Consider the following 56,848-nt stretch of genomic DNA (forward strand, 5'->3'; position numbering starts at 1 on the left):
GCTGCGCCGGCCACGCCCGCCACGCATCGCCGGCTGCGCGACACGCTGCACGCGCTCGTCGGCCTGCGCCTGTCGCTGTATCCGGCCGCGGCGGGGCAGCCGCCGCAGGCGCCCGACGGAGCACGCGCATGATCCCGCTTTCCCATCCGTCTTTCCGACCGCGACCATGATCGGCGAAATCGACATCTTCGGCGTATTCGTGCCGGCCCCGCTCGTGCTGATGCTGATCGCCTACCTGATCAACATCGTCGTGCGCGCCGTGCTCGAGCGCGTCGGCTTCTACCGCCTCGTCTGGCACCGTTCGATCTTCGACCTCGGCATCTACGTGTTCGTGTTTGCCGCCGTCGTGATCGTTTCCCACCATCTCGTGGCTAGCTAACCGTGAAAAAAACCTGGCTCTCGGCAGGGCAAATCCTGCTTACCCTGATCGTCGTCGTCGTGGCGGCCGTCGTGCTGTGGCGCATCGTCAACTACTACATGTTCTCGCCGTGGACCCGCGACGGTCACGTGCGCGCCGACGTGATCCAGGTCGCGCCGGACGTGGCGGGCCTCATCACGTCGGTGCACGTCGCCGACAACCAGGAGGTCAAGCGCGGCCAGGTGCTGTTCGTGATCGACCAGGCCCGCTACACGCTCGCGGAACGCCTCGCCGAAGCCACGCTCGCCCAGCGCCGTGCGACGCTCGCCCAGGCGAAGCGCGAATACGCGCGCAACCTGCAGCTCGGCAACCTGGTCGCGAGCGAACAGGTCGAGGAAAGCCGCACGCGCGTCGAACAAGGTGACGCCGCCGTCGCCGATGCGCAGGTGTCGCTCGACACCGCGAAGCTGAACCTCCAGCGCACGACGATCGTCAGTCCCGTAGACGGCTACCTGAACGACCGCGCGCCGCGCATCGGCGAATACGTGCCGGCCGGCCGCGCGGTGCTGTCGATCGTCGACCGCAATTCGTTCCGCGTCGACGGCTACTTCGAGGAAACCAAGCTGCGCGGCATCCATATCGGCCAGCCGGTCGACATCATCGTGATGGGCGAACCGCATACGCTGCGCGGCCACGTGCAGAGCATCGTCGCCGCGATCGAGGATCGCGACCGCACGCAGGGTGCGAACCTGCTGCCGAACGTGAACCCGGCATTCAGCTGGGTGCGTCTCGCGCAACGCGTGCCGGTGCGCGTCGTGCTCGACGAAGTGCCCGACGATTTCCGCATGATCGCGGGCCGCACCGCGACCGTCTCGATGCGCGAAGCCGACACGCGCCGCAACGACAACGCGAAGCCGGCAGGCGCCGGCACGGCGTCGGCCGTCGCGCCGGGTTCGACGGCTTCCGCCACGGCCGCCAGCGCAACGGGAGCATCGCAATGAAGCGGCATGGACTGCGCCTCGCCGCGACGCTCGCACCGCTTGCGCTGGCACTCGGCGCGTGCAAGTCCGTCGGCCCCGATTACACGCTGCCGCAGCAGGCGTACGTGAATGCGCCGCTCGCGAACCACGCGCTCGACGATGCGAACAGCACGCTCGTGTCGCGCGACGCCGTGCCCGGCAACTGGTGGCAGCTCTACGACGATCCCGTGCTCAACGCGCTCGTGCGCGATGCACTGAAGTCGAACACCGACCTGCGCGTCGCCGCGGCCAACCTCGCGCGCTCGCGCGCGGCGCTGGAAGTCGCGAGCCAGCAGGGCGGCTTCTCGGGCGGCGCGGAAGCCGCCGTGCAGCGCGCGCAGGAATCGGCCGAGCAATACCTGCTCGAGAACAAGCTGCCGGTCGTCAACGAAGGCGCGGTCGGCATCAATGTGTCGTACGAGATCGACCTGTTCGGCAAGCTGCGGCGCGGCGTCGAAGCCGCGCGCGCGGACAGCGAGGCCGTCAGGGCCGCCGGCGACCTGGCGCGCATCACGGTCGTCGCCGACGTCGTGCGCGCGTACGTCGAATCGTGCTCGGCCGGCGACGAGCTGGCCATCGCGAAGCAGTCGCTCGCGCTGCAGAAGCAGCGCGTCGCGCTGTCGCAGCGGCTGCGCGATGCCGGGCGCGGCAACCAGACCGACGTGACGCGCGGCGTGACGCAGGTGCGCACCCTCGCCGCCGATATCCCGCGCTTCGAAGGCCGCCGCAAGGTCGCGCAATACCAGCTCGCCGCGCTGCTCGCGCGCTCGCCGGCCGACCTGCCGAAGGCCGTCGCCGAATGCGAGCGCCTGCCGAAGCTGCGCCAGCCGATTCCGATCGGCGACGGTGCCGCGCTGCTGCGCCGCCGCCCGGACGTGCGCGAAGCCGAGCGGCAACTCGCCGCCGCGACCGCGCGCATCGGGGTGGCAACCGCCGCGCTGTACCCGTCGATCAGCATCGGTGCGTCGGCCGGCTCGGTCGGTGTCGCCGCCGACCTGTTCTCGTCCAACACGAATCGCTGGTCGTTCGGCCCGCTGATCAGCTGGTCGTTCCCCGTCAACGGCCAGCGTGCGCGAGTGCGCGAAGCCGAAGCCGCGACGGGCGGCGCGCTCGCGCACTTCGACGGTGTCGTACTGAACGCGCTGCGCGAGACGCAGTCGAGCCTCGCGACCTACGCGGCCGACGTGCAGCGCACGGAAGCACTGCGCACGGCTTATGAATCGGCACGCAGTTCCGCCGACGAAACGCATCGTCTCTATGTGGCCGGCCGCGAGTCGTTCATCTCCGACCTCGACGCGACGCGCACGCTGACGAGCGTGCAGGCGCAGGTGGCGGCAGCCGAAGGCCAGGTCGCGGCCGACCAGGTGCGGCTCTTCCTCGCGCTCGGCGGCGGATGGGATGACGATACGGCATCCGACGCGTCGAAACAGATATCGAAACAGACGCCGAAGCCGGCACCCGCAAGCGGTGCGTCGGCGGCCTCGGCCGCCGTGACCGCAGCCGAGTAACCTGCCGGTGAAGAACGGGGAGCGCGTTTGCCGCGCTACGCGCGCCGTCCGCTGATCAACTCGCCGGGTGACGCGCGCGCGGCCAGCCTGGGCTCTCCGGAAACGTCCGACGCATGGCGCCCCGGGCAGCCGTGCGACCGCGCGCAACCGTAATGCCGGGCATCGCAAACCCGAGCCGCATTGGGCCGGCATTGAAGGTAAACTCGTCCGCACTTTTCCGTCTCTTACTCGCCGCCCGCCGGGCGGTTCATTTTCCGGAGATCCATCATGCGAACCAGCGCCCGCAACCATTTCGCCGGCCAGGTCAGCGCCGTCAAGGCCGGTGCCGTCAACGACGAAATCACGCTCCGGACGCAGGACGGCCTCGACATCGTCGCCGTGATCACCCACGGCAGCGCGGCTTCGCTGGGCCTCGCGGCCGGCTCGAAGGCGTTCGCACTCGTGAAGGCGTCTTCGGTCATCGTGATGGTCGACGTCGACAGCAGCAAGGTGTCGGCCCGCAACTGCGTCGCGGGCACCGTATCGTCGGTCACGAAAGGCGCGGTCAATTCGGAAGTCGTGGTCAAGGCCGCGGGCGGCGCCGAGATCGTCGCGATCGTCACCAACGACAGCGTCGATCGCCTCGGCCTCGCGAGCGGTACGGCTGCGTCCGCGATCTTCAAGGCATCGAGCGTGATCGTCGGCGTCGAGTGAACGCGTGACGATCGTGATGGCGATGGCGATCCGTTTGGCATCGCGCATTCGTGCGGATCATGCGGATCGCACCGTGCGGCTGTCGCGCCGATGCCGACGATGACCGCCGCGTTCGATGACGCTCGACAACGGGCGCTGCAGTCGCTGCTGTCCGCAGCCGCAAACGCCGACACGCCCGACGCACGCCTGTTCGGCACGCTCGTTGCGGCACGCGCGCGCCGCAACGACCTCGGGCTGCTCGGCCTGTCTCATCCGCAACTGGCCGCCGTGCTGACGCGGCAGTTTCCGCGCCTGCCTGCGGCCGACGCCGCGGCTCTCGTGCCGACAGCCGCGACAGCGCTGCTGCCATCCACCCACGCTGCGTTTGTCGCGACGCTGCACGCGCGGCTGATGGACGACGCGAATCCCGCCGTCGACCGCGACGACGCCGGCTGTCTCGCGTCGATCGTCGCGCACGCCTGCCTGCGCCCCGATCATCTGTGGCGCGATCTCGGGCTCGACGGGCGTGACGCTGTATCCGCGATGCTTGGTCGCTATTTCCCCGCGCTTGCCGCACGCAACGTCGCTCACCTGCGCTGGAAGAAATTTTTCGCGCAGGAAGTGGCGGCATCGCTCGATGTGCCGCCGGGCCCGGCGCCAGGGTGCCCGGGCTGTGAGGATTTCGGCTTCTGCTTTCCTCAAGCGCGATAGTCGCCACAGTAACCCGTGCTGCCGATTCGATTCGTCGCATCGCCATTCGAAGAAGCCGCGTTGGCCGACATTGCGCCCCCCAGCCTGCCGGCGTGCGGTTTCGAAGCCGCCTTCCGCTTCTACGAAAAAACCGGGATTCGCTGAAACCTGGCACGACTGCGGCTGGATACACATCGAGCACCGCGACCCGTTGCCGGAATTCCATCCGCATCGCAAATTCAATGCGGCGACGAGTTGGTTCAGTCGCCGCTTCCGGCTCGCGAACTTCCGCACGCTCTTAGACGACGTGCTCGCAGCCGGCATTCCCGAACAAACGACCGGTTGACCGCGCGCACCGGCCCACGCACAGAGCCTGGGGCGGCAGAGTCGGCTCACCGATCGATCCGGACAGATTGCCGCCCCAGTTGATCCAGAGCGAAGACCAGGCTCGTCCCCGTTGTTGCGACCGCGACCCGGCAGCGCTGCCAACAGATGCGAGCGCGATGCAGCGCATGCCCCATAAACGGTTACCTTACGCGCCGCTTCGTCCGCCGTTCGTGGCACGGTCAATGCCGGTGTCGGTGATGAATGTCCGGAAAATGCGCATGGCTGTGCGTGATCGGCAGATGCACGTGCGGATGCGTGTGCGGTTCGTTGCCGTCATACGTAAAGTCGTGCGCATGCTGGTGATGTTCGTCGTGCCGATGGGGGTGCGTGTGCTCGAGCCGCTCGTGCGTATGCGTGTGTTCATGCCGCTCGCGAACGTGCAGCCAGATACCGAGCGCCATCAGCACGGCAGCGATCCAGAACGCCGCGGGCGGCAGCGCGGGCCAGATCAGCAGCGACAGCACGACGCCGAACAACGGCGCGATCGAGAAATATGCGCCCGTGCGCGCGCTGCCGAGATGACGCAGCGCGACGACGAACAGCACGAGGCTGATCCCGTAGCCGCCGAGCCCCGTCAGCATCGCGGCGGCCGTGACCGGGAGAGCCGGCAGCGTCGCGCCGGTCGCCAGCGCGATGCCGATGTTCACGGGCCCTGCAATCAGCCCCTTCACGCACGCGATGACCATCGCATCGTTCGCGGCCACCTTGCGGGTCAGGTTGTTGTCGATCGCCCAGCACAGGCACGCGCCGACAATCAGCAACGCGCCGACCGGCACACCGGCCCGACCTGGCATCCACGACAGCAGCGTGCCGCCGGCGACGATCGCGACCATCCCGAGGAACACTTGCGTATCCACGTTCTCGCGAAACACCACCCATGCGATGACGGCCGTCAGCACGCCTTCGAGATTGAGCAGCAACGCGCTCGTCGCCGCTGGCGTGCTCGATAGCCCGAGCATCAGCAAGGCCGGCCCGGCCACCCCGCCCGCCGCGATCGCGCCGGCCAGCCACGGCAGGTCGGCGCGCTGCAGCGGCGCGGCGTCTGCGGCCGGTGCGTGACGGTTGTGCAGGCGGCGAAGCAGGATACCGATACCGAGCCCGACGCCGCTGCCGAGATAGAACAGACCGGCGACCATGAACGGCGACATCGCGCCGATCAGCGCCTTGGCAAGCGGTGTCGCGGCGCCGAACAGCGCGGCAGCGGTGAGCGCGACGAGAATCGCGGAATGTCTCGAGTGCATGATCGGACTGGATTGACGTTGAATGGCGCCGGTAGCGGCTTCGGGTTGTGTCGCAGTTGGCGTTCAGTACCTTTCTGAATGCAAGCTGCATCGCACCCGTCAACTTGCGAACGAACCGACGTGCCCCGGCGAGATTATCGCGCGTCAACGTGTCAGGACGACCGGGCGCGAGCGCTCACGCCGTGTCGATGCTTCCGGCATTGCGCCATTTTAGGAAACCGAATTAACTGGATGAAGCGTCGTCGCGTTCCGGACATGCGTACCGTCCACGCGCAAACGACACAGTCGAGACATCGCGCGTGCAGCACCGATCGACGAACTTTCTTCGTCCGGTTGCAGGGTCTGTTCGAGGCGGGATAGATAAGAACCCGGCGCGTCAGGCGCCGGTGGGAGGAGTCCTGACCTGCCTCTGTCGAGGCAGGTCAGTCAGTCGTGTCGTTCGCCGCAGGCGATGTGCATGCGGGTCAGCGCCGCGCGGCATGCAGCCGCGCGGTGCCGGTTACTCGTTTCCGGCCGTTTGCTGCTCGACCTGCGGCACTGCGTCGGCTTGCGCTTCCACGTTCGCCGGTTGCGGCTCGGCGGCCGCCTCGGCCTGCTGCTCGGCCTTCGGCTGCTGCTGCTCGGCCTTCGGCTGCTGCTGCGCGCCCTTGGCGGATTGCGCCGCGCCCTTGCCGGGGCGGCGAGCCTTCAGCCGGCGCGCCCGCGCTGCGTCGTCATGCGTGACGCGCCCCGCTTCGTTGCCCTGCAGGTCGACCCGCACGGCATCTTCGACGAGGCACGACCAGTAGCGGTTGCCGCGGCACCACGTCGACATCGCTTCGCGCAGTTCGGCTTCGTTGAGCCCGACGGCCTGTGCTTCGCGCGCGAGGTCGTCCCAGATGCCAACCTTGAGCGGCACTTTGGGGGCCGGATTCTTCGGGAACGCACGCGGAAACTTACGCTGCAGTTTGCCGATCGCAACGATGACCGGATCGACCGGCGCCGACGGCTTCGCCGATGCAGGCTTCGCGCGATGCGGTGCTTTGCCGCCGGCCGCAGCCGGCTTGGCGCCACGCTGCGGCTGGTCGCCGGACTTCGGCTTCGCGCCGGTGTCCGCCGGCGCTGCCGGCCGCTTCGCGTTGCGCTCCTGCTTGGCCTTCGCTGCGAGCTGCGCCCGCAATTCGGCAAGTTGTTCAAAACCCATAAATTCAATCCACCAGGAATATAAGGTGTGGTTCGTGCGGTCACGCCGCGCGGCGCACCAGCTTCGCCGCCATGCGTGCGACCCGTCTGCCGCCGAGGCGGAACACTACGGGGCCGCATCGCGCACGCCACTCTGTTTTCAGGCACCCGGCCACGATGCCGGACAAGGCAGGAGTGGAAGTATACCGGTACGCGCGACGGCCGGTTGACTCACTGGTCTGCATTGACCCGATTCGGGGTACCGGAAATGCATCCGTACGGTCGTGTTGCGCATTATATGGATACGTCTCCGGAAGTCACGTCGTTCACCCTCGTCGGCGGAAATCGGGGCCATCTTGCGCGCCGCGATTGCCCCGGCGGCGGCACTGGCCGACGCCCCACGAGAGGTATTCCGCCTTGGCGGCGCCGCCACGATCGTGCCGCATCGATGCGCCGCGAACCTCGGTCGCCATTCGCGATCCCGGGCGGCGCCGTCGGTTGCGTGTAAATCGACGATTGCGCCAATGTGAAGCACCCGGCGACGGATCGGCGCGTGTGTCGCGGCATGCGAATGCCTCCGTCGATCGCATCGATATCCATACTCGACTCGTTGCGTCCGCATCGATCCCGTCGCCTACGAAGATGCCGAAAAGTGCGTAGTATGGCCGGATCGATGGCGGCGGCGGTATCCCTCGGCCCCTTTCGCTGCGCACCGGGCCAGCCGTCGACATCTCGCTTGCCGGCGAAAAGAACCGGTTGCACGAAACGGAGCAGATACATGGTTCCCCCACATGACATCCCGCACGACGGCATCACGCGCGAGGAAATACACCACCGGCAGATCGACATGCGCGGCTATCGGCGCAGCGACGGCCAGTTCGAAGTAACAGCCTGCCTCGCGGATCGCAAGACTTTCGATTTCGCACCGCCGGGCGGCACCCGGACGGTCGCTGCGCTGTCGCCGATCCACGACCTCGGCGTGACATTGGTCTTCGACGCCGACATGATCGTCCGCGGCGTATCCACGTTCCTCCGGTCACATCCGTATGCGCAGTGTCCGGGTGGCGGCGACTCGCTGCAGGCGCTCGTCGGATTACGCATCGGCGCCGGCTGGAACAGCGAGGTTCGCAAGCGCCTGCCGTCCTGCGATACGTGCACGCACCTGAAGGAATTGCTCGGCCCGATCGCCACCACGGCCTATCAGACAATGGTCGGCATGCGGAGGTCATCGCTCGAGGAGCGCGACAGCGACGGAAAGCCGCTCAAGATCGACAGTTGCCATGCATATGGCGCATCGCGCGATCTGGTGAAACGCCTTTGGCCCGAATACCACCGGCCTTCGGCGCAAACAAAAGGCAGCTAAGCGCCAGGCAGTCGCGCCAGTCCAGTGCCCGCACCGCAGGATCGGTACCGCACCGGTGTGCACGCGTCATGTGCACGAACGTACTTCGGTCCGGCCTCACGCCGACCGGCCGAGGCTGTCGGCGGCCTGAGTGATCAGAAAACGCCCAGTGCAAGTCCCGCTGCAAGACCTGCGCCCAATTCGGCGCAGCGCGCGAGATCGTCGCCGTCGATCGTCTTGGCCGCGAGGATGCGTTCCGGCGTCTGCGCGTGCGTACAGACGATCAGGCCCGGTGCCACGCTCTTCAACCGCCAGCCCGTCGCGATCCGGTCGATCTGGCGCAAGGCGTTCTGTCCATCGCTTCCCGCGCAGATCATCACCGCATACGGGCGGCCGTTCACGCGATCGAGCGCCGCGTAGTAGCAGCGGTCGAAGAAATCCTTCATCAGCCCGGACATCGCCGCGAGATTCTCAGGTGTCGCAAACAGATAGGCATCGGCGTCCAGCACATCGTCTGCGCTCGTCGCGTCCGCGCGCTGCAGCCTGACGTCGACGCCGGATTGCTCGCGCGCCGCGCCGGCAGCCGCTTCGGCCATCTGTTGCGTGCCTCCGGTCATCGTGTGATAGACGATCAACAGTGTCTTCATGCGTCGTCACTCGCTTTCGGCTTCAGGTAAGCCGGTAGCATCGCCGGGTTCCGCTGGATGGCCAGCAATCATATGAGGCGGTTCTGCATCCGTGGATCTGCCGGTTTGCCGGCTCGTCGGGCCAGGGCGCGCGTCGAACATGCGCATTGCGCCGGCCTCGCTTCGCGCATGATCGACCGGATGCACGATCAGTCCGCTGCGGCGCGTGATGCGTCGGGGTCTTCCGGTCGCGCGTAGTACGCGAGAAACATGTCTGCGGCGGATTCCGCGACTTTTAGTTGCTCCGGCGCCGCGAGTGGCGGCTGACCCATCGTGATCTGCGGCCAGAACGCGAATGCCTTCACGACACCGTGCAGCTGATGCGCGGCAAACACCGGATCGGTGACCGACAGGCGTCCGGCCGCCGCGGCCGTTCGCACCCAGACGGTCATGTCTTCCTCGCGCTCGCCGAGACGCTCGACCATGTCGCGCGCGCGTTCCGGCGAATGGATGGCCGCACCGATCGCGACACGTGCGAGCGCGAGAAATGCCTCGTCGCCGAGCAGGCGCATTTTGCGCTCCAGCAACGCGAGCAATTGCTCGCGCAGCGGCACGTCGGAACGATAGGTTGGCGAGCTGCCGGTTCGAGTCGCATCCCACAATTTTTGCAGGATCGCGGCGAACAGCGTTTCCTTGCCCGGAAAGTGGTTGTAGACCGTGCGTTTCGACACGTCCGCGCGCGCGGCGATTCGATCCATGCTGGTCGCGTCGTAACCCGACGCGAGAAATTCCTCGATGGCCGCGTCGACGATGGCCGCGCGCTTTCGATCGGTCAGGCGCTGAGGGGGAGTGCTGGTATCCATTCGGAAATTTTACACCGCGTAGTTTACTTACCCAAAAAATAAACTACACTGTTTAGTGTACTTTATTCTCCGGACGAACCTACATGGCATCGCCTCTCGTTTTGATTCATCGCATTCTGGGTTTTGCGGCCGCCCGACGCGGCCGCACGCTGTCTGGCGGCTCGCCGCAGCACAATGGCGAGCGCTTCAGCAATGTCGCGCCCCGGCCGGCCGAGGGGTTGGGCAAGACACTCGGCATCGCGTGGAACATGCTGTTCAACAAGCCGCGCAATACCGTGCCCGCAGGGATGCTGCCCGTCGATTCGCTGACCCGGGCGGAACTCGACGCGGCCGCCGATCGCAGCCTGTACCGGCTCGGCCATTCAACGCTGCTGCTCAAGCTGCGCGGCGAATTCTGGCTAACCGATCCCGTCTTTGCCGAGCGCGCGTCGCCGTTTCGTCGCGTCGGCCCAAAGCGCTTCCATGCGCCTCCGATCGCACTCGAAGATCTTCCGCCGCTGCGCGGCGTGATCCTGTCGCACGATCACTACGATCATCTCGACCGCGACACGGTGCTCGCGCTCGCGGCAACCACCGGTGTGTTCGTGACAACGCTGGGTGTCGGCGACCGCCTGATCGAGTGGGGAATCGACGCGAAGAAAGTCCGTCAGCTCGACTGGTGGCAGAGTGTCGACGAAGCCGGCTTGACGCTGACCGCCACGCCTGCCCAGCATTTTTCCGGGCGCAGCCTGTTTGATGGCAACAGCACGCTGTGGGCATCCTGGGTCATCGTCGACGACGACTTGCGCGTGTTCTTCAGCGGCGACACGGGCTACTTCGATGGTTTCCGGACGATCGGCGAGCGCCTCGGGCCGTTCGACGTCACGCTGATCGAAACAGGCGCATACGATGCGCAATGGCCGTACGTCCACATGCAGCCGGAAGAAACCGTGCAGGCGCACATCGATTTGCGCGGACGCTGGCTGGTCCCGATCCACAATGGCACATTCGATCTCGCGATGCACCGCTGGCAAGAACCGTTCGAGCGCGTCACGGCGCTGGCGATCGTGCGTGGCGTCGAACTGTCGACGCCCAGGATGGGCGAGCGCCTCGCTCTGGACGAGCCGCATCGCGGCGAGCGGTGGTGGCGCACTGTGGACGAGCGCGCGCCATCCGTTGCCACGAAATCACGCCGCTGGCCACTTTGCACGTCGCAAGCGACGAAGTAGGTACACCGGACATTGCGCATTTTCCCGGGAGCGCGGCAACGCCGAGCCTCCGGGAAGCTCGTTTCCGGCGTACCTGCATGTCGATGGGCCCGCCTGTAGACCCGATTACCCGAGTAGAGAAGTCATGCATCCGGCACCTGCCCCATACTCCCCCGGCCAACAGGTCGACGCCGCCACCATTGCTGCATTCAACCCCGTCTCTCCCCGATCGACCCGCCAGAGCCGGGAGAGCGACCTGCGGCTGACACTCGCAGAGCGCGTCGCGAGGTGGACGGACGGTGTTGACCACCTCACCACGGCCATTCCGAACCTGAGCCTCCATCGAAGGGAGACACCGACGCAGCCGATGGACTGCATGGTCGAGCCAAGCTTCGGGCTCGTCGTCCAGGGCACGAAGCGGATCATTCAAAGCGGCGATGTGTATCTATGCGATGCCAACCGTTTTCTGATCACGTCGCTCGACTTGCCTGGTTCAACGCAGGTCATCGAAGCCAGCCGAGAAACGCCGTTTCTCGGGATCGGGCTCAAGCTTGATTTTCGCGTCATGGCCGAACTGATGGCGCAGGTCGCACCGGATCATGAGGATGCCCCCGCAGGTCGCGGCCTCGTCGTCGGCGATATGACCGAACCGCTCTACGACGCAGTCAACCGGTTGCTGGCGTTGCTCGATGATCCCAACGCCATTGCAGTTCTCGCTCCGTACGTCGAGCGGGAAATCTATTACCGGCTACTGACGAGCGGCCAGGGTGGCCGCCTGCGTCAGATTGCGTCCGCCGGCAGCAAGGGCAACCGCGTGTCGCGGGCGATCCAGTGGTTGCGAACCCATTACGACGAGTCGCTGCGAGTCGACGATCTGGCGACGCAGGTTCAGATGAGCAGTTCGACTTTCCATCACCACTTCCGCCTGCTCACTGGCATGAGTCCGCTGCAGTACCAGAAATGGATACGACTCAACGAAGCACGTCGGCTGATGCTGTCCGAGCGACTCGACGCCACGTCGGCATCGTTCCGGGTTGGATATGCGAGCCCGACCCAGTTCAACCGCGAATACAGTCGGCTGTTCGGCAATTCGCCGCGAAGAGATATCGATAACCTGCGCAGCGGAACGGATGTCGTTCTGTCGGTGGCGGCAACTTACTGATCGCCGGAGTCGTACCGAAGATGCAGGATACCGATTTTGGCGGTATCCGCAGAATGGTTGGATCGGTTCCACGCTTGGTCCGGGCGAGTCACACGCTTGCAGCGGGACGCGCGCCTCTCGATTTCTTGCCGACTCAGGACTGACGGCTCGGCGGCCGCCTGGCGACTTGTAATCGAATATCGAGTGATGCGTGACTGCCCCTCGAAGTCGGATGTTTCCCCCAACTCGCGAGCAAAGTACAGATACAAGCAGTTCGTTCCATGCCGCTCTCATGAGCCGGTGATGACTTCGCCCCCCTCTTCAACGACCAAGTCCCTTGGCGGCCTTCCCAGCGCTCGGCCAAAAATTCTTTGGCGCCGGGATTCTCGCGTCACTCTGTAATCCAACGAGTTGAGCAACCAATGCGAGTTGTCACGTGACAACTCGCGCCGATTATTGGCGCGGACATCCGATCAGAGACTCGACAGCGTGTCGCGGTGTATGTGATCCGCGGAATTCGATTTGTCTCAGCTACCTGGGCGGGCCACATAAATCTCAAACACTACATAATACGTATCAATAAATACAAATCGACGCGTCTTTATGCACGCTGTCGGACGCTGGGCACGAAATGATCATGCGCCCCCATTTAAAGGCGCAATCTTGTCGGTATTGCGTGAAACAACATGAAGAATATTGCGCAACTCGTTGCTGGATAAGGACTTCCACGAGCATCGAATTTCTCGGAATTGTTTCACGATCTGGCCCGTTTGAGTTATCACGCGACCTTCAATCTGGGGTTTGTCGCAAATCGGAGCCTCGCACACGCGGCTGTCGCGCAAACGCTGCTACTGCGCCGGCGGGAACGGGGTAGGTACGACAAAGCCTCGCCCTCCCCTGCTGGCTAACGTTCGATGAAGATGAAACTGAACGTCCCCCAAAAAATGGGGACATATCAATGATGCTTACCGTATGCGCTCGGAGTGCTGTTTCAGTAAGCGGGCCCCACCATTTTTCAGGGGTATGAATGCAGATTGTCGGCGACGAAGGGGCGGAATCTGCGATCAATCGATGCATCAAACTCTTCGATACTGTGTGTGCCGACCGACGTGCAGGGCAACATGCCTTCAACACACATGCTCCTCAAACAACACTCCAGTTGTCACGTAACAACTCAGCAAACAACCGCCCCCTCCGGAGAATGGCCTTTCGCGACGAGCCAACAGTGACGAATCATCCCTTTACCGATCTATCTGTTCAATCAGCGGGGTTTGGTCGCAACAGGGATCAAAAACGACTCAGAGCGGTCGTTGCCGGACGTTCTGGGTCGATTGTCACGTGACAACTCACCTCGCTGCGAGGTAATCGTGCGAAACCAACGATCGAATATTGAAATGATCTCACCGAGGTCGTAACCGCGATCTATCCAAAGATTTCTCGGTGTCGGACCGCATCGAAAAGTGCCAAATTTCTACGTCTTGTCACGTGACAACTGAGCTTCCCGACGACATTCTCTAAGCCGACCTACCGGAGTCACTAAGAGTTTTGCCGAGAGCTCCGCAAGATCAAGCGGCCAGCCTCCAAGGCGTCAATCCGTCACCACCGTTAAAGCTCGTCGAACTTTCCCGCGATCTTTGTACGTGCATTTCGAGCAAGATCGTCGATTTTATTTTTACTCGATCATCGCCCATCGCTGACTCGTTAGCCATTCGGCTACTTGTCACGTGACAACCCAATCGGTCACTAAGACATACATCGCATCGACGGCTTTTTCTGGACATTTAGATAATAACTGCATATATTACGCAAAACTCCGTGGAGGAATTTAATGGCTTTCAAGATCGCCGTCAGTAATCAAAAAGGTGGGACTGGGAAGACAACCATCTCCGTCAATATCGCGGCTGCGTTCGAAGCAGGCGGCAATAAGGTCGCCCTGATCGATGCTGACCCTCAAGGCACGTCCGTCCGGTGGGTAACGAGCGGCGAGAACACGCTGCCGATGACGGTGCTTTCGCTGGCCCCTGCCGGCCGCGGCATTGGCGGTGAAATCAAAAAACAAGACGCGAACTTCGATGTGATCGTCGTCGACTGCCCCGGTAACCTCGAAGATCCGCGAATCGCATCGGTACTCGAAGTTGCCGATTTCTGCCTTGTGCCGCTGTCGCCGTCGCCTGCCGATCTCTACAGCACCGTCGCGATGATCCGCATGATCGAATCGATGCGATCCGTCCGTAACCCAAATCTGTCTTCCGCATTAATGCTGAATAGTGTTAATGGAAAAACTAAAATGCGTGAAGAAATTTTAAAAATTCTAAGAGCAGAAGAAATAGGGGAGCATCTGCTCGACAGCCAGATCGCGCAACGCGAGGTCTACCGTCAGACGTTTGCACTCGGCACCACGATCCATCATCACAATCGGTACCTGAAGGGCCTGAAAGAAGCCCGAGCGGAAATCGAAAAGCTGGTCACGGAAATGGCCCAATACATCGCGTCGACGCGCGCTACCGGAGCCGCCCATGGCTAAGGACACCTCGAAAGACAAGAAGCCGACCGGCAACCTGCATCTCGCAGCCGGCCTGCTGCGCGGGCTCGCGCAGGAAAATGCGGCACTCGAAACGCGGCTGCCCGAACCGGCGGCCGCACCGAGCACCATCGGCGAATCGGCGCCCGCCAGCGCTCCGCCCGCGGCCGCACCCGCTGGTACGGCCGATCTTGGCGCGCCACAGAAGGTGCTGGTCAAGGATTGCATTCCGAACCCGTTCAACCCGCGCGTGTTCTACTCGGAGTCGAGCCTGCACGAGCTCGCCCTGACGCTGAAACGGGAAGGGCAGATCGAGCCGATCAAGGTGACGCGGCTGCCGGAGTTTCCCGGCAAGCTCGTCGTGATCGACGGGCAACGCCGGCTTCGCGCGACGAGCATCAACGGCGACGAAACCATCAACGCCACGTTCCGCACCGATCACACGCCCGAGCAGCTCTACACGATCGCGTATCGCGCGAACCACGACCACGAACGCCAGACGATCTTCGACGATGCGGTCGCGTGGAAGCGTCTCCTCGACGAGAAGGTCTTTTCCGACCAGAACACGCTGGCGGAAAAGATCGGCAAGGACAAGGCATCGATCAGCAAGACGCTGTCGCTCAACGCACTCCCGAACACACTCCTTGAACGGATGGCGAGCGCGAACGACGTGGTCGGCCTGCAGGCGGCGTATTTCCTGAAGCTGATCTTCGAACGCCTGGGCGAACCGACGGCCGACCGGCTGCTGACGGCCGTGATCGACCGGAAAAAATCGGTTCGTGATCTCGAGAATTTCCTGCGTGCGCAAAGCGACGGCAGCAAGAAGGCAGGACGCACCCGTTACAGCGTCCGGCACGACTTCGCGCTCGAATCGCAAGCGATCGGTCAGTTGAAGACCTATCCGGACGGCCGCCTGGATCTGCAGCTCAAGGGCGTCGACGCATCGCACCAGGAGGCGCTCGCCGACAAGCTGAAGACCGTCATCGACGCGTACGTTGCCGAGCTGGCAACGGCTACGCAAAAGTAACGCGCGAAAAGCAGAAGGCCTCGCATCCGCGTTTCATCGCGAAGCCGGACGACGACGTCCGGCACGCGACGCGCACCCGGCTGCGAGGCCTCGTTCAGTTGCCTGCGAGACTGCTTTTCAGCAAGAATTCCAGCAAGTCGTCCGAGGTCGGTTCACCCCAAGTATCCAGCGCGAGCCATCGGAAGAAACTGGTCTGCGCGAGTTTGCTCGCCTTCTTCTTCGGCGACAGCGTCAAATCCTTCGAGCCTGCCACCGTCTCGTTGTAACGCTCGATCAGCTTGGTCTGGTCGTCGATCTCCAGTTCGCGGAAATACGCGCCTGCTTCCTCGACCTTCGCCGCCAGATATTTGTCGCGAATCTGTTCCTGCTTGCTCTGCGCGGATTCCTTCGCCGGTGCGGCCGCCTCCGTTCCCTGCCCGTCGGCCAGCGTATAGCCGTGCGTCAACGCCTTGCGGAAATACGCGGCCACGTTGTCGACCGGCGCCGCATTCTTCTTCGTAGTCCGATTTAGCGTGTAGGCAATTGCAGCCTTGATGCGCTGCACGCCGTATTGCGTGATCAGCCGACGCGCTTCCGAACGCGGAATGCCGAACTTGGCGACCTCCTCGACCAGCGCTTCGTTCTTGACGTCGCCGTCCTCCACCGTATCGGCGCTCTGCTTGCGCGTCACCTTGAACTGGACGGCTTCCACGCTCCGGCCGGACTTGTGTTCGATTAGCTCGAGCGTGTGATCCGAAACTTCGTTCACCTCCTGAATGCACGGCACCAGGACCTTGCTCTTGAACAGCTTGTATTCCTTGTACGACTGCGACGCCTTGTCCTGGCCGAGAATGAGGTCACGAAATTTCGGTAGCGGGATCTTCGCGGTGATGCCGATTCCTTCATAGCGCACCGTGTTTTCCCACAACGCGAGCGAGTGCGACCGCCGGAACTCGCGGGCGATCCGCATATCGATCAATGCGTAGATCTCGGGGTTGAGCAACTCGCTGCGAATCTGGTCGGAGAAGCTGTACTTCAGCACCGATTGCTCAAGCTCCGCGCCGGCGAGGAGGCCTGACGCTTTCCAGACGGTCGATCGATCCGCGGCCAGATAGTCCCAGTTGACGACGGTACTGATCAGCGAGTTGACCGTGTCCTTCACGTATTTCGTGTTGTTGCTGTTCAACCCGCTCTCGTGCGAGAGCGACGCGATCGAGATCGAGAAGCTCGTCCGGCCCGGCTCGAACGCCTCCTGCCGAAGCGCGTTCTTGATCAGCGAGCTGAACATCTTGCGCTGCTGCAGCCCGATCTTCCCGGACTTGGGCGCGATATGAATCGCCTGGACCGCCTTGCGCAGCAAGTCGGGAGGCTCGGGTGTCTGAAACAACGAAACCTGTTTGTCTGAGCCTTTGCTTGCGGGCTTGCGCGGCATCGTAATGTCCGGATAAGGTCACCTTGTTGAGAGCGGACTTTATACCTTTTCGCGGCGAGGGGCAACGCCCTTGTTCCTGCTTTACTTGCACTATCTCGGCTAACCTTCAGATCCAAAAGGAAAATATTCGATCAGACGATCTTTGCGGGACCCCATATCCATCTACCTTTCGATCAAAATGCTTCCCACAAGCTGCTACCTTTCATACCCGGTCACGGAAACCCGGCACGGGATTTGCCCTCGCCAAGGTAACCATCCATGGGAAACAGATGTGCAGAACCGAGATCGTTGGGCACATTCATGGTGCCGTGCAGCACAGTCTCGTTTTCCTCCCATAACTTGCTACCTTCATCGATTCCCACAGGAGGGTACCTTTCAACCGGTCTTGATTGCATGGACGCCGCAGACAGCTCCCATAAACGGCAACCCTCTGGTTTCCCCATAAGAGGTTACCTGTCCGTGCGATCGATCCTGTCCATGGGAACCAACCACTGGAAAACCTGGAAAAAGGCAATCGGGCAGCCCCGGATGCCACCCATAACTGGGTACCTTTGAAGCGCCCCATAACCGGCTACCAAAGAAAAATCACTGTGCACTCAGGCGTCTAGGGATCAAAAAAATGCCCCATAAAAGGCTACCTACATGCGTTCCCATAGACGACTACCCAACGTGTTCGGTGGCCGATTTCCCATAACCGGGTACGCTTGCCCCATATCCACAACCCTGACTCCCCACAACCCGGTACCCCAAACCCCAAATCCACAGACCTGAAACCCCAGACCCTTACACCTGTGCTCCCATAAATGGGTACCGAACACCTGTCAAACCCTTGTGGGATAAGGCTGTGAGCCGTCTAAAAGTAGTTAAAGAAGTAAACGTCGTTAACAAAAGATGTAAACACACGTGCGCGTCCACAGAAAGACGAACCCCATAAACCGCTACCATTGAGTAGCCGTCTATGGTGTTACAGGCATCTCAAACCTTCGATTCAGGCCTGGGAAACAGTGGCCTGGCTCCTCGTTCCGCAAAGGTTCCAGGCCCAACAAGGCTTCCAGAAGAGGTGAGTACATACTCACATCGGCTGAAACGTAGAAACTTATGGGAGAAAAACGGGAGGAAACTGCCCGTTTCCAGGTACAGGTTCCCGTTTATGGGATCGAAAAACCGTCCCCGCAGCCTCGCGAATGAACGTTATCGACCGGCAAAGTCGATCGGCGACCGGAAACATAGATCTCTTCGGTTTCGTTCACAGCAGTTTGAAATCATCCGCTACGGCCGGCGAAGGAATTTTTGCACTCAGGCCTCCTTGTCTGTGAAGAAAGTTCTCCGATCGTTGGCTTGTGCTTCTGGCCAAACCTAGCCTGTCGGCTGTGCACAGAGGAAATCGACGCAACTCGCTTCGCCGCGGCCGGGGGCATCCAACTTTCTACCTTTCGCTCCATCAACCGAAAATCAATGCTGTGCCTCCCGTCGACAACGAGAGGCCTAGGAACGGCTTTCCTGAGATCAAGTAGGGGGCGGCATCATTTGCACGTTTCACCGGGTTCTGGGTCGATCCAGCATGCGTTGGGAGCCAACGTGAAGATGGGAGGGATCACGAGGCTCACCACAATCGAATTCGAGCGATGATCCCGAACATTCTCACCTTCCGACACTTTCGGATCTCGTAAAAGCCCACCGGCCTGACGAGGCCGCAGGTATCGGCATGCTGTGCGGGCGGTAATGCATCGCCACGATGCGTTGCGGCCATGGTCGCGGAATGAAAATCCTGTGTTTCGGACACGCCGTCCGATGCGTTCCTGCGCTGAATCGGCCGGATCACACGTCACGGCGACATCATTTCCACGGACCACATTCGCCCGACGACCGTGGTGACATCCGCGCGATGCCGTCAGCGCAATCAATCGTGAAGCGGTCCCTGCCGATGTCTTCACCGCTGTCAACGTCCACGCCTTTCGTCATACGGACCACACGGCGACCGTATTTGCCCACTAAGGCAGCCCCTGGGATCACAGTTCAGCGATGGGTTGCCTGATCGAACTGCAAACGCTGTGTACGATGCAATCGTGCTTGCCTTGATCTCCGTAACACCGAATCGTGGTCATTTATGGGAGGAACCCTCGCTTGAGCCACGTCGATCGGCAACGTGACACACAGTTCGACTGCTGCGACCGCGGTGATCGTGATTGGCCGAATGACGATCACGTCCAGGGTGAGCGTGCCGGCAACCCCGCCTATGAAACAGTCATGGGTATTTCGCATCACACCTCCATACATCACTCGTCCGCGTCTTCAAGGCGCAGGTACATCGCGGGTGTCCGGCTTCCGCAATGGCGCGATCCGCAATTCCCGTCCTGTCAGTGACCGTCCCGGTCGAGTGCCGTCCACGTTTTCTCCCATACGTGTATCCCCGAACTCCGTTGCACGTTGACGCCATATTTTTCACGACGCGGTTATGATGCACAGGTCCCGGATGCGGCATGACAACCGACCGGGGCAGGGGCGGTATCTCGATGGTCTTTCAATCCGTGATAAACCAGAAAAGAGAGTTCAGCGATGCGAATCCAGATCAGAAAACTCACGTTGGCTGCTACCGCAGCCGCGTTCCTGTTCGGCTCGGCAGTTCCCGCGTTTGCGCAGACCGACGCCAGCGCGTCCGCTGCACAGGACGCCAAGGCAGCGAAGAGCCAGGCACGCAAGGCGGCCAGGGCCCAACGCAAGGCAGAACACAAGGCTGCGCGTGCGAAGAACAACGCCGAGCTGAAGAAACTCGAAGATGCCGGTTACAAGCCGGCTGCCAATGATCCGAACTATCCGCAGAACCTGCAGAACGCGGAGAAAAAAGCCGGCATCGGCGCAAGCCAATAAGCGTCGTCCGGCGGCAAGCCACGGATCGATCCGCGGCTTGCCGCATACGTCGCCGTTCCACGGCGCACATCGAACGCAGCAAACCCGCTATCGACGACAGGCAATACGCAATCCAGTCGCTTGCGTTATTTGATTCGTATTCCTGCATTTCACGGCGCGTGCCATTCGCACACCGACGCGGTCAGTTCCGCCCGCCCGGCGCAGCCGCATTTCCCGTCACCCTCAGCCAGTCCTTGAACGCTCGTACGGCGTCGTCGTTCGCACGTGCGGAGGCGACGTACGTGAAGTAACGCCACGGCGGCAGCGCCGGTTCGCCGAACGGCTGCACGAGCCGACCTTCGGCGATGTCGTCCGCGACGAGCGCGATCGGTCCCATCGCGACGCCGAGCCCGTCGAGCGCGCCCTGGAGCGTCAGGTAGAAATGCTCGAGCGTGAGCGAGTGGCGCGGCACGAGATTCGGATGTCCAGCTGCCGCGAGCCATTCAGGCCACATGCCCGGATAAGTGGCCGCGTGCAGCAGCGTGAAGCCGGCGAGATCGGCGGGCGTATGCAATGGTCGCCCTTCCAGCAGTTTCGGTGCACATACCGGTAGCCGGACTTCCGACAGGAATTCCTCGGCAACGTAGCCGTCGACGGCCTGCGGGCCGCCGCGCACAATCAGGTCGACCTTGTCGCGCAGCTTGTCGATCGGCTCGTTCGACGTCGACAGCCGTACCTCGATGGCTGGATGGGCGACCTGAAACGACGACAGCTTCGGCACCAGCCAGCGCAACGAAAACGTAGCAGGTGCACTGACGCGCAGCACGCGCTGCTGCGCATGGCCGAAATGCTGCGCGGTGGCGAGCGCGATCCGGTCGAACGACGCACCGACCTCGGCGAGATACGCGCGGCCCGCGTCGGTCAGCTCGACCCGCCGGTTATGGCGTTCGAACAGCGGCCGTCCGAGCCACGCCTCCAGTTGCTGAACGTGCCGGCTGATCGCGCCGTGGGTCACGCACAGTTCGTCGGCGGCCAGCGTGAAGCTGCCGTGGCGCGCGGCGGCTTCGAACGCGCGCAGCGAATTCAACGGAGGGAGGCGTCGGGCCATTGCATCGTTTCGCGTGATATTTACTCACGCGATGGTTCAGGTTTAATCGTTTGATCGGGTGCTCAAGCTTCGCCAATATGGCACACAAACGGCCGGCCCGGCCGAACGATTGTCTGAATTTCTCACATGGAGTGCGGAGCATGCCGAACGTGGTGGTCGTGGGCGCCCAATGGGGCGACGAAGGTAAGGGACGCGTCGTGGACTGGCTGGCGGCACAGGCCGATCTCGTCGCGCGCTACAACGGCGGCCACAACGCAGGTCATACGCTGGTCGTCGGCGGCAAGACATACAAGCTCGCGCTCCTGCCGAGCGGCATCGTGCGCGGCAAGCGCGGCGTGATCGGCAACGGCGTGGCGCTCGATCCGGAAGCCTTGCTCGCGGAAATCGCGCGGATGGCCGAACTCGGGCTGTCGGTGACGCCGGACAACCTGTCGATCGCCGAGAACGCGACGCTGGTGCTGCCGATCCACCGCGCGATCGACCAGGCTCAGGAGCGTCTGCGCCGCGAGCCCATCGGCACCACGCTGCGCGGGATCGGGCCGGCCTACGAGGACAAGGTCGGGCGTCGCGGGCTGCGCGTCGGCGATCTCGCGGAACCGGGCCGGCTTGCCGCCAAACTGGATGTGCTCGTCGACCATCACAACGCGTGGTTCCGCGGCCTGGGGCTCGACGAGCATTCGCGCGATGCGATGCTGGCAACGCTCGCCGACCTCGCGCCGCGAATCCTGCCGTTCGTCCGCCCCGTCTGGGCCGATCTCAACGACGCAACCGACCGTGGCGAGCGCATCCTGTTCGAGGGGTCTCAAGCCGTGATGCTGGACATCGACTGGGGCACGTATCCGTTCGTGACGTCGTCCGGAACCGTTGCATCGGCGGCGGCGGCCGGCACGGGGCTCGGCGCGTCGAAGCTCGGCCACGTGCTGGGCGTCACCAAGGCGTATGCGACACGGGTCGGCGGCGGCCCGTTCCTCACCGAGCTGTCCGACGCGACTGGCGAAACGCTGCGCGCGCGCGGGCAGGAGTTCGGCGTGAATACCGGCCGGCCGCGCCGCTGCGGATGGCTCGATGCCGCGCAGTTGCGTCAGGCGGTCAGGATTTCGGGCATCGATTCGCTGGCGCTCACCAAGCTCGACGTGCTCGACGGTTTCGAGTCGATCGAGCTGTGCGTCGGCTACGAACTCGATGGCGTGCGGGTCGATCATTTGCCTGCAAGCCTCGATGCGCAGTCGCGTGCGAAACCCGTGTACGAGCGGTTCGACGGCTGGCGCGGCACTGTGAAAGGGGTACGCGAACGCGCGGCGTTGCCGCGTGCCGCGCAGGATTTCATCGCGCGCGTCGAAGCGGTCGCGGGCGCACCGGTATCGATGATCACGACCGGCGCCGAGCGCGACGACACGATCGTGTTGCGCAATCCGTTCGATGCGGCCGCCACGGCCTGATCCGTCATACATGACGTGAATCGTGCGGTGACACCGTGGTCGCCGGGTAGTTTTTGCCGATTCGGCGCGGTTGGCTTGCCGGCGCGTCCGGACGTCATGCACACGAACCGGACGACGCGTGCATGGCGGCCCGGCGACACGATTCGGCATCCGGATCATGCCGCGTACGGCGAACTGGACACGTCTGCACCGCTGCTGTACTGTTCCGCACAATTCGCGCCAGACCGGCCCGCGCCGGAACCGCCGGCACCATGGCCGCACGGTGGCGCGACGTGATCTCAATCCCGGGGACAGGTCGATGGACACGTTACAGATGATGCGCATTTTCGTCCGGGTTGCGGAGGAGGGCAGCTTCACGAGCGCGGCCCAGCGCCTGGACATCACGACGGCCTATGCATCGCGGTCGGTCGCGCAGCTCGAGACGCATCTGCGCACGCGCCTGCTCAACCGCAGCACGCGCCGCATCGCACTGACCGATGCCGGGCAGCGTTATCTCGACCGTTGCCAGCGCATCCTCGGCTATATCGACGAAGCGGAAGCCGAGGCGGCCGATGCACAGGCGAAGCCGTCCGGGCGGCTGCACGTTCATGCGACGACGAGCTTCGGCCAGGCCTACGTGGTGCCCGCGGTCGTGCGTTACCGGCAGCGTTATCCGTCGGTCGCGGTCGAGCTCACGCTGTCGCAGCATGTGCCTGACATCATCGACGAAGGCTACGACGTGTCGCTGCAGTTGAGTGCGACGGAGCTTCCCGATTCGGGGCTCGTGTCGCAGCGGCTCGGCGAGGTGCACAGCGTGCTGTGCGCGTCGCCCGCGTATCTGAAGGAGCGCGGTACGCCGCGTACGGTGCGCGAGCTCGACGGCCACGCGTGCCTGCAGATCGTCACGCCCGTATTTCCGCGCGATCGCTGGCATCTCGACGGCCCCGACGGCCCCGAGACGTTCGACCTGCCGTTACCGGATTTCCAGGTGAACATCGCCGATGCGCTCGGCGCCGCATTGCGCGCCGGCCTCGGCATCGGTTCGCTGCCGATGTCGTCGGCACTGCCCGCGCTGGCGAGCGGCGCGCTGGTGCGCGTGCTGCCCGACTACCGCTTGCAGAAGCTGACCGTCTACACGCTGTACGCATCGCGCCAGTATCTCGATGCGAAAATCCGCACGTTCGTCGATTTTCTGCGTGAATGCGTACCCGAAATGCTGTCCACCGACGAAGCTGCGCTGAACGCTTCCTGCACGTCCTGAAGTCGCGCCGTCGGCGTGTGGGGACGACGCTGCGCGTCAATCGAACAAATAATATGCAGTCCTGTATTTGAACCGGGTATCGAATTCATCTGCACGACCGGCTAGACCAAGGATGCGCGGGCAACTGGCACGCCCATATGAAAGTGCTTGCTTCCGATATCGAACATCGTTGGTTCGGCGCATGGGTGCCGCGCACGTCACGTGCGCGGCCTACGGCGCGACGCGGGATAGCGGCACCGCCTGGTCGCGCAGCTTTACGACATCGCGGCCCGGCGCATCGCCGAAGAGGCGTGCGTATTCGCGGCTGAACTGCGACGCGCTCACATAGCCGACACTGCGGCACGCCTGCTGCGCATCCATTGCCGACAGGCACATCAGGCGGCGTGCCTCCTGCAGCCGCAGCATCTTCTGGCATTGCAACGGGCTCATCGACGTGACCGCGCGGAAGTGGTGATGGAACGTCGACGGGCTCATGTCCACCTGTCGCGCGAGCGATTCGACCGTCATCGGATCGAGGTAGTGGTCGCGGATCCAGGCGACCGCGCGCGAGATGCGCTGCGTCGTCGAGTCGCCCTGGCCGACCTGCGCGACGCGCGCACCCGACGGGCCGCGCAGCAGCCGGATGAGGATTTCGTCGACGATCAGCGGCGCGAGCAGGTCGATGTCGTCGGGTTGTGCGATCAGTTGCATCAGCCGCGCGATGGCGTCGACGATTTCGGGCGGCGCATCGTGCGTGTCGAGTGCGCCGCAGTCGACGGCCTTCGGCAGCCCGCGCGGAAACACGCGTGGTGTGAGCGCCGCGATGCGGGCCGGGTCGAGTTCCAGTTGTGCGTAAAGGAACGGCTCAGCCAGGCTCGCGCGCGTCACGCGGCCGGTGGCGGGCAAGTCGGCAGTCGTAACCAGCATCCGCGATTCGTCGATCACGTAGGCGGCGTCGCCGACCCGTGTCGATTTCGCGCCTTGTCCGACGATGCTCAGGCACGCGTGGTGCACGCCATGGTTCCAGTGTGGCGGCGACGCGGACACGCGTGCGATGCGCAAGCCACGCACCGGGAGCTCGAACGTGCCGTCGTGCGGTGCATAGGCGGCGATCAGCGCAGCGAGCCGGGCTGTGGGCGACTGAGGGTCGTGATCGGGTGTGGTGCGCTGTAGCGGCGTCGTTCGGGCGTCGATTTCCATATTGCGTGAGCGGATGACCGAGGGGGCGGTGCAAGGTGCGCGACTGCGATTCCCCGTCGGTGTCCCGGCAGGTGGCTGGCGCGGCGGTCACATCGTACGGCGAGTCGCGCGCACGTGATTGCCTAAATCTGTCGGAAATCAGCCCAATCATCCGGATCTGCACGGCCGGCGGCCGCATTGCCCGTCGTTGCGCAGTGTGCAGCGCACAAATTCGGAAATTAAGGCAAAACAATCGCAGGATCAGGCAAGCCAATTTCCGGCGGTTTTCATACCATTGCACCTGCTGAAAGAAACGTGTTCCAGTGCGCTCGGGCGATGTGGGTATGAGCGTCGCCAGGCCGACGGATGCCGCCTGGCGTTGCCGCTGTGAATCGCTGCAAGAGACTCAGGACTGCTATTCGAATATTCGTGCATCGGGCCAGCCGAGGCCGGCTTGCGTCCGTTGCATGCCGGTGCGCGTCCGGCGCGAGCGCGCCGACCGATCCGGCGTGGCCGGCGTCGGTGCCGCCGCATTGGCCGGGCCGTCACATGTCGGTCGGGACGCGGCAGCGGGTGTGCGCGTCCGGGCGGCCGACCGCGCAGGGGAATCCGGACAAATGGACCAACTTCAATCGATTCGGGCATTCGTGACGGTGGCAAGGGAAGGCGGTTTTCGCCGGGCGGCGACGCGGCTGCGCGTGTCGACGGCGATGGCGAGCCGGCTGGTCGATGCGCTCGAGACGCGCCTTGGTGCACGCCTGCTTCAACGCAGCACCTGCCACCAGTCGCTGACGGAAATCGGCGAGTTGTATCTCACGCGCGTCGAACGGATTCTCGGGGCGATCGACGAGATCGACGGTCGTTTCGTCGCGATGGGCAGCAAGCCGGAAGGTGCGCTGCGCATTGCCGCGCCGGTCGCGTTCGGGCTCAGCCAGTTGAGCGCGTTGCTCGATCGTTTCGTGAGCCGGTTCCCGGACGTGCGGCCGACCGTGACGCTGACCGACGCCCGTATCGATCTGACATCCGAAGACATCGATGTCGCGTTCCTGACCGACGGCATGCCGGTGACAGGTGCGCACGCGTTGCACACGCTGGCCTCTTACGAATCCGTGCGCGTCGCGGCACCGGGGTATGTCGCCGCACACGGCGGCGCGGCTGCGTCGGGCGACTGGCCGGATCTTGCGGCCGTGCGGCTCGATCTGCCGGCCGCCGGTGGCGACGATGCGTCTGCGTTCCGACCCGACGCGACGCCCGGCGGCAGTCAGGGCGTCGGCCATCTCGAGATGGCACGGCGGCTGGCCGTGGCCGGCATGGGCGCCGCGGTGCTGCCCGCGTATCTCGTCGACGCCGATCTGGCGGACGGCGCGCTGGTGCGCGTTGCACCGGTTCACTCGCTCGCGCCCGTCACGCTGAAGCTCGCGCACGCGCGTACCGCGCGTCTGCCGGCCGCTGCACGGGCATTCATCGAATTCGCCGGCACCGCGTTCCGGCCCGCGAGTTAGCGGCCCGGTTGGTCGCCGCGGCAACGCCCGCCCGCCAGTGCCGCGGGCTCATGACGCTTTTTCCACGGAAGCAGTTCGACGAACGAACGCTCCGCAGGGCGCAACGAACGCCCGACATACGCAACCGCATCCGCGGCAAACAGGAAGCGACAGCATTCCGGCCGCGCGTGCAGGTTACGAGGAGATCTGGTGATTCCAATTGAAGGTCGTCTATTTGCGAGAGGTTGCTCCATGCGCGTCGAACGGGTTCCATACCGCTTAATCACTGCCGCAACGGCCGCCGTTTTCCTGGCCGCGTGCGGGAAAAAAGAATCGGCACCGCCGCCGCAAACGCCGGAAGTCGGCGTCGTCACCGTCCAGCCGCAAGCCGTACCGGTCTTCACCGACCTGCCGGGCCGCACCAGCGCGTTCCTCGTCGCGCAGGTCCGCGCGCGGGTCGACGGCATCGTGCTGCGCCGTGAATTCACCGAAGGCACCGACGTCAAGGCCGGTCAGCGCCTCTACAAGATCGACCCGGCGCCTTACATCGCCGCGCTGAACAGCGCGAAGGCAACGCTCGCGAAGGCGCAGGCGAACCTCGTCACGCAGAACGCGCTGGTCGCACGCTACAAGGTGCTGGTGGCCGCGAACGCGGTCAGCAAGCAGGACTACGACAACGCGGTGGCCACGCAAGGCCAGGCCGCGGCGGACGTCGCGGCCGGCAAGGCGGCGGTCGATACCGCGCAGATCAACCTCGGCTATACCGATGTCGTTTCGCCGATCACCGGCCGCGTCGGCATCTCGCAGGTGACGCCGGGCGCGTACGTGCAGGCGAGCCAGGCGACGCTGATGTCGACGGTGCAGCAGCTCGATCCGGTGTATGTGGACCTCACGCAGTCGAGCCTCGAAGGGCTGAAGCTGCGCCAGGACGTGCAGAGCGGGCGCCTGAAGACGTCCGGCCCGGGCGCGGCGAAGGTGTCGCTGATCCTGGAAGACGGCAAGACCTATTCGGAGCCGGGCAAGCTGCAGTTCTCGGACGTGACGGTCGACCAGACCACCGGCTCGGTGACGATCCGCGCGGTCTTCCCGAACCCGGGCAAGGTGCTGCTGCCGGGCATGTTCGTGCGTGCACGGATCGAGGAAGGCGTGAACGAGAACGCGTTCCTGGTGCCGCAGATCGGCGTCACGCATGACCAGAAGGGTCAGGCGATCGCGATGGTGGTGAACGCCAGCAACAAGGTCGAGCCGCGTCCGCTGAAGACGACGGGCATGCAGGGCCCGAACTGGGTGGTCGAAGGCGGTCTGCAAGCGGGTGATCACGTGATCGTGCAGGGCGTCGACAAGGTGCGCCCGGGTGCGACCGTGAAGACCGTCGCGGCGCAGCTCGCACCGGCGCCGGACGCCGCGTCCGGCACACCGGCAAGCGCCGCGAATGCGTCCGGCGCCGCGCCGGCGAGCACCGCCGCCAATGCTGCCGCGAGTTCGACCGCTGCGTCGTCCGCGCAATAACAAGGAGTCCGTTTCATGGCCAAGTTTTTTATCGATCGCCCGATCTTTGCGTGGGTGATCGCGATCGTGCTGATGCTGGCCGGCGTCGCATCGATCTTCAAGATGCCGATCGCGCAGTATCCGACGATTGCACCGCCGACGATCCAGATCCAGGCGAACTATCCGGGTGCTTCCGCGAAGACGGTGGAAGACACGGTGACGCAGGTGATCGAGCAGCAGATGAGCGGTCTCGACAACTTCCTGTACATGTCGTCGACCAGTGACGACTCGGGCAACGCGACGATCACGCTGACCTTCTCGCCGGGCACGAATCCGGACGTCGCGCAGGTGCAGGTGCAGAACAAGCTGTCGCTCGCGACACCGAACCTGCCGCAGGTCGTGCAGCAACTCGGCATGCAGGTCACGAAGTCGAGCAGCAACTGGCTGATGTGGTTCGCGTTCAACTCCGAGGACGGCAGCATGTCGAAGGAGGACCTGACGAACTATGTGGCGTCGCACGTGCTCGATCCGCTCAGCCGCGTAAACGGCGTCGGCCAGACGCTGCTGCTCGGTTCGCAGTTCTCGATGCGCATCTGGCTCGATCCCGTCAAGCTGACCAACTACAGCCTCACGCCGACCGACGTGTCGGCAGCGATCACGCAGCAGAACGTGCAGATCGCGGGCGGCCAGATCGGCGGCACGCCGGCGAAGCCGGGCACCATGCTGCAGGCGACGATCACCGAATCGACGCTGCTGCGCACGCCCGAGCAGTTCGGCAACATCCTGCTGAAGGTCAACCAGGATGGTTCGCAGGTCCGCCTGAAGGACGTCGGCCGCGCGGCACTCGGTTCGGAAAACTACACGTTCGACACGAAGTACATGGGGCAGCCGACGGCCGGCCTCGGCATTCAGCTCGCGACGGGCGCGAATGCGCTCGCGACCGCGACGGCGCTGCGGGCCAAGGTCCAGGAGCTGTCGAAGTACTTCCCGCACGGCCTCGTCGTCCACTATCCGTACGACACGACGCCGTTCGTGCGCCTGTCGATCGAGGAAGTGGTCAAGACGCTGCTCGAAGGTATCGTGCTCGTGTTCCTCGTGATGTACCTGTTCCTGCAGAACCTGCGGGCAACGATCATCCCGACGATCGCGGTGCCGGTCGTGCTGCTCGGCACGTTCGCGATCATGGGCCTCGCCGGCTTCTCGATCAACACGCTGTCGATGTTCGGCCTCGTGCTCGCGATCGGCCTGCTGGTCGACGATGCGATCGTGGTGGTGGAGAACGTCGAGCGCGTGATGGCGGAGGAGGGCCTGTCACCGAAGGAGGCGACCCGCAAGGCGATGGGCCAGATCACCGGCGCACTCGTCGGCGTGGCGCTGGTGCTGTCGGCGGTGTTCGTGCCGGTGGCGTTCTCGGGCGGTTCGGTCGGCGCAATTTATCGCCAGTTCTCGCTGACGATCGTGTCGGCGATGGTGCTGTCGGTGCTCGTCGCGTTGATCCTGACGCCGGCACTGTGCGCGACGATCCTCAAGCCGATTCCGCAAGGGCATCACGAAGAGAAGAAGGGCTTCTTCGGCTGGTTCAACCGTACCTTCGACCGCAGCCGCGATCGCTATACGGGCGGCGTGAACCACGTGATCCGGCGTTCGGGGCGCTGGCTCGTGATCTACCTGGCGGTGTTCATTGCGGTCGGCGTGATGTTCGTGCGCCTGCCGAAGTCGTTCCTGCCGGATGAAGACCAGGGCTACATGTTCATGATCGTGCAGACGCCGTCCGGTTCCACGCAGGAAACGACCGGCAAGACGCTCGACAACATCAACACGTACCTGACCACGACCGAGAAGGATGTGGTCGACTCGGTGTTCACGGTCAACGGCTTCAGCTTCGCGGGCCGCGGCCAGAACGCGGGCCTCGTGTTCGTGAAGCTGAAACCGTACGAGCATCGCCAGCGCTCCGACCAGAAGGTGCAGGCGCTGATCGGCCGGACCTTCGCGCACTACTCGCAGTACAAGGACGCGATGGTGATCCCGTTCAACCCGCCGTCGATTCCCGAACTCGGTACGGCTGCCGGCTTCGACTTCGAGCTGACGGACAACGCCGGTCTCGGCCACGAGGCGCTGATGGCCGCGCGCGGCCAGTTGCTCGGAATGGCCGCGAAGGATCCCACGCTGGCGCTCGTGCGCCCGAACGGCCTGAACGATACGCCGCAGTACACGGTCGACATCGACCGCGAGAAGGCGAACGCGCTCGGCGTGACGGCTGCGGCGATCGACCAGACGTTCTCGATCGCGTGGGCGTCGCAGTACGTGAACAACTTCCTGGATACGGATGGCCGGATCAAGAAGGTGTACGTGCAGGCGGACGCACCGTTCCGGATGACCCCGGAAGACATGAACATCTGGTACGTGCGCAACAGCACCGGTGGCATGGTGCCGTTCAGCGCGTTCTCGACCGGCCACTGGAGCTACGGGTCGCCGAAGCTCGAACGCTACAACGGCGTATCGTCGATCGAGATCCAGGGGCAGGCTGCGGAGGGCAAGTCGACCGGCCAGGCGATGGCCGCGATGGAAGCGCTCGCGAGCAAGCTGCCGGAAGGTATCGGCTACTCGTGGACCGGCCTGTCGTTCCAGGAAATCCAGTCCGGCTCGCAGGCGCCGATCCTGTACGCGATCTCGATCCTTGTCGTGTTCCTGTGTCTGGCGGCACTGTATGAAAGCTGGTCGATCCCGTTCTCGGTGATCATGGTGGTGCCGCTCGGCGTGGTCGGAGCGCTGCTCGCGACGATGCTGCGCGGCCTCGAGAACGACGTGTTCTTCCAGGTCGGCCTGCTGACTACCGTGGGCCTGTCCGCGAAGAACGCGATCCTGATCGTCGAGTTCGCACGCGAGTTGCAGGCGAACGAGAACATGGGGCCGGTGCGCGCGGCGATCGAGGCGGCGCGCCTGCGGCTGCGTCCGATCCTGATGACGTCGCTCGCATTCATGCTCGGCGTGCTGCCCCTTGCGATCAGCAACGGCGCGGGCTCGGCGAGCCAGCATGCGATCGGCACGGGCGTGATCGGCGGGATGATCACGGCGACGTTCCTCGCGATTTTCATGATCCCGATGTTCTTCGTGCGGGTTCGCGCGATCTTCAGCGGCGAGACGGAAAACGTCGACGATGCCTGGCGTCTCGTGCAGGGCGACCTGCAGCGCGGTCACGGCGACGCACACGATTCGAAGGGGCAGTAACGATGCAAAAACATGCTTTGACTGCAAGTGCGGTCGCGATGGCTGCCGCGTTGTTCGCTGCGGGCTGCACGATGGCGCCGCATTACAAGCGGCCCGACGCGCCCGTCGCACAGGCGTACCCGGCCGGCGGCGTCTATGCGACGCAGCCGGGTGCGGTCGGCGCGCGCAGCGCGAACGGCCAGGCGGCGACCGCCATCGGCTGGCGCGAATTCTTCGTCGATCCGCGCCTGCAGCGGCTGATCGAGATCGCGCTGAAAAACAACCGCGACCTGCGCGTGTCGGTGCTGAACATCGAGGCGGCGCGCGCGCAGTACCAGATCACGCGCGCGGAGCTGTTCCCGACGCTCGACGGTACGGGCACGGGCAGCATTCAGCGCGTGCCGCAAGGTCTGTCGCAGACGGGGGCGCCGTATATCTCGCGTGCCTACAACGTCGGTTTGTCCGCGTCGTGGGAGCTCGACCTGTTCGGCCGTGTGCAGAGCCTGAAGGACCAGGCGCTCGCGCAGTACCTGTCGACGTCGTATGCACGGCAGGCATTCGAGATTTCGCTGGTGTCGCAGGTGGCCGATCAATACCTGACGCTGTTGTCGACCGATGACCTGCTGAAGGTCACGGAGGACACGCTGAAGTCCGCTCAGGCGCAATACGACCTGACGAAGCTGCAGTTCGACAACGGCACGGGCTCCGAGCTCGAGCTGCGTCAGGCGCAGACGGTGGTCGAGCAGGCGCTCGCGAACCAGCAGGCGCAGGCGCGTGCGCGTGCGCAGGCACTGAACATGCTGGTGCAACTGATCGGCGAGCCGCTGCCGGACGACCTGCCGGCAGGCATGCCGCTCGACGCGCAGAACCTGCTGACGGACGTGCCGGCCGGGTTGCCGTCGGATCTGCTGACGCGTCGTCCGGACGTGATGCAGGCCGAGCAGACGCTGCTGGCCGCGAATGCGAACATCGGCGCGGCGCGCGCGGCGTTCTTCCCGCGCATCTCGCTGACGGGCGCGTTCGGCACCGGCAGCCCGACGCTGGGCGGCCTGTTCAAGGCCGGCACGGCGGCGTGGTCGTTCGCGCCGCAGATCACGATGCCGATCTTCGAAGGCGGGCAGAACATCGCGAACCTGAACCTCGCGAACGTGCAGAAACGCATCGAGATCGCGAACTACGAGAAGGCGATCCAGTCGGCATTCCGCGAAGTGGCGGATGGCCTGGCCGCACGCGGCACGTACGACCAGCAGATCGCGGCGCTCGAGCGCAACGAACACGCGCAGCAGCGACGTTTCGACCTGTCGGACCTGCGTTACAAGAACGGCGTCGACAGCTACCTGTCGGTGCTGACCGCGCAGACGGATCTGTACTCGGCACAGCAGACGCTGATCAACGCACGTCTGGCGCGCTGGACGAACCTCGTCACGCTGTACCGCGCATTGGGCGGCGGGTGGATCCAGCGGGCCGGCGAGACGCCGCGCGCGCCGGATGCGCCGGTCGACTACGACAAGGCGTCCGCTCCGGCGCCTGCGTCGTCGTCGACGACGAACGGGTAAGTGAAAGGCGGGGCAGGAGCGGGCAACTGCTTCTGCCTGCCGATCCGGCGCGATGCAAAAACAAAAACGCCACGGACGAAAGTCCGTGGCGTTTCCTTATTGCTCGGCTGCTCACATCCGGAGCGATGTTGCGCTACGCCTGCTTTGTCCAAAGCGTGCGGCCGAAGAACGTCAGCGTGCGATCCCATGCCATTTGCGACCACACGGGATCGAACTGCGTGCCGGCGATACGGCCGGGGCCGACGGCCGTTTCGTTCGCGAACGCATGATGCGCGAGATAGCGATGGAATTCGAAACCGACCTTCGCGTCGGTCAGCTTCTTCTCGAGCGCATCGACCTGGTCGATCGCGAAGAACGCATCCTGCGTGCCCCAGTGGCCCATCAGCGGCACCTTGAGCTTCGCCGGATCGAGGTAGTCGAGCGGCGGGAAACCGTACCACGTGACGCCCGCGTCCGCATCGGCGAACTGCAGCGACAGCAGCGTGAGTGCACCGCCCATGCAGTAACCCGTTACCGCGACACGCGACGCAAGCGTCTTCAGATAGGTCACGGCGCCCGGAATGTCCTGCGAGGCCGCGTCGCCGAAATCGAGCCCGGTCATCAGGTGGTGCGCTTCTTCTTCCTCGACCGTCGACTTGCCGCGATACAGGTCGGGCACGAGCGCGAAGTAGCCGCAGCGCGCGAGGCGATCCGCGACGCCGCGGATCTGGTCGTTCAGCCCCCACCATTCCTGGATGACGACGACCGCGGGCGCGCCTTCGGTTTTTGCCGGCGTGGCGAGATAGCCCTGCAGTTCCTGGCCGTCCGGGCGTCGAAACGTGATCATGGAACCGGATGTTTGAGACATGAAACCGCTCCTTTTCGAAAAATGCGATGAGTGCGGCATCGGGGCCGGCCTGCGGCGCGGCGACGATCGGGCAAGCCGGGCGTCGTGGTTTCCGCTCGCGTTCGTTTCGGCCGGCGCCGACCACGCGGCCATTCTATGCGCAAACACAGGCTGCCTGCGCGAACGGCACGGCGTTCGCAAGACCGCGTGCGATGAGGGGGCGATTCGTTCCCGGAACGGATGGCCGAAAAGCAACACCCCGCCCCGTTTGAACGGGAGCGGGGTGTTGTGCGGTGTGCCGCGCGTGTCGGAATACGCCGGCGCGTGACGGGCGCTTACTGGCCGAAATACACGGAGTCGCGGCCGTCCTGCTTGACCGCGATCGCGCGGCCGGCACGCACATCAGCGGCGGCTTGCGCGCCGTAGCCGGCTTCATCGGCGTTCGTCACGCGGGCCTGTGCGGTCTGCAGCGCGCGCGGGTAATACTGATCGGAGACTTCGGGCTTGTAGCCGGCCTGTTCGAGCTGGACGAGTTCCGCGCGCACCTGGGCACGCGTCAGTTGGCCCGACGGATTCGACTGTGCGAATGCGCCGTACGAGGCGGACAGGGCGGTTGCGGCGACGACAGCGTAGATGAACGACTTCATGACGACCTCCGGTTTCATTGATTTCGCGCTTCGCTTGTTGCGTTCAGCGGTTGATTGCATCGTAGCGATCGCGTTACCGGTCGGAAATATGCGTTCCAGCGAATAATTATTGCAACTGGGTAAACGATCTGAACGAGTCAGTATTTCGTCTGACGATTGCGGGCCTGTCCGGCGCTTGATCTGGACCACGGGCGAGGCCGTCAATGGAGCGATGTCGTCGATCGGCAAGTGGCCGGACCACGATGAATGAATCGTATTCCGAAGTGTTCGAGTGGGGCTGACGACATCATCGTTCGTGTCGTATCGCGTGCGTACTGCCGCGTCACTCGGCCAGGACTGCTTGCCGTTTCCGGTATTCGGCAGGTGTGATGCCGACGTGCCGGGTGAAAGACCGCCTGAGCGTATCGACGTTCGCGAAGCCGCATTTCGCGGCGACCTGTTTCGGCGTGTCGTGGCCGTTCTCGAGCAGGTGGCGGGCTGCCGAAATCCGGGTCGCCTCGACCCATGCGGCAGGCGTCATGCCGACTTCCGCGCGGAACAGCCGAGCGAAGTGGCGCGGGCTCATGCCTGCATGCTTCGCCATCTCCGCCACCGAGTGCTCGAGTTCCGGATTGGCCGCGATCCAGCGCTGGACCTCCTGCAGTACCGAACGCCCGGCGGGGCGCGCCTCGCCCTTGCGGCTGAACTGGAGTTGCCCGCCCGGTCGCTTGAAGAACATGACCAGTTGCGCGGCGACGCGCCGCGCGATCTCGCGGCCGAGATCTTCCTCGACCAGCGCGAGCGCGAGATCGAGCCCGGCCGTCACGCCGGCGCCGGTGCGCAGCTTGCCGTCGCGCACGTATAGTGCATCCGCGTCGACGGCGAGCGACGGATAGGCTTCGGCAAGCGCGTCCGCGGCAGCCCAGTGCGTGGTCACGTGACGCCCTTTCAGCAGGCCGGTGGCCGCGAGGATGAACGCGCCGGTGCAGATCGAGCCGTAGCGCTTGCTCTGCACGGCCGCCGCTCGCAGCCACGCGAGCACGTCGGTGCGCAGTGCGATCCGGCCGGCACTCGGCGCGCCGGCGACCAGCAGCGTGTCGATGCGCTCGGGAATGTCGGGAACGATCCAGTCGGGCAGCAGCTGTGCGCCGGACGAACTGCGGATCGGGCCGGACTCGCCCGCAATGATCCGCAGCGTATAGAACGGTTTCCCGCATTCGGCGTTCGCTTGCGCGAAGACGTCGAGCGGTGCGGAGACATCGAGCAGTTGAACGCCCGGAACGGCGAAGATTCCCACGACCTTCGGCATGATCGATTGCGTGTTGTTTCGAACGTGACGGGTAGCAGTATAGAGGGGCCGGCGATGCACGGAGCGCACGGCGGAGCCTGTTTCCGGCGTTCTTCTTGCCGTGCGGGCACCGTGTCCGTCTGTCGCGCAAAATGGCAGGATTTGACGTAATGCGTCTATTGGAGACGGATATCGGGCTCCGGAGAATCAAGGGTGTTTTCAATGGAGGTCGATCATGACTGAGAACGTTGCAGGCATCACCATTCCCGATAGCCAACTGACGCGCGAGATCACCGAACTCGTTCGCGATACCGCGTCGCCGTTGCTGTTCCATCATTCCAGCCGCGTCTTCTATTTCGCTGCGCTCGCGGGCCAGCGGCGCGGTCTGAAATACGATCCCGAGTTGCTCTACTGCGGCTGCATGTTCCATGACATGGGGCTCACGCACAAACACAGCAGCGCGTGCGAGCGGTTCGAGGTGGACGGCGCCAACGCCGCCCGCGATTTCCTGAAGGGCAAGGGCATCTCGCAGCAGGATATCGATGTGGTATGGACTTCGATCGCACTGCATACCACGCCGGGCATCCCGCAGCACATGCATCCGGTGATCGCGCTCGTGACCGCGGGTGTCGAGATGGATGTGCTGGGCCTGAAATATCCGGAATACAGCGACGTCGAACGCGAGGCCGTCGTCCGTGCGCATCCGCGTACGCCGCACTTCAAGGAAGACATCATCCAGGCGTTCTACGACGGGATCAGGCACAAGCCCGACACGACGTTCGGCAACGTGAAGGCCGACGTGCTCGGCGACAAGGATCCGCATTTCCACGCCGGCAACTTCTGCAGCGTGATCCGGTCGTCCGCGTGGGCGGGCTGATTGTTCGCGGTATGACGCACGACCTCCGCTGCTGAACGGAGATCGTGCGCGCCACGCGAATCGCATATTATTCAGGAATGCGATCATATTGGACCAGTCGAACGATCGAAAGCTGATCGGAGCGAACGGCGCGCCGGTCGAAGATGACGTCAACATCCAGACGGTCGGCCCGCGCGGCCCCGCGCCGTCGCAGGACGTCTGGCTGATCGCGAAGTGATTCCGGAGCAGCGCACGCGTGCGAATGATGTCGTGCTTACGGCGTGTGCTTAGCCGATACACAAGGGCGAAAACCTTCACGGCAATCGGCAGGCGGTTGCATGTTTTCCGACGTTCACCGGTGTACATGGTGCGGCCGACTTTGTTGGACAGCACCACGCGTTGGATCTTCGGGGAGAGTCGCAGAACATCCTCCACGACAAGGCGGCAACTGTGTGAAGGCCGGATCGACATATGGCGTGGACATTACGGCGACATGGGTGCGGCTTGGGGTGTCGTCGAAGCAAGCCGGGCGGTACGGCGACACGACATCGCTGCATCACCAGCGGAAAGGTAGCCGTGTATGGGGGCGTGATTCGTTGCGCTGCCGGATTTTCAACCCATACGAGTGTTTCGATGGCGCCCACACCTCACTACGTACCCGACAGCCCCGGTGTCGGTGTGTGCTCGACACTGTTCGACGATGTCTGCAAGGGGAGGCCGAATGGCCAACGAGGTCTCGCACTGGGTGTTCATGACCGACGACGAGAAACGTGAGATATGGGAGCGCATCCGGCGCGAGGCGCGGCGATGTGTTTCCGTCGTGACGAATGGTGAATTATCGGGAGCGGCGTTCCGAGTACCGGGGACGGGGGCCGCGCTTGACGAAGTCTCCGTGTCCTTGGCGAACCTCTCGGCCTTGTCAGGAAGAATGGGCGGCGGAGTGGGAGCGGATGAAATCAGTAAAGATGTTGTTACGTGACAACCACGTGATATTTCCCCGACTTTATATACTGAACAAGTGCCTTCTGTCACCCTGGCGAATCTTCGATTCGCCCCCCAGTAACGCGCCTCCAGGCGGGTGGGTCATGTTCGCCCCCGCCTTTGCAGAAGCCCTGACGTCCACCACAGCCACACTCTCCATCCACCTTCCGCCAGTTCCCGGCAAAACGCCTATAATGATTGGGCAAATTGCCGGGAGAAGTCATGAGCACCATTGCTTTTCATCCTTCGGGCGTCGCGCATCCGCGTCAGGCCGAATTCACGATTCTCGAACAACTGCTGGCGATCCGAGTCCGATCGGGGGCCGATCTTGCCGAGCTGGCGAGCGCGCGCGTCGACGTCTCGGTGATCGACCGGCTGTCCGAGCGCGGGCTGAAATCGGACGAACTGGCCTTCATCATTCCGCGCCGCACGCTGAGCCATCGTCGCCAGGCGCACGAACGCCTGTCGCCGGAGGAATCCGACAAGGCGATCCGTCTCGCGCGCATCGTCGCGCAGGCGACGGCCACGTTCGGCGACCAGGACAAGGCGATGGCGTGGCTGCGCAACGGGCTCCAGCGCTTCGGCGGCCGCACGTCGCTCGACATGGCGAGCACCGAGCATGGCGCGCGGCTCGTCGAGGAAGCCCTCACGCAGATCGACGAGGGGTATTTCGCTTGACGACGCTGTGGCGGATCAGCAATTTCGCCGACCTGAAAGGCATCGGCGGGTTGCGCGCCGGCGGACGCTGGCATTTCGCCGGGCAGCCCGTCGTGTATCTCGCCGAGCATCCGGCGCTCGCGCTGCTCGAGACGCTCGTTCATTTCGAGATCGCCACGGTCGCGCAATTGCCGAGCGGGTACCAGTTGCTTCGCATCGAGGTGGCCGATTCGGTCGATATCGCCGAAATCGCGGAGGGCGACGCGCCGGACGACTGGCGATCCAACGTCGACTGGACCCGCAGCGCCGGTACCGAGTGGCTGCACACGCAGCCGAGCGCGCTGCTGCGCGTGCCGAGCGTCGTCGTGCCGCACGCGCACAACTTCCTGCTGAATCCACTGCATCCGGCTGCTTCCGAGGCCCGTATTGCCGAAGTGATGCAATCACCGTACGACACCCGGATTCTGCGGCTGGTCCAGTCGAAGCCGGGTGAATAGGGAGCCGGACGACCCGGAGCCTGCGCCGGACGCGGGATCAGCGCTCGTGTGCGGCGCGATCCGCTGCCGCATCGGGTGGCAGCGTCTGTCGGAGGCGCGTGACCGTTCGCGTACTGACGAGACCGAGCATCGTACTGACGTCGGCATGTGTATGGCCCGCAAGCAACTGGCGGCGCGCAACCGTATTGCGCAGCACGCGCGGGCTGATGTCCGCCGCATGGAAGCCGATCGCGCTCAGCGCGTCGCGCACCACGAGCAGCAGGAACATGTCGTTCATCGCGCCACCGCCGCGCGGTGCGGGAAACAGCAACGCGGATGCCGGCGCGTCGGCCGAGCGCGCACGCCATGCGGCGAGCGGCGCCAGTGCAAATTCGGCGAGCGCGATCCGGCGCGCCGGCCGCGCCCGATTGCGCGGCACGGATAGTGCCGGCGGCCGCGCGTCGAGATCCAGCGCGTCGTGCGTCGTCGCACGTATCTCCGCCGAAGTGATGCCGCTCCCGAGCAGCAGCGCGACGATCGCGCGATTCCGGCAATCGGCCTGCGTGTCGTTCGGTCGAGGCTGCACGTGGTGCTGAAGCGCCGCGTCGGCATCGGGCGGCAGGTAGCACGGCTCGGGCTCGCCGTCCGGCCATGCGAGATCACGCGTCGTCCGGCCGGCCGGATGAATCGTGCGCACGCCGGCCTCGACCAGATGCCGGCCCAGCCGGTCGATCAGCTTCGCGTAGCGCACGCGAGTCGACGTGCCGGGCGCACAGGTGCGCTCGAGTTCCGCCAGGAAGGCCGCGACGTGGTCGGGCCCGAACGTGGCCAGCGACACGCGGTGCGCGATCAGATGACGCAGGAACCGTTCGAACATCGCGACGTGCTGCACGACCGAACGCGGCGCGAACGGCCGGCGGTCGGCGCCGGTTGCGGCGGTTTCCTGCCACGCCCGGAAGGCGCCGACGGGGTCGTGGGTCCAGCGATTCGTGTCCATGCACGATTTATAGCCGGAACGCGGAGGCTCCGGCAATCGGTCAGATGGCCAGTCCGACGCAACCGGTGCGTCAGTGCGCGGGACGTGCGTCGACGATGCAGTCGTTGTGCCGGGCCAGGCAAGCGAGCAGCAGCGTGTTGAAGAAACGGAGTGCGTCCGGCACCCAGTTCCATCGCGTCGGGGTCCGCATCCGGATCATCCGTGGCTGACCGTCATGAGCCCGGCCCGTCGTGTGAGGAGGCTGGGTGTCGGGCCGGCAATCGCAAACGAACCAGCTGCTCGGCGTGCGATGTCGCTGGCACGCGGCACCGCGCAACGTCACCCTCCGCCACCATCAACCGTCGCGCGAAGGCGAAGAAGCCGCAACCGCTGTTGCGCTTGCCTGTCCACTGAGCCGCGCAAATGCGGCGAACGCCAGTTGCGTCGCGATGGCAGCCAGCGTGCCGGCCGCCATGCCGTTGCCGAACACGATCTGCACGGGTGAGCTGAAATGGCGATACAGGTTCGGCACCAGGATCGGTGCAAGGCCGACGACGAGTGCGGCCGCGAGCGTGTACTGGTTGGCGCGCGCGTGCAGGTCGACGCCGGCGAGCAGCCGGATGCCCATCACGCCGATCATCGCGAACACGACCAGCGCGGTGCCGCCGACCACCGCGGCCGGAATCGCATACGCGAGCCGCGCGAGCGGCGCGAACAGCGCGATGACGATCAGGATCGCGCCGGCCGCGGCCGTCACGTAGCGCGAGCGCACGCCGGTCGTCTGCACGACGCCGATATTCTCGGCGCTGGTCACGATCAGCGGCGTGCCGAACAGCGCGCCGGCGAGCGACGCCAGCCCATCGCCGCGTATCGTCTTCGGCACGTCGCGCGACAGCGAGATCGGCTTGCCGCACGTTTCGCCGACGGCGACCGTCTGCGCGGTGGCCTCGGCCATCGAGATCGCGGTGAAGATCAGCAGCGGCAGCGCGGCCAGCACGTCGAAGCGCGGCATCCCGAACGGCAGCCATACCGGATGCGTGAACAGCGGGCCGCGCCACACGTCGGCGAGCGCCGGCATCGCATCGAGCGCCCAGCCGAGCGTTGCGCCGGCCATCAGGCCGATCAGCACCGCGAGGCGCCCGAGCGTGCCGCGGAACGCACCCGCGACGACGACGGTGGCGACGATCGTCGCCAGCGCGAGGCCGAGCGCGCGCGGCTGGGCGAAGTCGGCCGAACCGGGCTGGCCGACGACGATCGTCGCGTAGATCCGGATCAGGTTGATCGACACGAGCAGCAGCATCGCGCCGACGACGATGCGCGGAAAGAGCCGCAGGCAACGCGTGAAGACGGGCAGCAGCACCCAGTAGAACGCGCTGGCGAGCAGCGCCGCGCCGGCGGCGGTCGGCAGGCCCGATTGCGCGGCAATGCCGGCGAACAGCATCGTCGGTGCGCCGCCGGGCACCATCACGAACGGCATGCGCGCGCCGATCGGGCCGGCGCCGAGCGATTGCAGCAACGTGCCGATCCCGCAGGCGAAGAACGTCGCGCCGATCAGCTGGACCGTCAGGTCCGCCGGCAGCGCGAGCACTTTTGCGATCAGGAACACAGCCGTGATCGGGGACGCGGCCATCGACAGCACGTGCTGCAGCCCGAACAGCGCGAGCTGCCAGGCGGGCAGCCGTGCATCGACGGGCGTTGGGATCGGATCGTGCGACACGGCAGGCCCCTCGGAAGCGAACGGCGACGAGCGCCGGAAACCGGCGGTGAACGGCAAGGTCAGGCTCGCAGCCAGGGCAGTTGCGCGGCGCTGTAGCGGAACGTCTGGAACACGCTGTTGAGCTGGCCCGGCCCGGTCTTGCGCGCGGCTTCGTCCGGGTATTCGGCGAACCACGGAATCACGTATTCCCAGACGACCTCGCCGGCGGGCGTCACTTCGAACAGGCGGCCTGTCGACGATTCGGTGACGTGCGTGTTGCCGTTCGGCAAGCGCTGCGCGTTGCCCATGAACGGCGTGTAGAACAGGTTCACGACGTCGTCCGCATACGACCACACGACGCGCTGCGTCGCCGGATCGATCTCGACGACGCGCGAGAACACGACGTGCGCGCCGTGGCGGAAATTGCCGTTGTCGAACGCGAGGATGTTGCCGTTCGCGAGCGGCACCGGCGCATGCTGGTGCGACACGACGTCGGGCCCGATCCGCAGGTCGACGCGGCCGGTTTCGCGGTTCACCCCGATGATGCCCGACGTCGTGCGCAGGCTCATCAGCACGCGGCCGTTCGCGTCGACCGCGAGGCCGTTGACGAGCGGCCAGTGATAGCGCCCGAAGCCGGCCGCGATCGGGAAATCCTCGGGTCGCAGGTGTTCGCGCGCACGCCATTCCCACACGATCTGCCCGGCCCGGTTCACTTCGCGGATCACGTCCGCATACATCACTTCGTCGTCGCCGTGCGGCGTGCCGCCCGGCACGCGCCGCGCGAACGCGGCGTCGACCGGTTCGCACGCGGCGTACAGCAGGTTGCCGTTCGGCAGCCACTGCGCGTCGTGATGATGCGCGGGGTCCTCGTAGCGCCACACGGTTTCGCCTTGCGGCGTGACTTCGTAGAAGTCGCCGCCATGCCACATCGACCACGGCGCATAGCGCGATTCGGAGTGCGGACGATTGCCGTTGTAGCCGAGGTTGCCGTTCGCGAGGATGACCGCATGGCGGCCGGGGCGCACGGGCATCTTCCACTGATGCGCGACTTCACCGTCGATGCCGACGAGATAGACGTTGCCGTCGGCCGTCTGCGGCGCGATGAGCGTATAGCCGCCCGCGGACAGTGCGGGATCGTGGGCGATGAGGCCGACGCCACGGCGGCGCTGGGTAATCTGGTCGACGGTTGTCACTGCACTCTCCATTCGAATCGGACACGGGGATGCAGCGCAATCTAGACGATCCGGGCGATCAGTAAAATCGGATTATTCTTGACGGCCTGTTCGGAAAAAACTAACGGATCACTCATGCGTTCGATATCGCAGGCATTTCGCTGTTTCGACGAAGTCGCGCGACGCGGCTCGATTCGCAAGGCGGCCGACGCGCTGCACCTGACCGCCGCGGCGGTGCACCAGCAGATCCGCAATCTCGAGGAGCAGGTCGGCGTGCCGCTGTTCGACCGGTTGCCGCGCGGCATGCAGCTGACGCTTGCCGGCGAGATCGTGATCGCGGCCGTGCGGCGCGGTCAGCGCGACTTCGACAACGCGCTCACGCAGGTCGAGGACCTGCGCGCGCTGCGGCGCGGCCACGTGAACCTGGCGGTGCCCGCGTCGACCGCGGAAAAGCTCGTGCCCGACGCGATCCTTGCCGCGATGCAGCGCTATCCGGGCGTCACGTACAGCGTGCGCTCGGGAAACGGCGAAAGCATCGTGCGCTGGGTCGAGACGGGCGAGGCCGACATCGGCTATGCGTTGCGCCGGCGCACGTCGGCGGGCGTCGTCGAGGTGCGGGCGTTCGCCCAGCCGCTGGGTGTCGTCACGGCGCCCGGCCATCCGCTCGCGGCGTCAGGCGGAAAGGTGCGGATGCGCGACTGCTTCGCGCATCCGCTGATCCTGATGACACCCGACACGGAACTGCGCGCGATGTTCGACCAGATCGATGCACGACAGCCGCGCAACGTGCGGCCGCTGGTCGAGACGGGTTCGGTGCCGATGGTGCGGCGCCTTGCGGCCGAAGGCGCGGGCGTCGGCTTCCTGATCGCCGAGAACGTCGCGGACGACGTGGCTGCCGGCCGGCTCGCGTGGACGCCGCTTGCCGATGCGGGCGCGCGCTCGTTCAGCTGCATCTACCAACGGGCGGACATGAGCGCGACTGTCGCCATGACGATGTTCCTCGAGTTCTTCTCCGACGCGATCGAAGCGATGGAAGACGGTTTCGCGCGCGACGGCCGGACGGCCGGCAAGCGTCGCCGGACAGCGCGATAACGACAGCGGCCACGCGAGCGCATCGCACTGCGATGCAGTGCAACACGCGTACCCGCGCGCGTGCGGTCGTGACGTTGTGCGTGCAACGTCCGGCCGCATTACTTCATTCCCTTATTGCGGAAAAAAATTTGTTCATGGGACTATCGAATGCGTTGTCGGCGCACCGAGGGGGTCGCAGGCAGCGTGATGTCCCTCGCAACGACTGACAAGAACATCGGCAGACAATGAACAGAACAGCGATCTTTCCGTATGCGTCCGCGTTGCTCGCGGCCGCCATGATGACGGCCTGCGGCGGCAACGACATCGAAACCGACACGGGTGCCACGACGACACCCACGGCCGACACGAGTTGTCTCGCAATCGACAACAGCGGCTCGACTGTCGTGGTCGGGTCGAACCAGCCGGGCGACCCGTCACTGCCGGAAGCGTCGTCCGGTTATCGCACCGGGATGAAGCCCGTCTATGCGAAAACGTATCTGGTCGCCACGTCGAACGCCTACGCGAGCGCGGCCGGTTGCGCGGTGCTGAAGAAAGGCGGCACGGCCGCCGACGCGGCGGTCGCCGTGCAGGCCGTGCTCGGGCTGACCGTGCCCGAAGCGACGGGCCTCGGCTCGGGCGGTGTGCTGCTCTACTACGATGCGCGCGGCAAGACGCTGCAGGCGTATGACGGCCGGGAAACCGCGCCGGCCGCCGCGACGGAGAACTACCTGCGCTATGTCGACGATGCGACCGACCACTCCGCGCCGCTGCCGAATGCGCGTGCGAGCGGCCGCTCGATCGGCACGATCGGTGTGCCGAGGCTCATCGAGGCGCTGCAGCAGGATCACGGCCGGCTGCCGTGGCAGAACCTGTTCGGCGATGCGATCACGCTCGCGACCAACGGCTTCCCGATCGGTGGCCGGCTCGCCGACGCGATCGCGGCGAACGCCGCGAACCTGAAGCGCGACCCCGAGGCCGCCGCGTATTTCCTGAACGCCGACGGTTCGCCGAAGACACTCGGCACCGTGCTGAAGAATCCGGCGTATGCGCGCACGCTGACGCTGATGGCGCAGTCGGGTGCGAACGCGCTGTACACGGGGCAGATCGCGCAGGACATCGTCGCGAAGATCACCACGACGAAGGGCGCCGATGGCTCGACGCTCACGCCGGGCAAGACGACCGTCGCGGATCTGGCCGCCTACCAGGCGAAGCGCCGCGACCCGGTGTGCACGACCTATCGCAGCTACTGGGTGTGCGGGATGCCGCCGCCGTCGTCGGGCGGCATCGCGGTCGCGTCGGCACTCGGCATTCTCGAGAACTACGACCTGAAGTCGCTGAAGCCGACGGCGATCGATCTCGAAGGCGGCAAGCCGACCGTCGCGGGCGTGCACCGCATCACCGAGGCCGAGCGGCTCGCGTATGCCGACCGCGACAAATACGTGGCCGATACGGATTTCGTGCCGCTGCCGGGCGGCACGTGGAACACGCTGCTGAACAAGCCGTACCTGAAATCGCGCGCGGCGCTGATCGACCCGGCCAAGAGCATGGGTACCGCGCAGCCGGGCGATCTCGGTGCGGTACCGCTCGGGGTCGACACGACGTTGATCGAGCACGGCACGAACCAGTTCACGATCGTCGACGGCGACGGCAACGTGCTGAGCGCGACGACCACGGTCGAGTCGAGCATGGGCTCGTTCCACATGACCAACGGCTTCCTGCTGAACAACCAGTTGACCGATTTTTCCGCGAACCCGGTCGACAGTTCGGGCAATCCGGTGGCCAACCGCCTGCAGCCGGGCAAGCGGCCGCGCAGCTCGATGGCGCCGACGATCGTGTTCGGTCAGGCCGCGGACGGCTCGCGCGGTGACTTCGTGATGGCGACCGGTTCGCCGGGCGGCGGCACGATTCCGCAATACGTAGTCAAGACGCTCGTCGGCGCGCTCGACTGGGGTCTCGATGCGCAGCAGTCCGCCGGGCTCGTCGACTTCGGCGCAAGCAACAGCCCGACGACCACGATCGGCGGCGAGCATCCGAACGTCAACACGGCGAACAACGGGGCGAACGATCCGCTGATCACGGGGCTGCTCGCGCTCGGGCACAAGGTGTCGACGTCCGCGCAGGCGAGCGGCGTCAACACGGTGATGCGCGTGACGGTCGGCCAGTCGCCCGCGTTGCAGGGCGGCACCGATCCGCGGCGTGAAGGCGTCGTGCTCGGCAATACGTTCCGGCCATAATCGGGCGGTACGCGTGCGGTTCCGGTCTGCCCGTATTGGCCGACGGGCGATCGGGGCCGTGCATCGTGAAGGAGCCGCAATGATGCATGCGCATCTGCTTGAAATGGACGCCATCCTGTCGGCGCCGGGCTTTTTCGATTTCCTCGCCGACCTGGATTGCGACCGCGCGCTGGACAGTCGCGATGCCGAGCCGTTCGATGCACAGTGGATGGCGTCGTTCGACGAAATCGACGGTGATCCGGGCGCAGCGCTCGACCGGCCGGCCGTGGATGCGCTGAGGGAAAAGGCGTTCAAGCTCGCGTTCGGCGCGTCGGGGCATGCCGGCGTGGCGGCGTGCGTGTCCGACGACATCGAGCTGATCGCGAGAAGCCGGTTGTCAGGCCGTACCGACGGCTGGCCGACGAGCGTCCTTTGGAATGCTTATAGAAGCGGCCGGTTTCCCTGCTAGCCGTTTCCGGTCGCTTCCGGCCGTTTCGCCTGTCTGGTTCCGATCCGCGGCGATCAGCCTTGGCTCCGTCGCGGAATGCACCGCGCGACACGCCTCCTGACTCTCCCCGTCCGTCGGACTACACCGTCCCGATCCCGTTGCAATCCTCCGATTGTCAAACTGTGTGAATCAATCGTCAGCATTTGCAACCGAAGTAACAGTCCCCGCAAATCAATCGTTTTGCGCGTTCGCGCCGCTACATTAGCTCCACCTGCCGCACGTCGCGGTGAGGCATGCGACAAGCCGCACGAAGGCGGCCCGCAGCAACAACGTCTTTGGGGAGAATGACCATGAACAAGATCCGTACGATTCTGGTGGGTGCTGCACTGACGGCAGTGGCGACTTCGGCTGCGTTCGCACAGACGGCGCAAACCGGCGCCCAGGGTTCCGCGGGTGTCGGCGCGCAGGTTCAGACGCCGCTGCTCGGCGGTGGCGTGGGTGTGCAGGCCGGCGCCGGCGCGAACGCGGCAGGCTCGGGTTCGGGCGCGGGCAACGTCGTCGGCGGTGCGCTGAACGGCGTCGGCAAGACGGTCGGCGACGTGGGCTCGGCGGCCGGCAACGCGGTGGGCGGTGCGACGCACGCGGTCGGTTCGGCAGCGGGCACGGCGAAGGATGCCGCCGCATCGGCCGTCCACTCGACGAAAGCGCACGTGAAGCATGTCGCGGGCAAGGCGAAGAGCCACGCGCAAGGCGCGGTGTCGACGGCAGGCGACGTCGCCGGCGGCGCGAAGGCGAAGGCCGGCGAGGCGCTCGAAGGTGCGACGAACGCGGTGCAGGGCGGCGCATCGGTCGGTGTGAAGGGTTCGGCGTCCGCGCAAGGCGGCGCGCTGTAAGCGTCACGCTTCCCGTCAAGGCCCGGCCCGCTTCGATGCGGGCCGGGCTTTTCTATTGGCGCGCGCGGCGCGCCGTTCAACGCATCCTCGATACGGGGATGCGTCGACGTTCGCCACCGATCCGGCGACGCGACACGTATGCGCGCCTTTGCCTGGGGCCGCCGGCACGTGCCCGCAACGGGCGGCGTGCGCGCCCCCTGCCCATTGCCCGCCCGCCATGCTTAAATAGCGGGGCTCCCGGTCGCCGGGCCGCCGGGATCGCGGTGCCGGCCGACACGGGCCAGCATGTCCGATCGACATCGTGACGACAGACGACACCAAAATGCCGTTCCGGCCAGTCCGGCGCGGCCCGATAACATTCCGAGGCCTCACGTCATGACCATCCTGTTCCGTCTTCTCGCGCTCGCCTGCGTGCTTTGGCTGGCCGCCTGCGCAGCGCCGCCCCCGCCGTCCGCCAGCACCGGCGCGTCCGCCGCCGCACCGGATGCCAGCGAACGCCGCGGGCTCGGCACTGCATGGGGCGAGTCGGTGCGATCCGAAACCCGCCAGGTCGATTTCGAACGCGCGGATCCGGCGAAGCCGACGGATCTCGCGTCGGTCTATTACAACGATGCGCTGCCCGGACATCCGCCCGCGTCCCAGGTTCGCCGGTTGCCGACCCGCGTCGCGCTCGCCAACGGCGACATCGCGCTGTCGTTTACGGACGAAAAGGGTGCACCGCTGCGTCTCGCGCGCAGCAATGGCCGCTGGCACATGGCGGGCGTCGAAGGTTCGCGCTACATGATCGTGCTGCGCAACCAGGGGCGCCGCACGTTCGAAGTCGTGTCGACCGTCGACGGGCTCGACGTGCTGTCGGGGCGGCCGGGCAGCTACACGAATGGCGGTTACGTGCTGTATCCGGGCCGTACGCTGACGATCGAGGGCTTCCGCAAGAGCCGCGACGAAGTCGCCGCGTTCCGCTTCGCGGCGGTGCCCGACAGCTACGTCGCGAACTCGAAGTACGGCGATTCGGCGAACGTCGGCGTGATCGGCGTCGCGCTGTTCGCGCAGAAGGAGAATGAAGAGGAAGCGCTGCGCCGCAACGCGAATCCGTTCCCCGGCAATGACAACGGCTATGCTCCGCCGCCGGTGCCGCGCGGCGAGTGACGTTGCGTCGTGGATCGGCCGCGCGCGTCGCGGCGAACGATGCACGCGCGGCGATCCTGGGTCGCCGCGGCCCGAGCGGCATGCCGGCGCATGTGACGGACTTCACGACGGTCCTGCGCGATTCTCGCGAGCATGGATCGGCCCGATGAGATCGTCGATTGCATTGAAGCTCGCGGCGCTGGCGCTGCTGGCCTCGAATGCCGCCGTTGGATTCGCCGAAACGCCGGCGCCAGAATCGGTGCGGCTCGCCAACGGTCACGAGATCGAATGGGCGAGCCCGAGGTTGTTCGAGGTCGATGCGGCCCGTCACATGAAATCGGCACTGATCGTGCCGGTCGCGCTGCGCCGTGCATTGGCCGAGGCATCGAGCGTTGCGTTTCCGTCGGGCCGTTCGAAGCGGATCGACGGCAACGACTATCTGCTGGTCGTCGTCAATCGCTCGTCGAGCAGCCGTCCGACCGGATATTGCGGCGCGGGCGAAGAAGGGTCGCTTTACGTGCTGGAACTGCGCGGCACCCGTGCGGTGCCACGTTTCTCGCTGCCGGTCCAAAGCTGTCTCGATTCCGTTTCTCTCGAAACCGACGGTGGAACTCAATCGCCTTATCTGGCGATCGCGTGGCACGACGATCCGGCCGCCATCGACATCCGGTGGGAATATGTCGCGCATGGCGGCGCGCTGCATCGCGTTTATCGTTTCGTGAACGGCACGTTTGTCGAGGCCGAGGTACCGCGGTAACACGGTCATCCCGTGGCACGATGGCGATTCGAAATCGCATCGCGTGCTTCCCTTCCTTCCGGATCCACGGAGAGCGTCATGTCGTTACCCGCTTTCAGGTACCATCCCGACCCGCCGGCAACGGGCAGTGTGATCCGCTCGGACGCGCGCTGCGTGTGTTGCGACGATGCACGTGGTTGCGTATACGCCGGCCCCGTGCATGCGGTCGACGAGTATGAGAATTGCCTCTGCCCATGGTGCATCGCCGACGGTTCGGCGCAGCCTTCACTGGCACGTACGGCATCGGCGGCGGCGAATGGGACGAAGTGCCCGACGCGGTCGTCAGCGAAATCGCTTGTCGCACGCCGGGCTTTCAGGGTTGGCAGCAGGAGCGGTGGTGGACGCATTGCGGCGATGCCGCGCAGTTCGTCGGCCGTGCGGGTGCGGGAGAACTGCGCGCGCTCGGCCCGCAGGCAGTCGCGTCGATTCGGGAATCGACCGGACTCGACGAGGGCGCGGAGTGGGAGCGTTGCCTTGCCGCACTCGACAAGGACGGTTCACCGACCGCGTCTATGTTCCGCTGTATCCGTTGCGGCGAACCCGGCGGCTACCAGGATTGCGACTGATGGCCTGGCTCACGGCATCGCGCGGCGATCGCAGGCTTTATCGTCATGAAACAGAGGAATCTTCGTGAAGTTCATCCACGCGGCAGACATACATCTTGACAGCCCGTTGCACGGCCTGAGCGCGTATCCCGACGCGCCGGCCGCGCAGTTGCGCAACGCGTCGCGCGAGGCGCTGCGGCAACTCGTGGATCGTGCGATCGAAGAGGAGGTTGCATTCCTCGTGATTGCCGGCGACCTGTACGACGGCGACTGGAAGGATCACAACACGGGCATCTTCTTTGGCCAGCAGATGGGGCGCCTGCGCAAGGCCGGCATCCGTGCGTTCGTCCTCGGCGGCAACCACGATGCCGAAAGCGAGATGACGAAGAAGCTGACGCTGCCCGACAACGTCACCGTATTCGGTCACCGCAAGGCGGAAACCCACAAGCTGCCTGAATTCGAAGTCGCGCTGCACGGGCAGAGCTTCAAGGACAAGGCCGTCGTCGACAATCTCGCGATCGGCTATCCGGACCCGGTGCCCGGTTACTACAACATCGGCGTGCTGCATACGGCGCTCGAAGGCTATGCGGCGCACGCGAACTATGCGCCGTGCACGCTGGCCGAACTCCATGCGAAAGGCTACGACTACTGGGCGCTCGGCCACGTGCACGAATTCCAGCAATGGTCGGGGCCGTCCACCGTGGTGTTTCCCGGCAACCTGCAGGGGCGCCATATCCGCGAGACGGGCCGCCGCGGCGCGGTGCTCGTGACGGTCGAGCAAGGCCGCACGCAGGTCGAGCGTCTGTATCTCGACGTGCTGCGCTGGGAAGCCGTGTCGGTCGACGCGTCCGATTGCCTGACCGTCGCCGACCTGTCGAGAAAGATCGGCCAGTCGCTGGAAGCGCTGCTGACCGTCGACGGTCATGTGCCGCGCGCGGTGCGTGTGACGGTCGCGGGGCGTACGCCCGCCCACGGCCTCTTTTTCGGCCGCGCGCCGCAGTTGCGCGCGGAGGTGCTGAACCAGATCGGCATCATCGGCAACGAGCGGCTGTGGCTCGAGAAGGTCCGGCTCGCGACGTCCGCGGCCGATCATCAGCCGGGCGAAAGCGAGCAGCTCGAAGCGCTCGAGGACCTGAAGCAGATCCTGGCCGATGCCGCGCGCGATCCGGATTTCCTCGAGTTGCTCGAACGCGACCTGAAGCCGTTCGTCGGCAAGGTGCGCAGCGACGTGAAGGAAGAGGTGCCGTTGTTGGCGATGGCACGCGCGGGCGAGCTCACGGCGCTCGTCGAGCAGGTCGGGCCCGCGTTGCTTGCGCGGCTGGCGAGGGGGGAGTAAGCGATGCGGATCAACCAGCTCGATCTGATCAAGTACGGCAAGTTCACCGACGAGACGCTGCGTTTTCCGTCGGCCGACGAGGATTTCCACGTGATCGTGGGGCCGAACGAGGCCGGCAAGTCGACGATCCGCACGGCCGTGTCGGAGCTGCTGTTCGGGATGAAGCTGCAGACGCCGCTCGATTTCCTGCACAGCACACCGGAACTGCGGATCGGCGGCGTGCTGGAGAGCGGCACGGGCAAACTCGCGTTCCACCGCGCCCGCGGGCGCAGTCCGCTGCGTACGCCTGCCGACGACAGATTGCCCGACGACTACCTGGCCGCGGTTCTCGACGGCGCCACGCGCGAATTCTTCGAGCAGATGTTCGGGCTCGATCACGGGCGTCTGGTCGACGGCGGCCGGAGCATTCTCGACGCATCCGACAAGCTCGGCCAGGTGCTGTTCGAATCGGCCGCCGGGGTCGGTAGTCTCGGGCCGGTGCGCGAGGAGCTCGATGCGCGTGCGCTCGAGCTGTGGGCGCCGCGTCGCAGCGGCAGCGTGTTTGCGCTCGCCGAAACGTCGTTCAACGAAGCCGTGACCGAACTGAAGACGGTTCAGGTGCGCACGCGCGACTGGGTCGAACGCAAGGATGCGCGCGAAGCGGTCGAACAGCAGATCGAGCAGGCGCGCGCGGAACAGCGCCGGCTCGAAGCGCTGCGCTCGAAGCTCGAGCGCGTGCGACGGCTGGCGCCGTATCTCAAGGAGCTGACGGTCAAGGACGCGGCGCTCGCGGAACTGGGCGCGGTCGTCGAGTTGCCGCCCACCGCGTATGCGGATCTGTTGAAGGCGCAGGGCGATCTCGCGGCCGAACAGAAGGTGCTCGAGGAACGGCGTGCCGACCTGCTCGCGAAACGGCAGGCGCGCGATGCGATCGAGGCCGACGCTGACACGCTGGCGCTCGAAGCTGACATCGAAGCGCTCGATCGGCTGCGCGGCGCGTGCATGAATCACGCGCAGGATCTGCTGCTGTTGGGTGCGGACGTCGAGCGGCACCTGTCCGCCGCGTTCGCCGCGGCCGCCCAGCTCGACTGGCCGACGGACGAAGCGTCGCTGCGAGCGTCGCTGCCGACGGCGCTGTCGCTGAAGACCGTGGCCAACCTGTTGCGCGAACACGGCGCGCTGCACCAGGCGCTGTCCGGCGCGCGCGAATCGCTCGACGAACGCACGCGCGAGCTGGCGCAGGTGCAGGAACAACAGGCGCGCCTGTCGACCGTCGATGTGCCGGAAACGCTGCGCGCGGCGTTGGCCGATGCGCAGGGCTTTCGCAACAGCGGCCAGCGCGAGCAGGCGCTCGAACAGGAAATCGCTGCCGCCGAACGCACACTGTCCGGCGCACTCGATGCGCTCGGCCGGTGGCGCATGCCGGTCGACACGCTGCGCGCGCTCGACGTGCCGTCGGTGGCACGGCTCGGCGCGCTGCTGAAGGAGGACAGCGAACGCGCGAGCGCGGCCGCTGCCGCACGCGACGCACGGGACGGCGCGCTCGAAGAGCTCGAGCGGCTCGAACTGCAGGAGAAGCACTTCGCGGAGAACCACAAGGTCGTCACGACCGCCGACGTGCTGGCAGCGCGCGCGCGGCGCGACGGCGCATGGGGCGATATCCGCAGCGGCGCGATCGATCTCGGAACGGGCGCGCCCGCGCTCGACGATGCGATTCGCCTTGCGGACGAACTCGTCGACGCGCAGTTGGGTGCGACGCAGGCAGCGGCGACGTTGCAGTCGCTGCGTCAGCAGGTCGAATCCGCGCGTGCGGGCGTGACGCGCAGGCAGGCCGCGCTGGACGAGCGCGAACGTGAGCTCGCCGCGCATCGCGAGGCATGGGCCGCGCTCGCGACGACGGCCGCGGTGCCCGGCATGCCGCTGGCGGCGATGGGCGACTGGCTTGCGAAGCGCGACACGGTGTTCGCCGCGCAGGCCGATCTCGATCGCCAGCGCCGCGAATTCGACACGATTCGCGCCGCGCGGGCCGGTGCCGAAGCTGCGTTGCGCGCTGCGCTGCGTACCGTGTCGCGAGGCGGCGAGTCGGACGGTCTGGCGGCGCTCGTCGCGACCGCCGAGGCCTTCGTACAGTCAGCCGAGAAAGCGCTCGCGCAGCAGGACAGTCTCGAGGAGCGCGCGCGGGAAGCCGAACGCGGATGCGCGACGGCGCAATCGCGCGCCGGCCACGCGCAGGCGGCCTACGACGCGTGGCACGCGCAATGGCGCGATGCGCTGGCCGACGCGAAGCTTTCCACGAGCGCGGCGACGTTGGCCGCGGCGGAAGGTGCGCTCGCGCTTGTCAACGCCGTGACCGCCGAACTGGCCGATGCCGACGCACCGCGCAACCGGATCGCCGTGATCCGCGCGGAACTGGCCGCGCTCGAGGCGGGCGCACGGCGGCTTGCCGCGGCGCTCGCGCCGGAATGGCTGACGAGCGGCGACTGGCCGGACGTCGCGCGCCGGCTGACGATGCGCCTCGCCGCCGCCAGGGAAATCGCGCGTGCGATCGGTCGGGCCGACGAGGCCGTGCGGCAGGCCGACGGCAAGGTCGCGGATGCCGCCGCCGCGGTGGCCGGTGCCGATGCACGCATCCAGCCGCTGCTGCAACTGGCCGGTGTCGTGTCGATCGATGCCGCGCTGCCGCTGGCCGAACGCTCGGACCGGCAGCGCCAGCTGCGGCAGGCAGTCGATGCCGCGCACGAGGCACTGGTGCGCGACGGCGACGGTTTGTCCCGCTCCGCCGTCGAAGCCGAAGTCGCTGAGCAGGACATCGCCGACGTACCAGCGCACCTCGAAGCGGTGAAGCAATCGCTCGGCGATGTCGGCAAGCGGCTCAACGAGCTTTCACAGCAGCAGGTCGTGGCCGATCAGGCGTTCGGCGCGATCGACGGCCAGGCGAACGCGGCCGTTGCCGAGTCGAAACGGCAGGAAGCGCTGGCGGCGATGGGCGATGCAGCCGAACAGTACCTGGAAGCGGCTACGGCAAGCCGGTTGCTGAAGTGGGCGACGGATCGCTATCGCGACCAGAAGCAGGGGCCGATGCTCAGGCGCGCGGGCGAAATCTTCGCCGGGCTCACGCTGGGCGAATTCGCGCGGCTGACCGTCGATACCGAACGGACGCCGCCCGCCCTGTATGCACGGCGGACGAAGGGCGCGTCGGTCGAGGTTGCCGGGTTGAGCGAAGGCACGCGTGACCAGTTGTTTCTTGCGCTGCGGATCGCGGCGCTGGAACTGCAGCTCGGCAGCCGGACCGCGCTGCCGTTCGTGGCCGACGATCTGTTCATCAACTTCGACGACGCGCGAGCGAAGGCCGGCCTCGATGCGCTGCGCGATCTGTCGACGCGAACCCAGGTGCTGTTCCTGACGCACCACGACCACCTGCTGCCGCTCGTGCGGGACGTATTCGGTGCGCAGGTCAACGTGGTCGAGCTGCAGCGCGCGCCGGTGAGCGCGTGATGCGGGGTGTGCCGGGATGCCGGCGCACGGGCGCGGTCATCGCGTGCAGGTAGTATGTGCGGTTCCGAAATGCGCGCGACCGGTTCTGCCGGTCGCGGGTCTGGCCATACGAGGGGGGAATATGAAAAAGCTGGTAGCCGCCATCGCGTTCGCGGCGGACAAGCATCGCAATCAGCGGCGCAAGGACGAAGAAGCGTCGCCGTACATCAATCATCCGATCGCGCTCGCCGACGTGCTGGCCAACGAGGCCGGCGTCGAGGACGAGCGGGTGATCGTCGCGGCCGTACTGCACGACACGGTCGAGGATACGGAAACGACCGAGCAGGAGCTGCTGCGGCTGTTCGGCAAGGACGTGGCGGACATCGTGATGGAAGTCACCGACGACAAGTCGTTGCCGAAGGAAGAGCGCAAACGCCTGCAGGTCGAGCATGCGGCGACCATCAGCCGGCGTGCGAAGCTCGTGAAGCTGGCCGACAAGATCTGCAACCTGCGCGACATCGCACGGCATCCGCCCGCGGACTGGCCGCTCGAGCGCAAGCAGGCGTACTTCGACTGGGCGAAGTCGGTCGTCGACCCGATGCGCGGCGTGCATCCCGGTCTCGAAGCGATCTTCGACGCCGCCTACGACGCACGGCCGGCGGACTGAGGCGCCCGCATGCGATCGGCCCGATCCTTCGGATCCGCGCGGCAATCGCCGGCCGTGGCGGGTGTCGATGTGGGTGGCGAAAAGAAGCAATGCGATCTCGTGATCCTGCGCGGACCAATGGTCGTTTGCCGCGAGGAACGGATCGCGCCCGAAGCGGTGCCTGCGCTGTGTCTTGCCCATGACGTCGTGGCCGTCGGTGTCGACGCACCGAGCCTGTGGTGGACGGGGAGCGGGCGCCGGGCGGCCGAACAGGCGCTCGCGCGCGAACGGATCTCATGCTTTCCGACGCCGTCGCGGGAGCAGGCGGTCGCGAGCACGTCAGGTTTCTTCGACTGGATGTTCATGGGAGAGCGCGTCTACCGCGCACTCGCGGACGCCTATCCGCTGCTGACCGGCGCGCGCTATGCGGGCGGGCGCGCGAGCTTCGAAACCTATCCTTATGCGATCACCTGCGCAATGCTGGGCAAGACTGTTGCGTCGGCGAAGCAGAAACGCAACCAGCGCCGGCAGTTGCTGGAGCGGCTGGGGATCGACGTGTCGACGCTGAAGTCCGTCGATGCGCGAGACGCGACCCTGTGCGCGTTGACCGCGCAATACGTCATCGACGGGAATGCGCACGCGTATGGCGATACGGAGGGCGGATATATCCGCGTGCCGATCGTGAACGAGACGATCGCTCTCGACGCACCGTAGTTGTGTCGCGCGGCCCGGGCGAGGCGCGTAGCAAAAAGGTGAGCTTTTTCGGGAGGGGCGCGGCCGGTGTGCCGGCGAGGGGGTCAGGCTGCGATTGCCGGCCGGCAAGCATCGGAATGGCTGGCGCACACGGCGTTACGCCGGCGCGCTACGCGATTCCGGGCTGCGTTACTCAATCCTCGAGGATGGCTTTCGGCACGTTGGACAGGTCGCAGGCTTGCGCCTGTTCGAAGTAGCCTTCGGCGTCGTCGATCATCACGACTGCGACGTCGATCAGTTCGTCGAGCCGTTGCAGCAGCGATTCGCGCCACTCGATGTGTTCGTCACGCTCGGGCGTCTTGTCCAGCTGCTCGATTATCGAGTCGGCCGTCTGCAGGAAGGGAATCGCCTGCTGATAATTTTCGATCGAGACCATCGCCGCGTTGCGCGCGCCGACGAGCCGCTCGCGGTGCTCGTCTGCCAGTTCGGATTCGCCGCTGATTCGCGGCAATACATCCGAGATGCGTTGCAGAAGCGGCGGAGCCTGTTCTTCCAGGATGATGGCGCGCTCGCGGAGCGCTGCATATTCGTCGCGAAGGTCGGCGTCGCCGGGTTGAGTCGTGCTGTCCATCGTGGATATGAGTGCGTGGTTCGGTCGCGGCATGATACTCGACAGCACCGGATTCCTTGCCCGTTCCGCGTCCGTATATATAGGGAAACGAGAGGCATACGTCACACCAATAGAGGTTTGATCGCGTGGCGACGCGCGGCTCGTCGTGAGGCTAGCCCCCGTGCGCGCCAGCGCACGGGGGCTTTTTCAAAATATTTTCACAAAGGGCTTGCGCAGATGGGGGCAGGTGCTTAGAATCACGCCTCTTTCGCGCTAACGGAAACGCGGCGCGGAAAGGGAAGCGGAGCTGGTGGTGTGCTGCAGTGTCGGGCACGCGGCTGGCCTGGAAGTTGAACCCCGCAGTCGCAACGATGTAGTGTAAAAAGTTGTTGACGAGCTGCGAAACACGGTTCATAATCTCGCTTCTCTGCTGCTGAAAACGCAGTGCTGCCGGGAAACACGAAGTTCCTCGCAGATTGCTCTTTAAAAATTAACAGCCGATAAGTGTGGGCGCTTGATGGAAGCGAGCTGATCCTCGGATCAGATAGCAAAAGTATCAAGAGTCTCACACTAAAGTAAGTCAGGTTTATGAAGTGATTCATATTCCTGTCAGCTTTGAGTGAGCGACCGGTTCTTAACTGAACCGAAAACAGTAACAGGTTTAAACTGAAGAGTTTGATCCTGGCTCAGATTGAACGCTGGCGGCATGCCTTACACATGCAAGTCGAACGGCAGCACGGGTGCTTGCACCTGGTGGCGAGTGGCGAACGGGTGAGTAATACATCGG

General features: G+C 65.2%; 46 protein-coding genes, 1 rRNA gene and 2 pseudogenes. 35 read left to right on the forward strand and 14 right to left on the reverse strand.

Annotation, left to right across the window (positions count from 1 at the left end; genetic code table 11):
* Nucleotides 1-166 precede the first annotated feature (166 nt).
* From DPV74_RS21530 to DPV74_RS21550, 5 genes are all read left to right on the forward strand, one after another.
* Nucleotides 167-379 carry a DUF1656 domain-containing protein gene (locus tag DPV74_RS21530; protein ID WP_027792190.1) on the forward strand — a complete coding sequence of 71 codons (213 nt, stop codon included), beginning with the start codon at nucleotides 167-169 and terminating at the stop codon, nucleotides 377-379.
* A gap of 2 nt (nucleotides 380-381) precedes the next feature.
* Nucleotides 382-1,359: an HlyD family secretion protein gene (locus DPV74_RS21535; protein ID WP_119337922.1), complete on the forward strand. Its 978-nt coding sequence runs from the start codon at nucleotides 382-384 to the stop codon at nucleotides 1,357-1,359.
* On the forward strand, nucleotides 1,356-2,885 hold the full coding sequence (locus DPV74_RS21540) for an efflux transporter outer membrane subunit (protein WP_119337923.1): 1,530 nt from the start codon (nucleotides 1,356-1,358) through the stop codon (nucleotides 2,883-2,885). The genes DPV74_RS21535 and DPV74_RS21540 overlap by 4 nt, the downstream gene beginning before the upstream one ends.
* Nucleotides 2,886-3,152: 267 nt before the next feature.
* On the forward strand, nucleotides 3,153-3,578 hold the full coding sequence (locus DPV74_RS21545; protein WP_021163659.1) for a molybdopterin-binding protein: 426 nt from the start codon (nucleotides 3,153-3,155) through the stop codon (nucleotides 3,576-3,578).
* 99 nt (nucleotides 3,579-3,677) lie between these two features.
* The gene (locus tag DPV74_RS21550; RefSeq protein WP_060170303.1) at nucleotides 3,678-4,268 is read left to right on the forward strand and encodes a nitrogen fixation protein NifQ; all 591 of its coding nucleotides are present in this window, start codon (nucleotides 3,678-3,680) and stop codon (nucleotides 4,266-4,268) included.
* Between the two features lie 545 nt (nucleotides 4,269-4,813).
* Here the strand turns inward: DPV74_RS21550 and DPV74_RS21555 are convergent.
* Nucleotides 4,814-5,875 carry a DMT family transporter gene (locus tag DPV74_RS21555; RefSeq protein WP_060170057.1) on the reverse strand — a complete coding sequence of 354 codons (1,062 nt, stop codon included), beginning with the start codon at nucleotides 5,873-5,875 and terminating at the stop codon, nucleotides 4,814-4,816.
* A gap of 499 nt (nucleotides 5,876-6,374) precedes the next feature.
* Nucleotides 6,375-7,058: a ProQ/FinO family protein gene (locus DPV74_RS21560; RefSeq protein WP_059551824.1), complete on the reverse strand. Its 684-nt coding sequence runs from the start codon at nucleotides 7,056-7,058 to the stop codon at nucleotides 6,375-6,377.
* 756 nt (nucleotides 7,059-7,814) lie between these two features.
* Here DPV74_RS21560 and DPV74_RS21565 point away from each other — a divergent pair.
* Nucleotides 7,815-8,399: a DUF2889 domain-containing protein gene (locus DPV74_RS21565; RefSeq protein WP_119337924.1), complete on the forward strand. Its 585-nt coding sequence runs from the start codon at nucleotides 7,815-7,817 to the stop codon at nucleotides 8,397-8,399.
* A gap of 134 nt (nucleotides 8,400-8,533) precedes the next feature.
* Here DPV74_RS21565 and DPV74_RS21570 read toward each other — a convergent pair whose 3' ends face one another.
* Together DPV74_RS21570 and DPV74_RS21575 are read right to left on the reverse strand one after the other, a co-directional pair.
* Complete coding sequence (locus tag DPV74_RS21570; RefSeq protein ID WP_059693699.1) at nucleotides 8,534-9,025, reverse strand: flavodoxin family protein; 492 nt, start codon at nucleotides 9,023-9,025, stop codon at nucleotides 8,534-8,536.
* Nucleotides 9,026-9,213: 188 nt separating this feature from the next.
* A complete protein-coding gene (locus tag DPV74_RS21575) occupies nucleotides 9,214-9,867 on the reverse strand; it encodes a TetR/AcrR family transcriptional regulator (RefSeq protein ID WP_027792198.1) in 654 nt (217 codons plus the stop codon).
* An 83-nt stretch (nucleotides 9,868-9,950) separates the two neighbouring features.
* Here DPV74_RS21575 and DPV74_RS21580 point away from each other — a divergent pair, with 83 nt between their 5' ends.
* The 4 genes from DPV74_RS21580 to DPV74_RS21595 all read left to right on the forward strand — a co-directional run bounded on the left by DPV74_RS21580 (nucleotide 9,951) and on the right by DPV74_RS21595 (nucleotide 15,743).
* Nucleotides 9,951-11,075 carry an MBL fold metallo-hydrolase gene (locus DPV74_RS21580; protein ID WP_119337925.1) on the forward strand — a complete coding sequence of 375 codons (1,125 nt, stop codon included), beginning with the start codon at nucleotides 9,951-9,953 and terminating at the stop codon, nucleotides 11,073-11,075.
* A 124-nt stretch (nucleotides 11,076-11,199) separates the two neighbouring features.
* Nucleotides 11,200-12,216, forward strand: coding sequence for an AraC family transcriptional regulator (locus DPV74_RS21585; RefSeq protein WP_119337926.1), 1,017 nt, complete (start codon nucleotides 11,200-11,202; stop codon nucleotides 12,214-12,216).
* Nucleotides 12,217-14,023: 1,807 nt separating this feature from the next.
* Nucleotides 14,024-14,719: a ParA family protein gene (locus DPV74_RS21590; protein ID WP_011350423.1), complete on the forward strand. Its 696-nt coding sequence runs from the start codon at nucleotides 14,024-14,026 to the stop codon at nucleotides 14,717-14,719.
* A complete protein-coding gene (locus DPV74_RS21595) occupies nucleotides 14,712-15,743 on the forward strand; it encodes a ParB/RepB/Spo0J family partition protein (protein ID WP_060170047.1) in 1,032 nt (343 codons plus the stop codon). The genes DPV74_RS21590 and DPV74_RS21595 overlap by 8 nt, the downstream gene beginning before the upstream one ends.
* Before the next feature lie 94 nt (nucleotides 15,744-15,837).
* Here DPV74_RS21595 and DPV74_RS21600 read toward each other — a convergent pair whose 3' ends face one another.
* Nucleotides 15,838-17,154 (reverse strand): replication initiation protein, encoded by a 1,317-nt coding sequence (locus DPV74_RS21600; protein WP_021163671.1) that lies wholly within the window; start codon nucleotides 17,152-17,154, stop codon nucleotides 15,838-15,840.
* 2,556 nt (nucleotides 17,155-19,710) lie between these two features.
* Here DPV74_RS21600 and DPV74_RS21605 point away from each other — a divergent pair.
* Nucleotides 19,711-20,022, forward strand: a complete 312-nt coding sequence (locus DPV74_RS21605) for a hypothetical protein (RefSeq protein ID WP_021163674.1) — start codon at nucleotides 19,711-19,713, stop codon at nucleotides 20,020-20,022.
* Between the two features lie 181 nt (nucleotides 20,023-20,203).
* Here DPV74_RS21605 and gcvA read toward each other — a convergent pair whose 3' ends face one another.
* Nucleotides 20,204-21,109, reverse strand: a complete 906-nt coding sequence (gcvA, locus tag DPV74_RS21610; protein ID WP_119337927.1) for a transcriptional regulator GcvA — start codon at nucleotides 21,107-21,109, stop codon at nucleotides 20,204-20,206.
* A 140-nt stretch (nucleotides 21,110-21,249) separates the two neighbouring features.
* On the opposite strand from gcvA, the gene DPV74_RS21615 reads away from it, so the two are divergent.
* Both DPV74_RS21615 and DPV74_RS21620 read left to right on the forward strand, forming a co-directional pair.
* Nucleotides 21,250-22,548 carry an adenylosuccinate synthase gene (locus tag DPV74_RS21615; RefSeq protein ID WP_059551834.1) on the forward strand — a complete coding sequence of 433 codons (1,299 nt, stop codon included), beginning with the start codon at nucleotides 21,250-21,252 and terminating at the stop codon, nucleotides 22,546-22,548.
* 298 nt (nucleotides 22,549-22,846) lie between these two features.
* Nucleotides 22,847-23,788: a LysR family transcriptional regulator gene (locus DPV74_RS21620; protein ID WP_027792207.1), complete on the forward strand. Its 942-nt coding sequence runs from the start codon at nucleotides 22,847-22,849 to the stop codon at nucleotides 23,786-23,788.
* A gap of 210 nt (nucleotides 23,789-23,998) precedes the next feature.
* Here the strand turns inward: DPV74_RS21620 and DPV74_RS21625 are convergent, their stop codons facing one another.
* The gene (locus DPV74_RS21625) at nucleotides 23,999-24,967 is read right to left on the reverse strand and encodes an AraC family transcriptional regulator (RefSeq protein ID WP_119337928.1); all 969 of its coding nucleotides are present in this window, start codon (nucleotides 24,965-24,967) and stop codon (nucleotides 23,999-24,001) included.
* A gap of 596 nt (nucleotides 24,968-25,563) precedes the next feature.
* Between DPV74_RS21625 and DPV74_RS21630 the strand changes: the two genes are divergently transcribed.
* From DPV74_RS21630 to DPV74_RS21645, 4 genes are all read left to right on the forward strand, one after another.
* Nucleotides 25,564-26,448 carry a LysR family transcriptional regulator gene (locus tag DPV74_RS21630; RefSeq protein WP_059693709.1) on the forward strand — a complete coding sequence of 295 codons (885 nt, stop codon included), beginning with the start codon at nucleotides 25,564-25,566 and terminating at the stop codon, nucleotides 26,446-26,448.
* A 231-nt stretch (nucleotides 26,449-26,679) separates the two neighbouring features.
* Entirely contained in the window at nucleotides 26,680-27,936 is a 1,257-nt protein-coding gene (locus tag DPV74_RS21635; protein WP_119337929.1) for an efflux RND transporter periplasmic adaptor subunit, read from the forward strand.
* 15 nt (nucleotides 27,937-27,951) lie between these two features.
* Entirely contained in the window at nucleotides 27,952-31,143 is a 3,192-nt protein-coding gene (locus DPV74_RS21640) for an efflux RND transporter permease subunit (RefSeq protein WP_060357074.1), read from the forward strand.
* 2 nt (nucleotides 31,144-31,145) lie between these two features.
* Entirely contained in the window at nucleotides 31,146-32,678 is a 1,533-nt protein-coding gene (locus tag DPV74_RS21645) for an efflux transporter outer membrane subunit (RefSeq protein WP_119337930.1), read from the forward strand.
* A gap of 133 nt (nucleotides 32,679-32,811) precedes the next feature.
* Here DPV74_RS21645 and DPV74_RS21650 read toward each other — a convergent pair whose 3' ends face one another.
* A complete protein-coding gene (locus tag DPV74_RS21650; RefSeq protein ID WP_059700023.1) occupies nucleotides 32,812-33,525 on the reverse strand; it encodes a dienelactone hydrolase family protein in 714 nt (237 codons plus the stop codon).
* Here DPV74_RS21650 and DPV74_RS21655 point away from each other — a divergent pair.
* Nucleotides 33,524-33,832 carry a hypothetical protein gene (locus DPV74_RS21655; RefSeq protein ID WP_060173744.1) on the forward strand — a complete coding sequence of 103 codons (309 nt, stop codon included), beginning with the start codon at nucleotides 33,524-33,526 and terminating at the stop codon, nucleotides 33,830-33,832. The two genes, DPV74_RS21650 and DPV74_RS21655, sit on opposite strands and share 2 nt — an antisense overlap.
* A 7-nt stretch (nucleotides 33,833-33,839) precedes the next feature.
* Here DPV74_RS21655 and DPV74_RS21660 read toward each other — a convergent pair whose 3' ends face one another.
* Both DPV74_RS21660 and DPV74_RS21665 read right to left on the reverse strand, forming a co-directional pair.
* A complete protein-coding gene (locus DPV74_RS21660; protein ID WP_119337931.1) occupies nucleotides 33,840-34,151 on the reverse strand; it encodes a DUF4148 domain-containing protein in 312 nt (103 codons plus the stop codon).
* A 322-nt stretch (nucleotides 34,152-34,473) separates the two neighbouring features.
* Nucleotides 34,474-35,439: a GlxA family transcriptional regulator gene (locus DPV74_RS21665; RefSeq protein WP_060082795.1), complete on the reverse strand. Its 966-nt coding sequence runs from the start codon at nucleotides 35,437-35,439 to the stop codon at nucleotides 34,474-34,476.
* Between the two features lie 214 nt (nucleotides 35,440-35,653).
* On the opposite strand from DPV74_RS21665, the gene DPV74_RS21670 reads away from it, so the two are divergent.
* The 5 genes and pseudogenes from DPV74_RS21670 to DPV74_RS21690 all read left to right on the forward strand — a co-directional run bounded on the left by DPV74_RS21670 (nucleotide 35,654) and on the right by DPV74_RS21690 (nucleotide 38,409).
* Nucleotides 35,654-36,295, forward strand: coding sequence for an HD domain-containing protein (locus DPV74_RS21670; RefSeq protein WP_027792216.1), 642 nt, complete (start codon nucleotides 35,654-35,656; stop codon nucleotides 36,293-36,295).
* An 88-nt stretch (nucleotides 36,296-36,383) separates the two neighbouring features.
* Nucleotides 36,384-36,512: a hypothetical protein gene (locus DPV74_RS21675; RefSeq protein ID WP_257943094.1), complete on the forward strand. Its 129-nt coding sequence runs from the start codon at nucleotides 36,384-36,386 to the stop codon at nucleotides 36,510-36,512.
* A gap of 395 nt (nucleotides 36,513-36,907) precedes the next feature.
* Nucleotides 36,908-37,076 (forward strand): annotated as a pseudogene (locus tag DPV74_RS21680) (DUF1289 domain-containing protein); the annotation flags it as partial.
* A 401-nt stretch (nucleotides 37,077-37,477) separates the two neighbouring features.
* Nucleotides 37,478-37,933 carry an antitoxin Xre/MbcA/ParS toxin-binding domain-containing protein gene (locus tag DPV74_RS21685; RefSeq protein ID WP_006480981.1) on the forward strand — a complete coding sequence of 152 codons (456 nt, stop codon included), beginning with the start codon at nucleotides 37,478-37,480 and terminating at the stop codon, nucleotides 37,931-37,933.
* Complete coding sequence (locus tag DPV74_RS21690) at nucleotides 37,930-38,409, forward strand: RES family NAD+ phosphorylase (protein WP_027792217.1); 480 nt, start codon at nucleotides 37,930-37,932, stop codon at nucleotides 38,407-38,409. The genes DPV74_RS21685 and DPV74_RS21690 overlap by 4 nt, the downstream gene beginning before the upstream one ends.
* A 37-nt stretch (nucleotides 38,410-38,446) precedes the next feature.
* On the opposite strand, the gene DPV74_RS21695 is transcribed toward DPV74_RS21690, so the two are convergent.
* From DPV74_RS21695 to DPV74_RS21705, 3 genes are all read right to left on the reverse strand, one after another.
* Nucleotides 38,447-39,385, reverse strand: coding sequence for a tyrosine-type recombinase/integrase (locus DPV74_RS21695; RefSeq protein ID WP_119337932.1), 939 nt, complete (start codon nucleotides 39,383-39,385; stop codon nucleotides 38,447-38,449).
* Between the two features lie 334 nt (nucleotides 39,386-39,719).
* Nucleotides 39,720-41,081, reverse strand: coding sequence for a uracil-xanthine permease family protein (locus DPV74_RS21700; protein ID WP_119337940.1), 1,362 nt, complete (start codon nucleotides 41,079-41,081; stop codon nucleotides 39,720-39,722).
* Nucleotides 41,082-41,140: 59 nt separating this feature from the next.
* Entirely contained in the window at nucleotides 41,141-42,265 is a 1,125-nt protein-coding gene (locus tag DPV74_RS21705) for an aryl-sulfate sulfotransferase (RefSeq protein WP_119337933.1), read from the reverse strand.
* A 102-nt stretch (nucleotides 42,266-42,367) separates the two neighbouring features.
* Here DPV74_RS21705 and DPV74_RS21710 point away from each other — a divergent pair, with 102 nt between their 5' ends.
* The 11 genes and pseudogenes from DPV74_RS21710 to DPV74_RS21760 all read left to right on the forward strand — a co-directional run bounded on the left by DPV74_RS21710 (nucleotide 42,368) and on the right by DPV74_RS21760 (nucleotide 55,472).
* Nucleotides 42,368-43,324 (forward strand): LysR family transcriptional regulator, encoded by a 957-nt coding sequence (locus tag DPV74_RS21710; RefSeq protein WP_119337934.1) that lies wholly within the window; start codon nucleotides 42,368-42,370, stop codon nucleotides 43,322-43,324.
* 224 nt (nucleotides 43,325-43,548) lie between these two features.
* On the forward strand, nucleotides 43,549-45,537 hold the full coding sequence (locus DPV74_RS21715; RefSeq protein WP_119337935.1) for a gamma-glutamyltransferase family protein: 1,989 nt from the start codon (nucleotides 43,549-43,551) through the stop codon (nucleotides 45,535-45,537).
* Nucleotides 45,500-45,985 (forward strand): hypothetical protein, encoded by a 486-nt coding sequence (locus DPV74_RS21720; protein ID WP_226161694.1) that lies wholly within the window; start codon nucleotides 45,500-45,502, stop codon nucleotides 45,983-45,985. Before DPV74_RS21715 ends, DPV74_RS21720 begins: the two co-directional genes overlap by 38 nt.
* A 329-nt stretch (nucleotides 45,986-46,314) precedes the next feature.
* Nucleotides 46,315-46,857, forward strand: a complete 543-nt coding sequence (locus DPV74_RS21725) for a hypothetical protein (RefSeq protein ID WP_027792224.1) — start codon at nucleotides 46,315-46,317, stop codon at nucleotides 46,855-46,857.
* A 375-nt stretch (nucleotides 46,858-47,232) separates the two neighbouring features.
* On the forward strand, nucleotides 47,233-48,003 hold the full coding sequence (locus tag DPV74_RS21730) for a hypothetical protein (RefSeq protein WP_027792225.1): 771 nt from the start codon (nucleotides 47,233-47,235) through the stop codon (nucleotides 48,001-48,003).
* A gap of 145 nt (nucleotides 48,004-48,148) precedes the next feature.
* On the forward strand, nucleotides 48,149-48,739 hold the full coding sequence (locus tag DPV74_RS21735) for a hypothetical protein (protein ID WP_134319766.1): 591 nt from the start codon (nucleotides 48,149-48,151) through the stop codon (nucleotides 48,737-48,739).
* A gap of 78 nt (nucleotides 48,740-48,817) precedes the next feature.
* Nucleotides 48,818-49,344, forward strand: a pseudogene (locus tag DPV74_RS21740) (CbrC family protein).
* 64 nt (nucleotides 49,345-49,408) lie between these two features.
* The gene (locus DPV74_RS21745; RefSeq protein WP_027792227.1) at nucleotides 49,409-50,659 is read left to right on the forward strand and encodes a DNA repair exonuclease; all 1,251 of its coding nucleotides are present in this window, start codon (nucleotides 49,409-49,411) and stop codon (nucleotides 50,657-50,659) included.
* A gap of 3 nt (nucleotides 50,660-50,662) precedes the next feature.
* Nucleotides 50,663-54,133, forward strand: a complete 3,471-nt coding sequence (locus DPV74_RS21750) for a YhaN family protein (protein ID WP_119337937.1) — start codon at nucleotides 50,663-50,665, stop codon at nucleotides 54,131-54,133.
* 121 nt (nucleotides 54,134-54,254) lie between these two features.
* Entirely contained in the window at nucleotides 54,255-54,779 is a 525-nt protein-coding gene (locus tag DPV74_RS21755) for an HD domain-containing protein (RefSeq protein WP_021161966.1), read from the forward strand.
* A 9-nt stretch (nucleotides 54,780-54,788) separates the two neighbouring features.
* Nucleotides 54,789-55,472, forward strand: a complete 684-nt coding sequence (locus tag DPV74_RS21760) for a DUF429 domain-containing protein (RefSeq protein WP_119337938.1) — start codon at nucleotides 54,789-54,791, stop codon at nucleotides 55,470-55,472.
* A gap of 172 nt (nucleotides 55,473-55,644) precedes the next feature.
* On the opposite strand, the gene DPV74_RS21765 is transcribed toward DPV74_RS21760, so the two are convergent.
* Nucleotides 55,645-56,082, reverse strand: a complete 438-nt coding sequence (locus tag DPV74_RS21765; RefSeq protein ID WP_162923102.1) for an ATPase — start codon at nucleotides 56,080-56,082, stop codon at nucleotides 55,645-55,647.
* A 642-nt stretch (nucleotides 56,083-56,724) separates the two neighbouring features.
* On the opposite strand from DPV74_RS21765, the gene DPV74_RS21770 reads away from it, so the two are divergent.
* Nucleotides 56,725-56,848 (forward strand): 16S ribosomal RNA (locus tag DPV74_RS21770); the annotation flags it as partial.

The sequence above is a fragment of the Burkholderia sp. HAN2018 genome (assembly GCF_024704855.1).
Taxonomy (GTDB): domain Bacteria; phylum Pseudomonadota; class Gammaproteobacteria; order Burkholderiales; family Burkholderiaceae; genus Burkholderia; species Burkholderia cepacia.

Coding starts and splice junctions, on each gene's coding strand:
- DPV74_RS21530 (WP_027792190.1), top strand. CDS start 167: ATGATCGGCGAAATCGACATCTTCGGCGTATTCGTGCCGGCCCCGCTC.
- DPV74_RS21540 (WP_119337923.1), top strand. CDS start 1,356: ATGAAGCGGCATGGACTGCGCCTCGCCGCGACGCTCGCACCGCTTGCG.
- DPV74_RS21545 (WP_021163659.1), top strand. CDS start 3,153: ATGCGAACCAGCGCCCGCAACCATTTCGCCGGCCAGGTCAGCGCCGTC.
- DPV74_RS21550 (WP_060170303.1), top strand. CDS start 3,678: ATGACCGCCGCGTTCGATGACGCTCGACAACGGGCGCTGCAGTCGCTG.
- DPV74_RS21555 (WP_060170057.1), bottom strand. CDS start 5,875: ATGCACTCGAGACATTCCGCGATTCTCGTCGCGCTCACCGCTGCCGCG.
- DPV74_RS21560 (WP_059551824.1), bottom strand. CDS start 7,058: ATGGGTTTTGAACAACTTGCCGAATTGCGGGCGCAGCTCGCAGCGAAG.
- DPV74_RS21565 (WP_119337924.1), top strand. CDS start 7,815: ATGGTTCCCCCACATGACATCCCGCACGACGGCATCACGCGCGAGGAA.
- DPV74_RS21570 (WP_059693699.1), bottom strand. CDS start 9,025: ATGAAGACACTGTTGATCGTCTATCACACGATGACCGGAGGCACGCAA.
- DPV74_RS21575 (WP_027792198.1), bottom strand. CDS start 9,867: ATGGATACCAGCACTCCCCCTCAGCGCCTGACCGATCGAAAGCGCGCG.
- DPV74_RS21580 (WP_119337925.1), top strand. CDS start 9,951: ATGGCATCGCCTCTCGTTTTGATTCATCGCATTCTGGGTTTTGCGGCC.
- DPV74_RS21585 (WP_119337926.1), top strand. CDS start 11,200: ATGCATCCGGCACCTGCCCCATACTCCCCCGGCCAACAGGTCGACGCC.
- DPV74_RS21590 (WP_011350423.1), top strand. CDS start 14,024: ATGGCTTTCAAGATCGCCGTCAGTAATCAAAAAGGTGGGACTGGGAAG.
- DPV74_RS21595 (WP_060170047.1), top strand. CDS start 14,712: ATGGCTAAGGACACCTCGAAAGACAAGAAGCCGACCGGCAACCTGCAT.
- DPV74_RS21600 (WP_021163671.1), bottom strand. CDS start 17,154: ATGCCGCGCAAGCCCGCAAGCAAAGGCTCAGACAAACAGGTTTCGTTG.
- DPV74_RS21605 (WP_021163674.1), top strand. CDS start 19,711: ATGCGAATCCAGATCAGAAAACTCACGTTGGCTGCTACCGCAGCCGCG.
- gcvA (WP_119337927.1), bottom strand. CDS start 21,109: ATGGCCCGACGCCTCCCTCCGTTGAATTCGCTGCGCGCGTTCGAAGCC.
- DPV74_RS21615 (WP_059551834.1), top strand. CDS start 21,250: ATGCCGAACGTGGTGGTCGTGGGCGCCCAATGGGGCGACGAAGGTAAG.
- DPV74_RS21620 (WP_027792207.1), top strand. CDS start 22,847: ATGGACACGTTACAGATGATGCGCATTTTCGTCCGGGTTGCGGAGGAG.
- DPV74_RS21625 (WP_119337928.1), bottom strand. CDS start 24,967: ATGGAAATCGACGCCCGAACGACGCCGCTACAGCGCACCACACCCGAT.
- DPV74_RS21630 (WP_059693709.1), top strand. CDS start 25,564: ATGGACCAACTTCAATCGATTCGGGCATTCGTGACGGTGGCAAGGGAA.
- DPV74_RS21635 (WP_119337929.1), top strand. CDS start 26,680: ATGCGCGTCGAACGGGTTCCATACCGCTTAATCACTGCCGCAACGGCC.
- DPV74_RS21640 (WP_060357074.1), top strand. CDS start 27,952: ATGGCCAAGTTTTTTATCGATCGCCCGATCTTTGCGTGGGTGATCGCG.
- DPV74_RS21645 (WP_119337930.1), top strand. CDS start 31,146: ATGCAAAAACATGCTTTGACTGCAAGTGCGGTCGCGATGGCTGCCGCG.
- DPV74_RS21655 (WP_060173744.1), top strand. CDS start 33,524: ATGAAACCGCTCCTTTTCGAAAAATGCGATGAGTGCGGCATCGGGGCC.
- DPV74_RS21650 (WP_059700023.1), bottom strand. CDS start 33,525: ATGTCTCAAACATCCGGTTCCATGATCACGTTTCGACGCCCGGACGGC.
- DPV74_RS21660 (WP_119337931.1), bottom strand. CDS start 34,151: ATGAAGTCGTTCATCTACGCTGTCGTCGCCGCAACCGCCCTGTCCGCC.
- DPV74_RS21665 (WP_060082795.1), bottom strand. CDS start 35,439: ATGCCGAAGGTCGTGGGAATCTTCGCCGTTCCGGGCGTTCAACTGCTC.
- DPV74_RS21670 (WP_027792216.1), top strand. CDS start 35,654: ATGACTGAGAACGTTGCAGGCATCACCATTCCCGATAGCCAACTGACG.
- DPV74_RS21685 (WP_006480981.1), top strand. CDS start 37,478: ATGAGCACCATTGCTTTTCATCCTTCGGGCGTCGCGCATCCGCGTCAG.
- DPV74_RS21695 (WP_119337932.1), bottom strand. CDS start 39,385: ATGGACACGAATCGCTGGACCCACGACCCCGTCGGCGCCTTCCGGGCG.
- DPV74_RS21705 (WP_119337933.1), bottom strand. CDS start 42,265: ATGGAGAGTGCAGTGACAACCGTCGACCAGATTACCCAGCGCCGCCGT.
- DPV74_RS21710 (WP_119337934.1), top strand. CDS start 42,368: ATGCGTTCGATATCGCAGGCATTTCGCTGTTTCGACGAAGTCGCGCGA.
- DPV74_RS21715 (WP_119337935.1), top strand. CDS start 43,549: ATGAACAGAACAGCGATCTTTCCGTATGCGTCCGCGTTGCTCGCGGCC.
- DPV74_RS21725 (WP_027792224.1), top strand. CDS start 46,315: ATGAACAAGATCCGTACGATTCTGGTGGGTGCTGCACTGACGGCAGTG.
- DPV74_RS21730 (WP_027792225.1), top strand. CDS start 47,233: ATGACCATCCTGTTCCGTCTTCTCGCGCTCGCCTGCGTGCTTTGGCTG.
- DPV74_RS21735 (WP_134319766.1), top strand. CDS start 48,149: ATGAGATCGTCGATTGCATTGAAGCTCGCGGCGCTGGCGCTGCTGGCC.
- DPV74_RS21750 (WP_119337937.1), top strand. CDS start 50,663: ATGCGGATCAACCAGCTCGATCTGATCAAGTACGGCAAGTTCACCGAC.
- DPV74_RS21755 (WP_021161966.1), top strand. CDS start 54,255: ATGAAAAAGCTGGTAGCCGCCATCGCGTTCGCGGCGGACAAGCATCGC.
- DPV74_RS21760 (WP_119337938.1), top strand. CDS start 54,789: ATGCGATCGGCCCGATCCTTCGGATCCGCGCGGCAATCGCCGGCCGTG.
- DPV74_RS21765 (WP_162923102.1), bottom strand. CDS start 56,082: ATGGACAGCACGACTCAACCCGGCGACGCCGACCTTCGCGACGAATAT.